This window comes from Halovibrio sp. HP20-59 (genome assembly GCF_033052795.2).
Taxonomy (GTDB): Bacteria; Pseudomonadota; Gammaproteobacteria; order Pseudomonadales; family Halomonadaceae; genus Vreelandella.
In genome coordinates, this window is record NZ_JAWJUW020000019.1 from 1 (window position 1) to 57,671 (window position 57,671).

General features: G+C 54.5%; 47 protein-coding genes (1 of these 47 running past the window's edge). 19 read left to right on the forward strand and 28 right to left on the reverse strand.

What is annotated here, in order from left to right:
• Positions 1 to 376: 376 nt before the first annotated feature.
• The 4 genes from RZA33_RS16605 to RZA33_RS16620 form a co-directional block, all read right to left on the reverse strand.
• A complete protein-coding gene (locus tag RZA33_RS16605; protein ID WP_317508814.1) occupies positions 377 to 805 on the reverse strand; it encodes a hypothetical protein in 429 nt (142 codons plus the stop codon).
• A gap of 2 nt (positions 806 to 807) precedes the next feature.
• Positions 808 to 1,425: a DUF6036 family nucleotidyltransferase gene (locus RZA33_RS16610; RefSeq protein WP_317508815.1), complete on the reverse strand. Its 618-nt coding sequence runs from the start codon at positions 1,423 to 1,425 to the stop codon at positions 808 to 810.
• 953 nt (positions 1,426 to 2,378) lie between these two features.
• The gene (locus tag RZA33_RS16615) at positions 2,379 to 3,812 is read right to left on the reverse strand and encodes an MBL fold metallo-hydrolase (protein WP_317508816.1); all 1,434 of its coding nucleotides are present in this window, start codon (positions 3,810 to 3,812) and stop codon (positions 2,379 to 2,381) included.
• Positions 3,813 to 4,282: 470 nt separating this feature from the next.
• Positions 4,283 to 5,512 carry an O-antigen ligase family protein gene (locus RZA33_RS16620; RefSeq protein WP_317508817.1) on the reverse strand — a complete coding sequence of 410 codons (1,230 nt, stop codon included), beginning with the start codon at positions 5,510 to 5,512 and terminating at the stop codon, positions 4,283 to 4,285.
• A 380-nt stretch (positions 5,513 to 5,892) separates the two neighbouring features.
• On the opposite strand from RZA33_RS16620, the gene RZA33_RS16625 reads away from it, so the two are divergent.
• Entirely contained in the window at positions 5,893 to 6,570 is a 678-nt protein-coding gene (locus RZA33_RS16625; RefSeq protein WP_317508818.1) for a hypothetical protein, read from the forward strand.
• Between the two features lie 315 nt (positions 6,571 to 6,885).
• On the opposite strand, the gene RZA33_RS16630 is transcribed toward RZA33_RS16625, so the two are convergent.
• The 3 genes from RZA33_RS16630 to RZA33_RS16640 form a co-directional block, all read right to left on the reverse strand.
• Complete coding sequence (locus RZA33_RS16630) at positions 6,886 to 8,082, reverse strand: Calx-beta domain-containing protein (protein ID WP_317508819.1); 1,197 nt, start codon at positions 8,080 to 8,082, stop codon at positions 6,886 to 6,888.
• A gap of 125 nt (positions 8,083 to 8,207) precedes the next feature.
• Positions 8,208 to 8,417: a DUF6447 family protein gene (locus RZA33_RS16635; RefSeq protein WP_317508820.1), complete on the reverse strand. Its 210-nt coding sequence runs from the start codon at positions 8,415 to 8,417 to the stop codon at positions 8,208 to 8,210.
• A gap of 95 nt (positions 8,418 to 8,512) precedes the next feature.
• Positions 8,513 to 9,649, reverse strand: coding sequence for a tyrosine-type recombinase/integrase (locus RZA33_RS16640; protein WP_317508821.1), 1,137 nt, complete (start codon positions 9,647 to 9,649; stop codon positions 8,513 to 8,515).
• Positions 9,650 to 9,867: 218 nt separating this feature from the next.
• Between RZA33_RS16640 and RZA33_RS16645 the strand changes: the two genes are divergently transcribed.
• The 3 genes from RZA33_RS16645 (at position 9,868) to RZA33_RS16655 (ending at position 12,988) form a co-directional block, all read left to right on the forward strand.
• Entirely contained in the window at positions 9,868 to 11,874 is a 2,007-nt protein-coding gene (locus RZA33_RS16645) for a bluetail domain-containing putative surface protein (protein WP_317508822.1), read from the forward strand.
• A gap of 102 nt (positions 11,875 to 11,976) precedes the next feature.
• Complete coding sequence (locus RZA33_RS16650) at positions 11,977 to 12,747, forward strand: SapC family protein (RefSeq protein ID WP_317508823.1); 771 nt, start codon at positions 11,977 to 11,979, stop codon at positions 12,745 to 12,747.
• 28 nt (positions 12,748 to 12,775) lie between these two features.
• Positions 12,776 to 12,988: a DUF6447 family protein gene (locus RZA33_RS16655; protein WP_317508824.1), complete on the forward strand. Its 213-nt coding sequence runs from the start codon at positions 12,776 to 12,778 to the stop codon at positions 12,986 to 12,988.
• A gap of 516 nt (positions 12,989 to 13,504) precedes the next feature.
• Here RZA33_RS16655 and RZA33_RS16660 read toward each other — a convergent pair.
• Both RZA33_RS16660 and RZA33_RS16665 read right to left on the reverse strand, forming a co-directional pair.
• Complete coding sequence (locus RZA33_RS16660) at positions 13,505 to 14,284, reverse strand: SapC family protein (protein WP_317508825.1); 780 nt, start codon at positions 14,282 to 14,284, stop codon at positions 13,505 to 13,507.
• 95 nt (positions 14,285 to 14,379) lie between these two features.
• Positions 14,380 to 16,251, reverse strand: a complete 1,872-nt coding sequence (locus RZA33_RS16665) for a bluetail domain-containing putative surface protein (protein WP_317508826.1) — start codon at positions 16,249 to 16,251, stop codon at positions 14,380 to 14,382.
• Between the two features lie 288 nt (positions 16,252 to 16,539).
• Here RZA33_RS16665 and RZA33_RS16670 point away from each other — a divergent pair, with 288 nt between their 5' ends.
• The 4 genes from RZA33_RS16670 (at position 16,540) to RZA33_RS16685 (ending at position 19,541) form a co-directional block, all read left to right on the forward strand.
• Positions 16,540 to 17,697: a site-specific integrase gene (locus RZA33_RS16670; RefSeq protein ID WP_317508827.1), complete on the forward strand. Its 1,158-nt coding sequence runs from the start codon at positions 16,540 to 16,542 to the stop codon at positions 17,695 to 17,697.
• 135 nt (positions 17,698 to 17,832) lie between these two features.
• On the forward strand, positions 17,833 to 18,048 hold the full coding sequence (locus RZA33_RS16675; protein ID WP_317508828.1) for a DUF6447 family protein: 216 nt from the start codon (positions 17,833 to 17,835) through the stop codon (positions 18,046 to 18,048).
• A gap of 179 nt (positions 18,049 to 18,227) precedes the next feature.
• Positions 18,228 to 18,533, forward strand: coding sequence for a hypothetical protein (locus tag RZA33_RS16680; RefSeq protein ID WP_317508829.1), 306 nt, complete (start codon positions 18,228 to 18,230; stop codon positions 18,531 to 18,533).
• A gap of 276 nt (positions 18,534 to 18,809) precedes the next feature.
• Positions 18,810 to 19,541: a hypothetical protein gene (locus RZA33_RS16685; protein WP_317508830.1), complete on the forward strand. Its 732-nt coding sequence runs from the start codon at positions 18,810 to 18,812 to the stop codon at positions 19,539 to 19,541.
• Positions 19,542 to 19,640: 99 nt separating this feature from the next.
• Here the strand turns inward: RZA33_RS16685 and RZA33_RS16690 are convergent, their stop codons facing one another.
• Entirely contained in the window at positions 19,641 to 21,140 is a 1,500-nt protein-coding gene (locus RZA33_RS16690) for a YfjI family protein (RefSeq protein WP_317508831.1), read from the reverse strand.
• Between the two features lie 337 nt (positions 21,141 to 21,477).
• The gene (locus RZA33_RS16695) at positions 21,478 to 22,173 is read right to left on the reverse strand and encodes a YagK/YfjJ domain-containing protein (protein WP_317508832.1); all 696 of its coding nucleotides are present in this window, start codon (positions 22,171 to 22,173) and stop codon (positions 21,478 to 21,480) included.
• A gap of 650 nt (positions 22,174 to 22,823) precedes the next feature.
• Here RZA33_RS16695 and RZA33_RS16700 point away from each other — a divergent pair.
• The 7 genes from RZA33_RS16700 (at position 22,824) to RZA33_RS16730 (ending at position 28,414) form a co-directional block, all read left to right on the forward strand.
• Entirely contained in the window at positions 22,824 to 23,072 is a 249-nt protein-coding gene (locus RZA33_RS16700; protein ID WP_317508833.1) for a hypothetical protein, read from the forward strand.
• A gap of 112 nt (positions 23,073 to 23,184) precedes the next feature.
• Positions 23,185 to 24,360: a lambda-exonuclease family protein gene (locus RZA33_RS16705; protein ID WP_317508834.1), complete on the forward strand. Its 1,176-nt coding sequence runs from the start codon at positions 23,185 to 23,187 to the stop codon at positions 24,358 to 24,360.
• Between the two features lie 149 nt (positions 24,361 to 24,509).
• The gene (locus RZA33_RS16710) at positions 24,510 to 25,493 is read left to right on the forward strand and encodes a hydrolase or metal-binding protein (RefSeq protein WP_317508835.1); all 984 of its coding nucleotides are present in this window, start codon (positions 24,510 to 24,512) and stop codon (positions 25,491 to 25,493) included.
• Between the two features lie 120 nt (positions 25,494 to 25,613).
• Positions 25,614 to 26,423, forward strand: a complete 810-nt coding sequence (locus RZA33_RS16715; RefSeq protein ID WP_317508836.1) for a DUF932 domain-containing protein — start codon at positions 25,614 to 25,616, stop codon at positions 26,421 to 26,423.
• A 21-nt stretch (positions 26,424 to 26,444) separates the two neighbouring features.
• Entirely contained in the window at positions 26,445 to 26,954 is a 510-nt protein-coding gene (radC, locus tag RZA33_RS16720) for a RadC family protein (RefSeq protein ID WP_317508837.1), read from the forward strand.
• A gap of 202 nt (positions 26,955 to 27,156) precedes the next feature.
• Complete coding sequence (locus RZA33_RS16725) at positions 27,157 to 28,143, forward strand: Rpn family recombination-promoting nuclease/putative transposase (protein WP_317508838.1); 987 nt, start codon at positions 27,157 to 27,159, stop codon at positions 28,141 to 28,143.
• Positions 28,144 to 28,177: 34 nt separating this feature from the next.
• A complete protein-coding gene (locus RZA33_RS16730) occupies positions 28,178 to 28,414 on the forward strand; it encodes a hypothetical protein (protein WP_317508839.1) in 237 nt (78 codons plus the stop codon).
• Between the two features lie 85 nt (positions 28,415 to 28,499).
• On the opposite strand, the gene RZA33_RS16735 is transcribed toward RZA33_RS16730, so the two are convergent.
• The gene (locus tag RZA33_RS16735; RefSeq protein ID WP_317508840.1) at positions 28,500 to 29,804 is read right to left on the reverse strand and encodes a tyrosine-type recombinase/integrase; all 1,305 of its coding nucleotides are present in this window, start codon (positions 29,802 to 29,804) and stop codon (positions 28,500 to 28,502) included.
• An 84-nt stretch (positions 29,805 to 29,888) separates the two neighbouring features.
• Here RZA33_RS16735 and RZA33_RS16740 point away from each other — a divergent pair, with 84 nt between their 5' ends.
• The 3 genes from RZA33_RS16740 (at position 29,889) to RZA33_RS16750 (ending at position 33,242) form a co-directional block, all read left to right on the forward strand.
• Positions 29,889 to 30,176: a helix-turn-helix domain-containing protein gene (locus RZA33_RS16740; RefSeq protein WP_083025515.1), complete on the forward strand. Its 288-nt coding sequence runs from the start codon at positions 29,889 to 29,891 to the stop codon at positions 30,174 to 30,176.
• A gap of 333 nt (positions 30,177 to 30,509) precedes the next feature.
• On the forward strand, positions 30,510 to 32,375 hold the full coding sequence (locus tag RZA33_RS16745; protein ID WP_317508841.1) for a hypothetical protein: 1,866 nt from the start codon (positions 30,510 to 30,512) through the stop codon (positions 32,373 to 32,375).
• 90 nt (positions 32,376 to 32,465) lie between these two features.
• Entirely contained in the window at positions 32,466 to 33,242 is a 777-nt protein-coding gene (locus RZA33_RS16750) for a SapC family protein (RefSeq protein ID WP_317508842.1), read from the forward strand.
• A gap of 131 nt (positions 33,243 to 33,373) precedes the next feature.
• Here the strand turns inward: RZA33_RS16750 and RZA33_RS16755 are convergent, their stop codons facing one another.
• A complete protein-coding gene (locus RZA33_RS16755) occupies positions 33,374 to 34,171 on the reverse strand; it encodes a SapC family protein (protein WP_317508843.1) in 798 nt (265 codons plus the stop codon).
• Positions 34,172 to 34,285: 114 nt separating this feature from the next.
• Positions 34,286 to 36,592: a beta strand repeat-containing protein gene (locus RZA33_RS16760; RefSeq protein WP_317508844.1), complete on the reverse strand. Its 2,307-nt coding sequence runs from the start codon at positions 36,590 to 36,592 to the stop codon at positions 34,286 to 34,288.
• 480 nt (positions 36,593 to 37,072) lie between these two features.
• Here RZA33_RS16760 and RZA33_RS16765 point away from each other — a divergent pair, with 480 nt between their 5' ends.
• On the forward strand, positions 37,073 to 38,059 hold the full coding sequence (locus tag RZA33_RS16765) for an acyltransferase (RefSeq protein WP_317508845.1): 987 nt from the start codon (positions 37,073 to 37,075) through the stop codon (positions 38,057 to 38,059).
• Between the two features lie 34 nt (positions 38,060 to 38,093).
• On the opposite strand, the gene RZA33_RS16770 is transcribed toward RZA33_RS16765, so the two are convergent.
• From RZA33_RS16770 to RZA33_RS16835, 14 genes are all read right to left on the reverse strand, one after another.
• Positions 38,094 to 38,984: an NAD-dependent epimerase/dehydratase family protein gene (locus RZA33_RS16770; protein ID WP_317508846.1), complete on the reverse strand. Its 891-nt coding sequence runs from the start codon at positions 38,982 to 38,984 to the stop codon at positions 38,094 to 38,096.
• A 35-nt stretch (positions 38,985 to 39,019) separates the two neighbouring features.
• On the reverse strand, positions 39,020 to 40,060 hold the full coding sequence (gene gmd / locus RZA33_RS16775) for a GDP-mannose 4,6-dehydratase (protein ID WP_317508847.1): 1,041 nt from the start codon (positions 40,058 to 40,060) through the stop codon (positions 39,020 to 39,022).
• Positions 40,061 to 40,103: 43 nt separating this feature from the next.
• Positions 40,104 to 41,927 (reverse strand): hypothetical protein, encoded by a 1,824-nt coding sequence (locus RZA33_RS16780; protein ID WP_317508849.1) that lies wholly within the window; start codon positions 41,925 to 41,927, stop codon positions 40,104 to 40,106.
• Positions 41,924 to 42,829, reverse strand: a complete 906-nt coding sequence (locus RZA33_RS16785) for a hypothetical protein (RefSeq protein ID WP_317508850.1) — start codon at positions 42,827 to 42,829, stop codon at positions 41,924 to 41,926. Before RZA33_RS16785 ends, RZA33_RS16780 begins: the two co-directional genes overlap by 4 nt.
• The gene (locus RZA33_RS16790; RefSeq protein WP_317508851.1) at positions 42,826 to 43,869 is read right to left on the reverse strand and encodes a glycosyltransferase family 2 protein; all 1,044 of its coding nucleotides are present in this window, start codon (positions 43,867 to 43,869) and stop codon (positions 42,826 to 42,828) included. The genes RZA33_RS16785 and RZA33_RS16790 overlap by 4 nt, the downstream gene beginning before the upstream one ends.
• Complete coding sequence (locus RZA33_RS16795; RefSeq protein WP_317508852.1) at positions 43,866 to 47,378, reverse strand: glycosyltransferase; 3,513 nt, start codon at positions 47,376 to 47,378, stop codon at positions 43,866 to 43,868. The genes RZA33_RS16790 and RZA33_RS16795 overlap by 4 nt, the downstream gene beginning before the upstream one ends.
• Positions 47,378 to 48,673, reverse strand: coding sequence for an ABC transporter ATP-binding protein (locus tag RZA33_RS16800; protein ID WP_317508853.1), 1,296 nt, complete (start codon positions 48,671 to 48,673; stop codon positions 47,378 to 47,380). Before RZA33_RS16800 ends, RZA33_RS16795 begins: the two co-directional genes overlap by 1 nt.
• Positions 48,670 to 49,464 (reverse strand): ABC transporter permease, encoded by a 795-nt coding sequence (locus RZA33_RS16805; RefSeq protein WP_317508854.1) that lies wholly within the window; start codon positions 49,462 to 49,464, stop codon positions 48,670 to 48,672. The genes RZA33_RS16800 and RZA33_RS16805 overlap by 4 nt, the downstream gene beginning before the upstream one ends.
• A gap of 318 nt (positions 49,465 to 49,782) precedes the next feature.
• Positions 49,783 to 50,901, reverse strand: a complete 1,119-nt coding sequence (locus RZA33_RS16810) for a glycosyltransferase family 4 protein (RefSeq protein ID WP_317508855.1) — start codon at positions 50,899 to 50,901, stop codon at positions 49,783 to 49,785.
• Positions 50,902 to 50,948: 47 nt separating this feature from the next.
• Positions 50,949 to 52,388, reverse strand: coding sequence for a mannose-1-phosphate guanylyltransferase/mannose-6-phosphate isomerase (locus RZA33_RS16815; RefSeq protein WP_317508856.1), 1,440 nt, complete (start codon positions 52,386 to 52,388; stop codon positions 50,949 to 50,951).
• Positions 52,389 to 52,463: 75 nt separating this feature from the next.
• Positions 52,464 to 53,792: an undecaprenyl-phosphate glucose phosphotransferase gene (locus tag RZA33_RS16820; RefSeq protein WP_317508857.1), complete on the reverse strand. Its 1,329-nt coding sequence runs from the start codon at positions 53,790 to 53,792 to the stop codon at positions 52,464 to 52,466.
• A gap of 58 nt (positions 53,793 to 53,850) precedes the next feature.
• Positions 53,851 to 55,344, reverse strand: coding sequence for a TolC family outer membrane protein (locus RZA33_RS16825; RefSeq protein ID WP_322976220.1), 1,494 nt, complete (start codon positions 55,342 to 55,344; stop codon positions 53,851 to 53,853).
• Positions 55,344 to 56,720 (reverse strand): HlyD family type I secretion periplasmic adaptor subunit, encoded by a 1,377-nt coding sequence (locus RZA33_RS16830; RefSeq protein WP_317508860.1) that lies wholly within the window; start codon positions 56,718 to 56,720, stop codon positions 55,344 to 55,346. Before RZA33_RS16830 ends, RZA33_RS16825 begins: the two co-directional genes overlap by 1 nt.
• A gap of 1 nt (position 56,721) precedes the next feature.
• Positions 56,722 to 57,671, reverse strand: the 3' portion of a protein-coding gene (locus tag RZA33_RS16835; protein WP_317508861.1) for a type I secretion system permease/ATPase. 805 nt of this gene lie beyond the right edge of the window; 950 of the gene's 1,755 nt are visible here — the last part of the coding sequence; its start codon lies beyond the right edge, outside the window; it ends in the stop codon at positions 56,722 to 56,724.

Here is a 57,671-nt window from a genome sequence, read left to right on the forward strand (position 1 = left end):
TGGCTAGTAGATACCCTGATCGCCCGGTAGGAGCCCAATTCATTGGGCGATCAGCAAGGATCGAGGCACCGAAGGTAATGGCTAGTAGATACCCTGATCGCCCGGTAGGAGCCCAATTCATTGGGCGATCAGCAAGGATCGAGGCACCGAAGGTATTGGCTATTAGATAGCCTAATCGCCCGACAAGTCTGGCCCGAGAACAGCGCGAGATAGGACAATTTTGTAAGCTATTCCCTACATTAAAAAATTAATTGCCTCTGTATAATTCGCGCTGGCGTTCTGCGCTAACGCTTCAATGATGAAAAACCATAAATAAGCCCAGCAACAGCAGCGGGCAAACTATAGCCACTTCAGAGGCTTACTTAGTATCCTCGCGTTAGGCACTAAGCCCATGACGATGACCAGTAGAATCAGCAAAGGTACGTGTCTGCAGTGGAAGCAAAGCTTTGCGAAGTGACGTCGTGTTATCGGTCAGACCCCAACGCTTGCCAGGGGAGTACCGACCTTGAGTGGGAGCATCGTCACCTCCTAACAACTGCCGGTGGAAGCGCCGGGTCATTTGTTGCAAGTGCAGCGCGGTATCACGGGGGCAGACAGGGTACTGGCTCAGCATTTCAAGGACACAAAGCGAACGCTGAAACTCTTCATGTGTCATGGCGGAGCGAAGTGTTTCTACCTCTCCCCACGTAGGCCGATAACCTTTATACCAGATTGACTCGGCAAGCTTCTTAACATCCTCAACAGCGCTTTCAAGAGGGCGAGAACCCACGCGGTATAGCTGTTTATTGGTGACAAAAAACTTCATTACTAGCCCTCGCTACGATGATAGTTATCTAGCATCATTTTCAGGTTACCCAAAATACGAGTTTCATCCCTCACATAGCAGCTGATCGCTTCTCGAGCTAATCGTTCAAATTCGCCAATGTCGATATAAGGAAGCTGCAACAGTATTTGAATATCGTTTTGATCACGGTCACCAAAGCGACCAAGCTTCGAAATAGCCACATCTAGCGCACTTGCGACGTACACTTCCACGTTAGGTACGTTGCTTTGGGTCATCAGCCGAATGACGCGATCTTCGTAATCCTCATGTAGAGGAGCCAATGTGGTGTTAAAACTAGTGTCCAACTCCAGCATTTGCACTATGCCTTCTTCATCAGCAAATACATAGGCGTCTTCACCCAAAAGGGCAACTATTTCGGATTTATCGGCCCAGCCATGAGACGACACCTCGGCATCTATATCCGCACTGCCTCGTGCTTGCGAGTGGATATGAACAGCACAGCCACCAAAAACAATCGCTTGAAAAATGCCTTTCTCGCCATTGGCATACACAGGCTCAAGCACATCGAAAAACTCAACGAGTGCAAGCCCTAACGCCGTCTCAGGCTCGATTATCGGGTACTCCCCCGGCTCTATCGGCATGATCTCTCCTGAAAATATATGCTGAACCATACCACAGCCCGCTTTGACAAACGCTCAACCGCCCCCTCTCTCGCCTTATCTATCCACTGCGTAAAGAAAAATGCTGCCATAACCAAAAAAAGTAAAACTCCTTTAACTCACTCCTGCCCCACCCCACAGCCCCTAAGCGCCGAAAGGTGGCTACCGTGTTGCCGGGCAACGATTGATGAAAAACAGGTCAGACCGACATTATCAAAACCTGACCATTGCGATGCCAAGTGGAAAGCCGCTCACTATGACCCATTATATGTCGTTGCGAGGAGCGTAGCGACGCGGCAATCTCAGTCTACGGTGGCACCACAACCCTGAGATCGCCGCGCTTTGCTCGCGATGACAAGCACAGCCCAACCCCGAGATCGCCGCGCTTCGCTCGCGATGACATGTGAAGAGCCGCCCGCTATGACCCACTACATGTCCTTGCGAGGAGCGCAGCGACGCGGCAATCTCAGTCTACGGTGGCACCACAACCCCGAGATCGCCGCGCTTTGCTCGCGATGACAATGCATATGCTATGAGTAAGCAATCAGCAATGTTCAAGGCACCGAAGGTAATCGCTGCTAGACGGCCTAATCGCCCGACAAGTCTGGCTCCTACGAGGCGCGGTGCAGGCACGGAGTGTTGTAGGAGTGCTATTCATTGCGCGATCAGCAAAGATCGAGCCACCGGAGGTAAATGCCCCTAGATGGCCTGATCGCCCGACAAGTCGGGCTCCTACATTGGCTAGGTGCGTGCACCAGGTGTTGTAGGAGCGCAATTCATTGCGCGATCAGCAAAGATCGAGCCACCGGAGGTAAAAATGCCCCTAGACGGCCTAATCGCCCGACAAGTCGGGCTCCTACATTGGCTGGGTGCGTGCACCAGGTGTTGTAGGAGCGCAATTCATTGCGCGATCAGCAAGGATCCCGCCCCGAAAATCACTCATGCGCCGAAGGCAAAACAACACTGATGGGCCGCCCGGCTTTGTGGGCCAACGCTTCAATGGCAGTTTTAAGTGCCTGCTTGGCACCTGCATCGCCATGCACCAGCTTCACTTCCCGGGGCCAATGGCGCATTCGCTTGATAAAGTTGAGTAAATCTTTTTGATCAGCGTGGGCGGAGTAACCGCTGATGGTGCTCACGCCCGCGCGGATATCGTAACGCTCACCATCTAACATTGCCCAACCGCCCTGAGGCCCGTAGCGCTGTATATCGCGCCCCGGGGTTCCCGCCCCCTGATAACCCACAAACAGCACCTGGTGGCGCGGGTCACCTAACATAGCTTTTAAATAATTCACTACCCGGCCACCGGCGCACATGCCGCTGGCGGCAATCACCACCGCGGGCCTGCCGCTTTCGGCTAAATAGCGTACCGTTTGCTCATGCGTTTCATGGCTATCCACCGTATACAATGCGTCAAAATTGAGCGGATGCCGCCCTGCTTTCACACGCTTTTGCGCCTCGTCATCCCAAAACGGTTTTAGCTCCCGGTACACCCGAGTAAAACGCGAAGCCAGCGGCGAATCGACGATAATTTCCAGCGACTGCCAGAGCGCATCATTACCCGCCCGGTGAATAATCCCTTCTAACTCGTAAAGCAGCTCCTGGGTTCGGCCAATGCTAAAGGCAGGAATAATCACCGTGCCTTTATTATCCAACGCCTTCTCTATCGCTCGCTTAAGAAGTGCCGCCCGTTCACTACGCCCCTCATGCAGCCTGTCACCATAGGTAGATTCCAGCACCAGCACATCGGCTCTTGGCGGCGATTTGGGCGCAGGCAGTAAAGGCGCGTTAGCCGCCCCCAAGTCGCCGGAAAACACCACGCGCTCACGGCGTTTGGAGTGGGGTTCCCGCAATGCAACTTCTACATAGCTAGAACCCAGGATATGCCCCGCACGCTGCAGCTTTATCTTCATGTTCATAGCGGGCGAATCGTCCACGGTGTGCCATTTAGCATAATCCAACGGCACCAGCTGTTGCTCTACCCGCTCTAAAAACTGGGAAATTAAACGCGCATTGTGGGTAAAGCCAATTTTCAGGGCATCTTCAATTACCAACGGTAATAGCTTCGCCGAAGGCTTTGAGCACAAAATGGGGCCTGAAAACCCAGCGGCCAACAAATAAGGCAACCGCCCAATATGGTCGATGTGGACATGGGTAACGATTAGCGCTTTTAGCGTTGAAATATCAAAATCAATAGAGAGCTGATCGAAGCTATCCTGCTGTGCATCTTCGCCTTGGAACAAGCCGCAATCGATTAATAGTGAAGACTCACTATTAGCGATAAGCTGATGACAACTACCGGTAACACCGCTAGCGCCGCCATGATGAATGATAGTGGATAAAGAATTCGCCTTAGGGTTTATCGCCATCGTCAGCTCTCCAAGCATCGCCATTAGAAGCCATTAGCTTTATTAAAGAAAACTAATACTAAATCGACGATGCAATAAAAAAGCGCGAAAGGCAATATTCAATTAGCCACCAATTGCAGAAACCTTATATCCAACGACTCGGACGCAACAAAATCGCCCAACAAGTTGTGCTCCTACAAATGCCCGATAGAAAGGGTTTCGTAGGAGCTCAACTTGTTGAGCGATCAGGAAAAATCTTGGCACCGTAAAGTATCGCTTGAAAGAACCGGCTTCTACAAATACCCGATAAGAGGGTTGCATAGGAGCACAACTTGTTGAGCGATCAGGAAAAATCTTGGCACTGTAAAGTATCGCTTGAAAGAACCAGCTCTTCCAAATGCCCCATAGAGTGGTTTTCGTAGGAGCACAACTTGTTGAGCGATCAGGAAAAATCTTGGCGCTGTAAAGTATCGCTTGAAAGAGTCTGCTTCTTACAACAACGGTTTCTCACCAACAAGCTCTTTACGTTGTCGGGAATAAATACCCCAAAGCACAGCAAGCAAAAAGGCGTACATCATCACCCCGCTGTTATGGATCAAGAACGCTTGAGAGAGTCCAAAATCAATGTACGCCACCGGGAGTAGCACCCCTGCCACGGCAAGCGAGCGCAGCTCAAGGTTCTCCGCCGTTATTTGCGATGCAAAGAGCCGCATAGGAACAAGGTATAGCGCTAGCAGCACGGTAAGGCCAATAATGCCCCGCTTGGCAAACGCGTCTATAAATTCATTGTGTGCATGACCATAATTTGTCGCGACATCGTCAACCAAGCCCTTATCCGCCAGTGCTTGCATGCCTTGTTGATAACCGTTGTCGCCCCAACCGGTGAATGGCTTTTCCAAGATTAACTGATAGGCCCCTTTCCACATTTCAAAGCGCGCACCGACCGACGTTGCCGGGTTTTCACCCGACATATAAAGCTCAACATCATTAAACGCCTCATGCACCCGAAGTTGTACACCCGTTTGCGGTAGGAGATACACCAGCAAGCCCCCCATCACAATCACCAGTAACGCGCCTATTATTTGCATTCTCGGCAACTGGCGACCGTAGCCCCGGTAAAGCACTAGCAGTACGAACGGTAAACCGATCCAGCCCCCGCGGCTGCCCGAGAACAGCGACCCGAGAATACCCGCCACTGCCCCCACCAACAAAAAAGCGATCCAGGTTTTGCGATGAGGTTGCACTACCGCCCAACCTAGCCCAGCCAGGCACAGAATCCCAAGAAGCATACTCAGATTGCCGAACTGAATAACGTAGGTATGGCCTGTAGCACGCCCTACCCCTTCGGCGAGCTTTTGCCAGCCAGCCCAAGTGCCAGCGCCGATGGCACCAATGGCTAGGCCGCTCCACAGCCAGCTTAATCGTGGCGGGTAAGCCATTACCAGCAGCATGGCGGGCACGGCCAACAAAAAGCGTATGGGTTTGTCGACTCCCCGTGTGCCTTGGCCATCCCACCAAGCCTCCAGTATGCCGATGGCGGCATAAGCAACTAAAGCAGCCATCACCAACCAGTCCTGGCGTTTCAAATCAAGCGTTGGCTGCTTAACCAGAAGTACAACACTGCCCAGCAACAGCATGACTGCCCCCAGCGAATAGCCACTGGGCACAATCAAAGCGATAGCACTTAATAGGAAGACAGCCAAACTAGTATACAAACGCATCGCAACGCCTACGGTAGCAGAGGGTAATAAGACATAGTGATCACAGCGAGTCCGTCAACAGAAACGCAGGCGCCAGCACAAAATGGTCGGCACAAAGGCCGACCATACTAGCATAACGAGGTGATTTCGGCGGTTTAGGTGACGCTCAGAGCGGCTTAGGTTTTGTGAATAATGGGCAGCAACTCCTCAGTAATGCTGAGAACAAAGCGAGAAAGCGCTATTTTGTAAGCCATTTCTTACATAGCGTAGGCAATTTCCTACATTAAAAATTATTTGCCTCTGTATAATTCGCGCTGGCGTTCTGAGCTAACGCTTCAATGACGAAAAACATAAATAAGCCCCAGCATTAGATTGGGCGAACCAAGGGATTAGCTAGGATTATGAAAAAAGTAGTGGGCTTATTAGCCGGGGCACTAGCTCTGGCATCAGCGACCAGCGTCAATGCCGATACCTTTGAACAGCGTGTTTCTGTCGGCGCGATTGCCGGTACCACAGGCTTTGGTGGTGATGTTTCCTGGCGTTTCCACAAAAACCTGGCGCTAACCGGCCGCTATACGGATGGGCTGGATTTGGATACCGACTTTGAAGAAGACGGCGTTGATTACGATGCCGAGTTTGGGATGAAAGCCGCCAGCCTAAAGGTGGATTATTTTCCTTTTGGCGGCCGTTTCTTCCTTTCAGCGGGCGCGATGATGCCGGAAATCGAAGCAAACGTAACGGGAACACCGCGCAACGGCACAAGCTATGAATTGAACGGCACCAACTATTCAGCAGCACAGATCGGCTCAGTAGTGGGCACCGCAACGGTGGCAGATAGCACCCAGCCCTACGTAGGCATGGGCTGGCGCAGTTCCCACGAAACCGGCTTCGGGTTCTTCTCCGAGTTCGGTGTGGTAGCCACCAACGTTGATGTTTCACTTAGCACCACGAACGGCTTTGAAAACGTCGACCCAAGACTGCAGGAAAATATTCGTGCCGAAGAAGCGAGTTTGAAGGATGATATCGACAAGCTGCCGGTATTCCCGGTCGCGCTGATCGGTATTAGCTATACCTTCTAAGCGCGTTATTGAAGCGAATTGGAATTTCAAGGCAGCCATTTAGCTGCCTTGTGCGGTTATAACGCCAGGCAATAAGGTGAGCTTAGTGCTTATCTTCGATGCGCATCTTCGCAATTTCGTCAACTGCTAACCCCGTCGCTTCAGCAATCTGCTAGTCACTGAGCACACCGAACGCCAATAAATGGCGGACAGTATCGCGCTTTTCTTCCACTGCACGTCTCTCGGCTGTAGCCGCAAACACGAGTTCAAATGCCTCAGACGTTAGCGCTGAAAGCAGGTTAGCAGCAGGATGCAGGGCGACTCAACAACCAAAGATTACGCAATCCATCCGTCGTCATCAAGAATGGTACGCACGGCAGTTAATTGGACAACGTTCTCACCAAAGCTCCCTCCCACCGGGTTGAACACATCCAGGTAAAAGGTTTCGTCAGGCTCAGGCGTCTCATCGCCGACCACTTCCACGGCAATGGCGGCCTGCGTTTCGCTGGGATAGAGAATTAGTGTATCAGCCACGGCGAGGTAATCCTCCCCGGCAGTAGCAGTACCGTCCCGGGTGGCGTAATCAACGCTGAGCCACTGGTCCGGGTGGTCACGCTCGCCGTTAAATTCGAGTAGGAAGTACATAAGCTGGGTCACACCATCCCCTTCACGCAACGTAGTTTCGACATCTTCCGGGCGTGTCGGGGCGTTGGGGTCGGCCAAGCGCAGGCGTTGATCGATCCAAGACTGGTAGTAGCTGACCCGCTGAAACGATGCGATTTCACCGAAGCTGCTGTCTAGGGCGTTATTCACATCAGGGGATTGGCCATTAAGACTAAGCGTCGCCGTGTAGGTGGCGACCCCCGCTACCATATTATCGATAAACGCGGGGCCGCCGCTGTCACCGGGAGCAATCAGCCCCTCCGTTACCCCTCTCCCGGAGTTGTGCAGGCCCATTAGCACACCCAGCGCGTCGTTTTCGGGGTTCCCGTTGTCAAAGTCGATGATCAGCTGAGCGCCTGGTAAGGGGTCCCAAGTAATACCGCGCCCCAGGGCGCCTTTCATTGCCTCACCAGTGGTATCAAAACGGTTTTCAGCAAAGCGTTTAGCCGGTTCAACACTGCCACTTTCCACGTATCCGGTCAGGCCATCGCCAGGAAGGCCGTAACCAACCAAGGTGATGTCACTGCCCACTTCATCGCCATAACGGTAGAGCGAGCTTCGCTCAGCGTTTACCGGCGCTGCCTCGCCTAGCCACACCAACGCAAGATCACCATCGCCATTGGCGACATCAAAAAGAGGATGAAGTGCATACTGGGAGGCGGGGATGTTAATTCGCCCCGCTGGCATATCCATACGCACCGTCACAGCATCGGCACCTTCAATCACGTGGGCGGAAGTCAGTACGGCTCTGCCGCCGTTTAGCAATACACCCGAGCCATAAAAACCCCCGGCTGACACTTGAACCACACCGTCATAGCCCTCCCCAGGCAGTATCCGGTAGCGGTCAGGGTCCCGAGTCACAGTTACCATCGGCAAAGCCCTCATTTAACGGTGAAGTCGACCGGAGGAGGTCATACCCGATTAAATAATCGGCACCCCACCACAGCCGGTTAATAGCGTGGCAATGGCGAGTAATAACTTTATTTTCAAAATACTTAGTGCATTTCTTTCTTAGGCAGCTCATCAGAAAGCGCCCTGGCATACGCGGTACGTGCGGTCTGGTAGATGGCCAGCTGCTGTTTGAGTTTTTCAATTTCGGCATCGGTCACGCGCAGGTTGGTCACTTGCGCCTTGGCGTTGTCGGAAAGGTCGGCCACGTTGTACTCGGTGCCGTCGATGGTGATGGTTTTCTGTTCATCTGCCATGGGTAAAACTCCTTCGTCAAAAGTTAACGTTAAGCTGCCATCATCCATGCCATGCGGCTCGCTGTCGAGGCCTACCGTGGCTTCACAGGCTATTGCTAACGAGGCAGCTCAAGAACCGGCACCGTCGCCACCGCCTCGAACAGTCGCTCGCGGCTCAGGTGGGCATAGCGGGCCGTGGTGCGAATATCGGCATGGCCCAACAGCTGCTGCACTTCGTACAGGCTACGCCCTGCGTTGACCAAAAAGCTGGCAAAGCTATGGCGTAAATCATGAAGGCGCAGCTCTGGTAATCCCGCCCGCTTTCGGGCGGTATCCCAGCCGTGAAAAATCGACACGAAGGGGCGCCCCGTCCTCGGGTTGGTGAACACATACTCCCCTTCCCACCCACCGCTCGCCCACAGCGTTTCAAGCACCTGCTCAGCGCCCGCCGATAACGGCACATGGCGCACCTTGCCCGACTTGGTCTTAGGAATGCGCCACAACTTGCGCGACCTATCGATATCCTCCCAGCGGGCATCAAGCACCTCGCGCTTGCGTGCCCCGGTGTATATCAAAAAGGCCACGATTGAGGACAACAGCGGGTTGTGGCTGTGGCGCATCTCTGCCAGCAACCGCCGGGCCTGCTCCGGTGTTAGAAAGCGCTCGATACGGTTGTCTTCCTTCAAGCCTTTAAGCTCTTTTGCCGGGTTATGCTCGATGCCATGAATACGCCAGCGCAGCGCCAGGGTATAACCATAACGCAGCACTATCAGCACCCGATTGCAGGTGCCTGGTGCGTAGCCACGCCGGCGCATCGTATCGATCAGCTGGGCGATGTCCGGTGGGATCACATCGCCCATGGCCCGCTCGCCCAGGGCCGGGATCAAATGATGACGAATCATCGTTTCATCCGTGTTCCAGCTGCGCTTGTAGCTTTTGACATAAGGCAAATACTGCTCAAGATAAAACGCCGCCAACATTGGACCTTGCTCCGGCAAAGCCTCGTGGCGAGGGTCATCACCTATCATTGCTCTTCGCAAAGCATTACGCGCCGCCGCCCGCGCTTCTTGTACCGTCAGCAAGCGAGCATCACCCAGGGTAAGCACCCGTTGTTTACCGTGAAGGCGATAACGTACCCGGTACGCCATTCGGCCATTGGCCATCACATCGACGTAAAGGCCGCGCATCCAGGTATCGAACACTTCAAGGTGGCTGCGCCCTTTCCGGGCAGCACAACGAGATAACTCCGGCATCGGTTAGGTTTTGAACAGGCATGGCACAATCTCCGTTGGTTAGGAACGAAAACTGTGGCGGCTAAAAAAGGCGGAAGAAAGCACGAAAACGGCGTCGAACAGGCAGCAGCATGGTCGTTATAGAGTCGAAGTGTGTAGAAGATGCCAACGAACGTCTTTTAAAATTAAAAAGATAGCGTCGTGACAAGACGAGTCTCACTGCAGCTGGCGACGATCGTTTGTTCGGTACTGCGAACAACGATACGTTTACCGCTGAAGCTGGCACGCTGCAAGCTGGCGATTCGCTGCTGGATCAGTCTACCAGCGACAACGACACGCTGAACGCGGTTATCACCAATGCTAACAAGGGTGGTATTGCACCAACTCTGTTGAACATTGAGAACGTCAATCTTGACCTCGACGTGTTCTCTGGTGCTCAGTTCAGTGCTGCAAACACCGACGGCGCGACTATTACTGCGTCTAGCTCTAAGCAGGGCTACAACGGTGCGTTCACGTTGAGCAACGCTGGCGATAATAACGTTGTCGCAGGTGAAAACGTAACCAACTTGGTCGTTACTGCTTTGGAGGCAGGTACGGTTAACACCGGCGCTGCTGAAAAAGTTTCTGTAACTACCGACACCTCTAATGACGCTGCTAACGTCATTGTCAATGGTGACATAGCCCTTGGCGTAGATAATGCGGATGTTCTTAACCTGACCGCAACTGCCGATTCAACTGTAACTCTGACTGACGTTGCTGGTACTGGCACTGTGTCTGTTACTGAAATCGTTGGTTCTGGTGAAGGTGTCATCACTGTTCAGGGTGACTTGAGCGCCGTGACAGACATCACCGGTGTTGATACAGCGGTAGTGACTACGACTGGCGCGAACGCTGCTGAGTGGGAAGTCAATACCATCTCTATCGCAGAAGCTATCGCGGCAATCGAAATTGCAGATGCTGCTAACGTTACTATTACGGAAGAGCAAACCGGTTTGACAATTACCGGTCAAGGCAACACTGGAAGCACTGTTAATGTGACTTCTGGATTAGCAGCGCTTGGTACCCTGGCATTTGCCAGCGCTACTCTGGCATCTGCTGAGCTGGAACTTACAGCTGCTGGTGTTGAAGTCGCATCCTTGACGGCTAATGATGTTGCGCTGACTGTGAACGTCACTGATGGTGCCGAGTTGGCAGTAGTAGCTGGCGATGACGTTACACTCGTTGGTTCTGGAAATGTCGTTATCGAAGATGCAGATGCTGTTGGTACTTTAGATGCTTCTGGTCTTGATGGTGAGCTTGAGCTGACCACAACTATAGCAAACACTGCTGGCATCGAAGTTAATGGTGCAGTTGGCAACAACACCGTTGAGTTCGCTAATAGCGGCGAGACCAATTTTGTTGGTCAGGCTGGCAACGATCAGGTGACTTTCTCTGCAGCATTTGGTGACGAAGCTACCGTTATCACTAACGCTGGTGATGACACCGTAACGCTTGAAGCTAATGTTACAGGCACCATGGCTATCAACTTTGGTGAAGGCAACGACACCCTTGAAGTTGCTAGCGGTGTTGATCTATCCGCTGGAACCCTTTCACTGGTTGGTCTAGAAAACGTAGTGATTGCTACTAGCGCTACTTTTGCCGCAGAGCAGCTTTCGGGTGCTGAGTACAGCGTTGCTGGTGATGCAGGTCAAGCGGCTTTCACTGTCGAAGGTACTGCAAACTCTAGCTCCATCGATCTTTCTGGTCTGGATTTGAACCGCACCATCGACACAGGTATCACTGGCGTTACTGTTGACCTGACTGCTGGCGGTACTACTGTAACCGGCACTTCCGTTGCTGACACCATCCAAGGTATTGATGTAACTGCAGATTACACCTTGACGTTGGGTGGCGGTGCAGACGCGGTTCACAGCCTCACTGCTGGTGCTGGGTCGGTGACTATTACTGATTTTGATGCCGATAACGATGGTCTGTTCTCTGACGCTGGTGCAGCAGCTCTTGCAGCGGATATCGAATTTGGCTCAATCACTACCGCTCAAGCAGCCACATTCAACGACGCTGCTACGTTAGCCTTTGCTAACGCTGGTGGTACAGCCGCACTTGTCGGTGAAGTGGTATCTTTCGAGTACGAGGGCAGTGCTTACATCGTCATTAACGATGGTTCGAATGCTGGCTTCGCTGCTGCAGACGACCTTGTTATTGAACTGCAAGGCATCACCGAAACTGAAGTTGCTGCAATCGCTTAATCCCTCTCCCTGAGAAGGATGCCTATCCTCGATAGGTTAAGGTAAAATTAACCCTCGACTTCGGTCGGGGGTTTTTTATTCTTTGGATTTCAAGGAGGTGCCATGACCGAATGGACAGCACTCTCGCCCAGCCAGCACCGTGGCAAGCATCACTTACCCCGCGACGGCTATACCTTCGCCCAGGGGCAATCGGTGGTCGGTGTATTTCTCGCCGAACTGCCCAAGTTGCTACCGCTGTACATGCTGGGCTTTATTCAGCAGGGAGAGCAGTACACTCCCGTAGCATTGCTGGGCCTGGGGCAACATAACCTTTACGTGGCCCCCAACGGTAAGTGGTTGGGTGGCTATGTGCCTGCGACCCTGCGCGGCTATCCCTTTACCTTAGCTAATAGCGAAACTGGTGAGAAAGTCTTCGCCATTGACGCGGATCACCTCAGCGATGATGCTGGCGAGCCGTTGTTTGACGAAGCGGATAAGCTCACCGGTAAAGCAGCGGAAACGTTCACGTTTATGCAGCAGTGCGAGCAGAACCGCCAAGCGACCCAGCAAGCGGTAAAGGCGTTAGGGGATGCTGGAGTGATTGAGCCTTGGCCATTAAAGATTGAACGCGGCGAAGGCCACGAGCCGTTGACCGTTAACGGCTTGTTTCGTGTGAATGAAAAAGCGCTAAACAGCTTGGCACCCGAGGTGTATGCCACGCTGAAAGGTGGCCCGATGGCATTGGCCCACGCGCAGTTATTCTCGGTCAGCCAGATGAACCAGCTCTCGGGATGGGCTAAGTTTCATGCGCAGCAGGGCACCACAGAAGCGCCTGAAAACCTCGATAGCGTCTTCGATAATGATAACGATCTAGAATTTGATTTTGATAGCTAACTCAACACGTAAGTTAAGGAGCAACACCATGGCAGATGAAAAGCAGCAAACGATCACCATCGACGGCACCGAATACAACGTGGCGGACCTGTCGGAAAACGCCCGTAACCAAGTGACCAACCTGCGCGTGACCGACGCCGAGATCGACAAGCTCAAGCAGCAGCTGGCGATTTATCAAACCGCCCGTACCGCCTATGCCAAAGCGCTGAGTGCCGAGCTGCCGCAGAAAGAGGTGCACTAAGCGTGCCGCGCTTACTGCTGATCGTCGTTGTTGGGATGTTGCTCAGCGGCTGCGTGCCGTTTGTACCGATTATTTGAAGCACCCTGATCCTGACATGGAGAAGCACACGCTTAAGCGGCTTGTGATAGGTTTAGCCCCCTGAACGGCACCTTGCACTTTGATAGAGGCTTCCTCCATGCCGGATCCCCACCACAAACATCATGACACCGGCTATAAAGAGCTATTCAGCTCAGCTACCCTGAGTTTGTCCAGCAGCTCATCGAAAGTTTTGCCCCACCCGACATTGCACAGCTGATGGACTTTACCCAACTCAAGCAGCACAGTGGTTAATACTGCACTGACGAAGATGAGTGATCAGTTGATCGCCGACATTGAAGACCTGCTGGTAGAAGAGGTAGAACAGGTATGCGCCGAAACTCAACATTAAAAATTCGCATCAACAACTGAGTGAGTGATTAAAAAAACACTCAGCCTCTGCTGACGGCAGAGGCTTTTTTCTAGCCAAAATGCCCACTCTTACGAGTCAAAATCAAACGTAAGCTCCTCATCATCCATACCATCGAGCACACTATCAAGGTTTTCAGGTACTTCTTGGGTAGCGCCGTGTTCGGCATGGTACTTAGCACGCTCAGAAAGCTGACTAAGCTGGCTCATCGAAAACAGCTGGGCGTGGGCCAGTGCCATAGGGCCACCGCGTAGCTTGGCGTAGGCATCGGCTTCCAGGGCGTTTAAGGCTGTCTCACTTACCCGGTACAGGCCGTTCACGCTGATGGGGTCGTGCCCTTCTCCGCGTTCGATCTTGAGTGGCCACTGCTCGATCACGTCTGCTTCCGCCAGGGCATCCATCGACTGCTGGGTCAGTTCACGGTTCTGTTCGCACTGGTTGAGAAACTCCAGCGTCTTCTGAACGGTCACCGCCAGATTACCCTCCTCGTCGAACAACGGCTCGCCTTGATCGTCGCTCAAATGCTCCTGGGCAATGGCCAGTACCTGATCCTGGTCGCTACGGGCCAGGGTAAAGGGATAGCCCCGTAGCGAGGCAGGCACGTAATTACCCAACCAGCGGCCATCGCTGTGCAGGTAAAGGTTGTTCTGGCCATCCAGGCTTAGCAAGGCAACCGCCTGATAGCCCGCTTCCTGCTTGATAAAACCCAGGGCATAGTGTGGAACGAGTTTGGGCAATTCCGCCAGCAGGATGGGGGCCACGGCTTGATTGATGGTAAAGGCATAGCCCTGGCGTGGCAGGTAATGACTATCAGCGTGTTGGGTGCGCGAAATCGCGATCCATTGGGACATACAACCTCCTGATTAGAACAAAAAACCCCCAGCCGAAGCCGGGGGTTATTATGCTTTTACCTATCAAAGATAGGCATCCTTCTCAAAGAGAGGGATTAAGCGGCGATGAAGTTACCAGCGCCTAGGGTAGTAACGTCAGTACCTACCAGTTCAACGATTGCGTCGTCAGCTGCTGCATAACCAGCAGTCTCACCATCAATCAGAGCGTAAGATTTGCTGTCGAAGGTGAATACAGCAGCGGTATTAACGACAAGTTCGTTATCGCCCGAGGTAGCAAAGGTATCCAACACTGCATCTAGATCAGCAAACTGACCGGTGCCCGTGCCCTTGGTGAAAGTTACCGCATCAGCACCGGACACCAGGTTCACAACGCTTGTGGCGTCGTTGAAAGACAAGAAGTCATTTGCACTGAAATTAGTGATGGTATCTAGGCCAGCGGTATCTCGCGCGCCAACTACGACAGTCTCAGTAGCAGAGCCAAGAGTAATCATGTCGTTACTAGCACCGCCAGTAACTTTAAGGCTGACACCTGTTCCACCTACAGAGGAAGACGCGGTCAAACCAGACAGGTCGATAGTGTCGGCGGCAGCAGTACCAGCAATGTTGAGAACACTGGCGTTAAAACCGTCACCGGTAATGGCGAAGGACTGACCCGAAAGTGTCGCTGCCTTAACCGTGGCAGAGGCACCGTCAACGTCGATGGTTTCAACATTGGCCAGAGTCACGGTAGCGCTTGTCAAATCAGTGGCGTTAGCTAATACAAGCTTATCGTTGCCTTCGCCGCCATCGAAAACGACAGTGGCAGCAGCAGCAGTTGCTACATCAACGGTCAGCTGATCTTCACCTGCACCGCCTTCGAATACGATGGTACCGGTGGTGATAGAGCTAGCGTCTACAACATCAGCACCTGTGTTACCGGTCACAGCGACAGTGTCTGTCTCAGCGCCTGTGGTTAGTTCTAAACCACCAGCGCCCGCAACTACAGATGCATCGTTAGCGGCAGTTTCAACAGTCAGTTTACCTGCAAGACCGGCCGCATCGATTACTGCAGCTTCGGTAGCAGCAGTACCGCCAATTTCAACGTCGCCTTCGCCCGCCAACGTAACTTCACCAGTAGAAGTCAGTGTGGCGATCTCAGAGGCTTCGGCAACATTGATAGTGGTATCAATTGCGCCTACGTCCAACGTAGTAACGACAGCTGCTGCAGTCAGGTTAACCGTTGCAGTTTTAGCTTGAGTAGCTGTGATGGACGTCTGATCGACAGCAGTGTTAATTACCACATTGCTAGTTGCAGCGGCCTTGCCTGCAGCAGAGACAGTCAGAGCTTCTTCAGTCAGCTCGATGGGTGCCAGTGCAACACCCGTCAGCGCGGCGTCAGCGGTAACCTGGATGTTGTCAACGTTCCAGTCACCAACATTAGCGTCTGCAGCGACAGAAGCCGTCAACGTGCCGGAAGCTTTGTTATTGACAATTTCGTCTGTCGTTAGATCACCGGCCAGCAGAGTAACATCACCTTCACCAGCCACTGTCAGCGTGGTGGTGTCATCAGCTGTAAGGTTTACTTCTGCATCGGCAGTCGTAGTCAGCACAGCATCAGTAGCAGTACCGATAGTCAGATCAATATCACCGTTGGAGGTAATATTCGCCACATCAGTGCCATTTGCCGTTGTTACACTTGCAACTTCAGCAGCGCCGGTATCAACAACACCGGTCGTTAGATCAGCAACGGTCAGGTCAGTAACATTCTGTCCTGCCGTGACATTGTTGGCAGCAACTTCTGATGCGCCTGCTTCGCCGTCAAAACCTAGCTTGGTAGAAGCAAGGGTAATGGTAGCGCCACGAACATTCAGGGCATTGAATGTATTATCTGTACCGGCGAGCGAATCAATGTTGACATTGATGTTTTCGACGTTACGGATGGTCGGTGTAAAACCGAAGTCAGTACCGTTCTTGTAGGTGGCGTTCAAGGTGTCGTTGCCACCCAGACCGTCAACAGAAGTCGCTTCCAGTGCACCAGATTCAGCATTGAACGTGTCGTTGTTGGCCGTACCAACAAAGATTTCGCCAGCGGTCTCTGCAGTGAGACTTCTGTGATTCCTTTACTAAAAAGCTGATAAATATGATGTTTTCGATAGGCCATTTGAGTGCTTCGACTCAACAACGACTCCGTTTCTATGCATTCGATGCATTTTCCTTGATTTGTTTGATCGCCGTCGCCGCCAAAGTAGTCGTTTCCTACCATAGGAGACGACCCCATGCCTGTACAAAAATTGACCGATGCCGGTGTGTTAACGCTGTGTTGCCCAGAAGGGCGCAGCCATTGCGAGGTATTCGATACCTTAATACGTGGCCTTTACGTGGATGTGATGGCCAACGGCCGTTTGGCTTACCGAGTGCGCTATCGCTGGGAAGGAAAGCAACGCGTGCTCACTCTGGGGGATGCGCGCTTGCTGACTATAGACGAAGCGAGGACGGCAGCACGGGCGGCTTTGCGCAGGGCTATAGCAGGAGACGACCCCCGTCTGGAACGGTTGCCCGAACATGGCCTCACCGTAGCCACTTTCTATCGTGAGCAGTATTTGCCTTACGTCAAAAGTTACAAACGCAGTTGGAATACCGATGAAACGATGATTCGCCTTCACGTAGTGCCTGCCTTGGGTAAGCGTGCCATGGGCAGCGTGATACCGCCAGATATCGCACGGTTAATCGAAACGATGCGCGAACGCGGCTACGCGGCCGGTACGTGTAACCGTGCTTTGATATTGCTGAGCTATGGCTACACGTTGGCGCTCCGGTGGGGGGTCGAGGGAGTAGAGCAAAACCCTGCCAAAGCGCTGAGAGCGTTGAAGGAAGACAACCGCATTGAGCGTTATCTAACTAACGAACAAATCCAGCGGCTGTTGGTCGCGGTCAATGACAGCCATAACCCGTTGCTGGCATCTATCGTGGCGTTTTTGATTTATACGGGGGCACGCAGGCGTGAGGTGCTAGATGCGCGCTGGGACGATGTGGATATGGTGCGTAAACTGTGGCGCATTCCTAAAACGAAATCAGGAAAGGTACGCCATGTACCGCTATCGAAAGGGGCATGGCAGTTATTGTCAGCGTTACTGGCGGAAGGCGTGCCATTGAATGGATGTGTGTTTGCCAACCCTCGCACGGGGCTGCCGTTTGTATCGATCTTCCACAGTTGGGATGCCGCCCGCCAGCGGGCCGGGTTACCTGAGCTGCGCCTGCACGATTTACGCCATAGCTTTGCCAGCTTTCTGGTGAACGCGGGGCGAAGCCTGTATGAGGTGCAGGAGCTGTTAGGCCATGCGGATATTCGCACCACGGCCCGCTATGCCCATCTAAGCCGCGAGCGGTTGTTTGAAGCGGTGGAGGCGGTACCGGTGATGGAGCTGCCAAGTTAGAAAGCGACTGTGTGGCCTGGTTAGCAGCGAGCCAAGTGGGTAGCTGGTTATTATTAGTCAGCCCATTATGGCCTCTACAGTGAACGGCCTGACTGGGATGATGACGGTTAAATGTTAAATAAGGAGCTTTAACGCATGGCAGATGAAAAACCGCAAACAATCACGATTGACGGCACCGAATACAACGTTGCTGTCCTCTCCGATAATGCCAAGGCGCAAGTGACCAACCTGCGCGTGACCGACGCCGAGATCGACAAGCTCAAGCAGCAGCTGGCGATTTATCAAACCGCACGTACCGCGTATGCAAGGGCGTTGGGTGAAGAGCTGCCCAAGACAGAGGCGACACATTGATGCGCCTTATATTCATCGCCGCTCTGGGTTTGGCCTTGAGCGGCTGCGTACCCTTTGTGCCAATTATTTGATAATGCTGCAATGCCGCACCGTGCGGCGTTTTATGTTGCTATCTGATGATTTCTGCCGATACGGCATAAAGCGGCCCTGTGGCCGCTATGAGCTGCTAAACTCTCTCCATGACTGACTTCCCCGCATCCCAAGGCCCTTATGAAGCCCCCATCCCCCATGCTACCCGCACGGCCTTGTTGGCCGAGCTGGAAGCCTACGAGCATCTGCTATTCGAGCCCATGACCCAGGCCGATCTCGACGGCCTCTATGCGCTGTATGATCAGTGTCAGGCTACCTTGGGGGATTCTCCCGAAGCGATTGCCCTGTGCGATGCCCTGAGTGATTTTATCGGCGCCTGTATTGAAGATGATGGGGCTGGGGATGACGCTGTGGAACGGGCCTACTTAGCTCTGGTGGCAATGGTAGCGTGCTAATATGCTTCTTTTGAACATCCCAATACCTGATGCTGATATTTGTTTGCGTGATTTATATCTTATCTTTAGTGAGCTAAGTTTGTAGGGTACAAAAAGCCTAGTTTAGGCCATGTCAACGAGTGGTAAGTATGCTGCAGTGATACTAGCCCTACGCTGTAGGGGGATACCTTTTGTGCCGCTTATTTGAGTTTTACTGCTATGAAGATGCGCTAACACCGCCGTTAACGGGCTGGTCGTTATTCCGGTTAAGTGGGCTGATAACGGTAGGAGAGTAAGGTGGATCTCATTACGAAATTGACACATCAGCAGCTAATGTTGCAGCAGCGTTTGGAGGATAGAAAATTTGCTGCCAGTGGTACTGAGTATTTGCCGGTGCTCCCTGAGTTAGAAGCGATGATCGTCAGTAAGCAGCTCAATCCTCAGGAAGATTGGCGGTTGGGAACGCGTGAGCTAGAAAAAGATACTTACCGAAACGCACAGCAAGCTATTCGGGATCACTGGCTATCTGCCTATAAACAAGTCGCCTACTTTAAGTATCTGTTGCGCGAGGGGCAATCTATAAGGCAAGACATCGATAATCCAAAAAAGCAGAGATTTCATGATAATCAGCTGTTGATTACCCTGTCAGAGACATTGGCTTGGGGGCATTACCATTGGGCGTTTGCCGAAGATTTTTTTGGTATCAGTACACGCATTTATGCGCAGCGCGCGCGAAGTGGTGGGCGAGTCAAAGCTGATAAACATGACGAAAGCCAAGCCATTCTTCGCTGCCTCATCAAACTACAGCTTGAGCATCACCCGCCGAGTGAGAAGGGCTGGCCAGACATGCACGATACGTCCGAGCTACTGGCTGTCAAGGTGGAGCGGTTAGCGAAGGAGCAGCACTTTCCGATTCAGCAGCGCGGAGAGGATCTTGTCGGGGAGATTTTCAATTTGCTTATTGAAAATAAAGGGGTCAACAAAGTGTATGAAGCGTTTCGTATACCAGTGGGTGGCAGACGTCGGTGAAGCGCTGTCTACGACACATCTGTTTATCATACCGCCTTGAGAGATCCTTATTCGCTCCCATGCACGTAGGCATGGGAGCAAGGTTAGACGGTGCGAAGCTTAATAGATAGTGGGTTGGGTGGGCAAGTTAGCTTGATGTGTGGGCTGCGGAACGATGGGTAGCCAGGGCATTACGTCCAGCGTTGCCGTCTTCCCATCCATAAATTGCACGACTTGCCCATTCACCTGTAGTTCCTCAATAGCAGCGAGTAGTCGGTCGCGGTTACGCAAGACGTTGGGGCCGCGCTGGCGTACCGAGGTGCGTCTTAAAAAGCGAATTCCTCGGTTGCGGTGATCCTGAAACCAGTTGTTGAGCAGTTGAGCATCTCGACATATCTGCGGTACAGGCTGAAATACCGAGTGGAAATTGACGGACGACCAGTTGCATAAATCAATCGCTTGCAGCAGCGTTTCTGGCCGGATGAGGCCTTCTTCTCCCTCGAACAAGTGTAGGCTGCCAGCCGTCCGTGCAGCGATTTCTGCAAGCTTAGACGCATGATCCTGACTGTGCTCAAAGCGTCCACCAGGCTGCATCTCAGCCTCAATTTCATTGAAGTACTGCACCCACATTCGATTTGCTTCCTGGTCAAATTCAAGCACGGTGGGATCCGTTTCCGGTGCAAACAGTAGCAAGCGATTCTCTCGGGCCAGCGTTTCCAAGCGTGCCCGGCCTTCCTGCCATGCTTCCCACTTGGGGCTGGGCGCTTCTGGGTTTAAAAACCGCTGTCCGCTTAGGGAGACTGGCTGACTCACTAATAGCCTCGCATAAAGGCCCGCCTCCCGGGCCTCATCGCCTCGTTTGTCAAGGTGGGTTTGCAGCACACCGGGCTGGGTCATGGCCAATACCCCCAGGCTAACATGATCTAGCTCTAAGGCGGGTTGGTTCGCGCGGTCAACGGTGATTCGATCACCACTGATGAGGGCGTTCAGTTTGCCAAAGGCCTTGAACATGGCGCTATCAAACAGCGTTTTACCTTCCGCTGTAATTAAACTGGCACTCGGCAGTTCATGGGCGAGATGAGCGAACAATGAGGCATCGGTGGCATCTTCGAAAGCGAGGCGGAACCGCCTTGGGTGATCGGGTTTTACGTTCTCGTGTGCTTTGAGGGCACTGCTGTCTATCTCCACAGGCGTTCCCTTACCGCGCTGGCGTTTAAAAGCACGCAGCAACCCGTCACGTTCCGCTTCCCACTGAGCAATCTCCGCTGCATGCTCTTCCAGTCGCTTGCGATACACTTGGCGTTCCTCCCACTCGACTTTCAACAAAGGCTCCATTAATTGTTTAAGCAGCGTGGATTTGCGGCCGCCAGAAGTCACAATAATTAAAATCGCTAAGCTAAGCGGTCTAAGCTGATGGGTCGGCAGTTTGACTCGGTAGCGTCCCTGGCAGGTCGTGCTGATCACCCCCAGTAACGCGTAAAGCACCATATCGGTGGGCACCTGTAGGTGATGGCTCAACTCCATCACCGTTTTGGTAAAGCGCGTATCGGTGAATTCAGTCAAGTGAAGCTGACCAGGTGGTAGCAGTAACTGGCCGTAAGGGGTCATGGGGTAGCTCATGAGGCATCTCCTGTGGTTAGTGAATAGTCGAGTATCAACTCGACGTCACCACCTTAAAAAATGCCGATAACGGGTAATACGGCACTGCTTTTACCAAGGGTTGATAAATAAGCAGAGCTATTGACAGTTATTCGCTTTCATGTTCATGAATCAGTGTTGCAGAGGGCATTCTATGCGGTACACGTGATATTGTTGCTACGCCTAGCAGGAAAAGCAGTGCCCTCACGGTATCGGTGAGGTATGACTGCTCAAACGGGGTAAATGACACGCAGTAAATTGGTAACCCTTTGTTAGACATTGGTGGCGTAAGGTCGGCGTAAGCAGCGGGTACGTCCTCTCATAATCGACTGCTGCCGAACGAATGGCCGTAAGGTATTTTGCTATACGCTTTACATAAATAGCTGGCTGCATAGAAGACCGATGCTAACGTCTCGTCATCGCCAAGACGGAGGCAGTATTCCACTGGCGTTGGTGTGTTGGGATGCAGGCAAACCTGCACACGACCTCCCATGTTCTCTAAGGGCCATTCAATGGCTCGCGCCCAAGAACGCACCACTCGATGCGTGAGATTGTTGCGATAGTAGCCACCCCCCGGTGAAGGCGAGTAATTTCCTACTGTAAAAATCGCCTCGTAATTAAGCAGCAGCATTAAGTGATAATGATGGGTCTCACTGCTTTCGTGTTCTCGCGCCCACAAGAAGCGTAGGCAAGGCCGATACTTTCCCGCGGTTGCCGCTAACTCGCGCTTTAAATAGCGCCAGAAGTTAAGCAGCAAAACATTGTGGTGATCCAGGGTCGCCGCCGGATACCCCTCGGGAAAGCGCAGATCCATGCGGCAAACGAAGGTGCGGCGTTGGCAGGCCATGGCTTGCTGGAGGATATGCAGTGAACGCTCCAAGTACTGCTCAATTAACGGGCCATTAACATGCTGATAAACAGGCAGGCCTGTGAAAGTGCCACTGTAATGGCATTTCCAGTGGGGGTTATGAGGGTGACGTTTGGGGTGTTGCGCAAAGCGATGGTAAGAGGACATGGGTGATGTATCTCATGGGTTACCAGACACGCACGGGTGAGCCCCAGCTTGCTAGGGCCGGTGTATGAGCAGTGTGGTGTGCCTGTTGCTTAATGGGTAAGGCCCGCTACGGTGAGTAGCCGTGCCGTCTGTAGGGTGATGCGGATAGAAAGCGAGTGAGTAGCTAACACCGACATGTCTGCAATGCAGAGCGCCTTAAGGCGTTGGTGTTGGCCTCGTTACGTCCGATAGCATGGAAGGGCATCCTGCAGGCCAACCCTGTCTTTTAAAGGGTAATGTAGGGCGTTAGTGGAGGCGCTTTGTTATGTCGTGTTTAGGGTAGGACGCTTCCCTAGGTGGGTCGCTCTACGTTCTACATGGTTATTATTTCCTCCTTATAAACCCTATAGTACTTATACCGTCTATTTATCCTAAGAATAGTGATGCTTCAACCCTGTATGAGCCCCGTCAGTTGGGCATTGAGGGTATGAACACCAGAGAAAGATGGCTTGTCATAAATTTACATTATTATCAATGAGATAAAGAAAAATCCTGCATAACCCGCCTTTGTTCACAGCATGATGCTCTCCAGTAATTTTTTTTAGACCTATATCACTAAGGGGATAGCACTCGGCTATCGATGTGTGTCAACGCCTTTTAAGGAGAGACAAATGACACGATGCCCTTACTGCGGTGCCACACCGCTATCTCCCCCACGTGTACAGGCCCGCCAACAGGCCTGCCAAGCCGGCGCTAAGCTGGGTGCCGCGCTAGGCGCGATCAAAGGACGCACCGGCATGGCCATCGGCAGTGTGGCCGGTGCCATTATCGGTGGTTTGCTGGCCACGCAACGCTGGTGGCCGATCAGCGGCATGGTCTTCTGCCAGACCTGCCAGCGTGAGCTGCCCGACGAACCATGAACTCACCGCCTTACCCGTAACGCTGATTCCCTTCATACCGGTTTATCACCATGCGTTCGCTGCCTATTGAGCCGCGAGCCGTGATGCCGTGCTTGTTATTCAGGAGAACACCATGAGCCACATCGCCTCATCTCGCGTAGCACAACCATCTTCTTTCCCGGCGCCTGCCGAGCAGGTAATGCACACCATGCACTTGCCGGAGGACAACACCACAGCAGCACCTGATAGCCCCACAGGGTTGTCGTCTATTGCACACACGGGCATGCCCCTGCCTATGCAGCAAACCCGCAGCAAGCGGCCCACGCCACCACCCCGACGTTATCGTGAGCAAGCCCGGCGCTTGGTCGATACCCGCGTCCTGGATCGCAACAGCTGGTTAGCCATACGCCAAAGCGGTATTGGCAGTAGTGACGCGGCAGCGGCTGTAGGGCTACACCCCTACAAGTCTCAGTTGGAACTCTGGATGGATAAGACCGGACGTCAACCCTCAGCCCTTGAACCTAGCCGAGGTGAAATCCTCACCAGCCCTTTGCACTGGGGGCAGGTGTTGGAACCTTTGGTCGCCGATCACTACGCCCAGCACACCGGCTACCGGGTGCAGCGAGTGAATGCCATCCTGCAGCATGTGGAACATCCTTGGATGCTCGCTAACCTGGATCGCGAGGTGGTGGGCAATGACGCCGTGCAAATCCTGGAGTGCAAGACCGCCGGGATCTACGGGGCCAAGCTGTGGAAGGAGGGTGTACCCGAGTATGTGCAGCTACAGGTGATGCACCAGTTGGCGGTGACCGGGCAACAGGCCGCTGACGTAGCCGTGCTGTTGGGGGGCCATGAGCTACAGATCCACCGTATCGAATGCGACGAGGCGATGATCGAGCAATTGATAGCCCTGGAGCGGCAATTCTGGAACTACGTGGAGAGTGACACGCCACCGCCTGCCGATGGCAGCGACTCGGCGGATCAAGCCCTGCGGGCGCTATTTCCCCAGGATGATGGGGAGACCATCGATTTGTGCCAAGACGTGGGGCTAAGCCAAGCCTTTGCCGATCTACAGCGGGTACGGCGAACCTTAGGCGATGCCAAGAAGGAAGAAGCCAAGCTCAAGCACCGGCTTCAGCAGGCGATGGGCACCGCCACGCTGGCGACCTTTCCCAGCGGTGTACTGAGTTGGAAGCAGAGCAAGCCGATCAATCGCTTGGATACCAAGTCGCTGCAAAAGGAACACCCTGAGCTGTGTGCCGACTACCTACACGCGCATCCCGGTACCCGCCGTCTGGTGGTGCGGTAGTCCTCTTCAACGATAGCGTTTTACGCTGCGTTCATTTTCAACCGACATCAAAGCACTCCCTTAACCCAGCACACGCCTCAGATCGCCTTGACGGGCGTCTGGGGCGTTGTTGTTGATGGGCAGTGAATCAGTCTTCAAGGAGAGCCCTCATGTTGAAAGGCCTAGCGATTACCCCGCCTATTCTGGGGCGGATCACCATCGGTAAGGTGATAGATAACAACGGCAAACGTCTACCCCAGAAAGACGACCAATTCACCATCACCTCGCAACTCCAGACCAAGGAGGGTTGGATACGCCACCCGCTTGATGAACAGCTGCGCAGCGCCCAAGAAGGCAAGCTCAGGACGATTCCCATTCGTCTGCTGTTCAATGACGTTGATCTTAACCTGCGTGCCGAGTACGCGCTGTTTGATCGTCAGACGGCAAGGCCGCTGTGTGTCGGTGACGGCGAGCAGTGTAAGCGCCGCACCCGCGATGGCATGGTGTCGCTGGACTGCCCATCGCCGGATGGCTGCCCTTTGGCCCAGGGCGGGGCTTGCAAGCCCTATGGACGGCTAAATGTGTTGATTGGTGATGACGACCCGCTGGGGAGCTTTATCTTCCGCACCACGGGCTTCAACTCGATTCGCACCTTGGCAGCACGGCTTGCCTACTTCAAGGCCATTTCAGGCAATCGGCTGGCGTGTATGCCACTGGAATTACGTCTTAGAGGTAAATCCACCCGCCAGAGCCGGGGCACCGCCATCTTTTACGTCGATATCACCTTGCGCGAGGGCTGGACGCTGGAAGAGACACTGGCCGAAGCGCAACGCCTGGACGAGTTTCACCAATCCACCGGCTTTGACCAGAAAGCGTTGGATAAAGCTGCGAAGGCAGGCTTTGCCAACGGGGCCTTTGAAGACAGTGCCGAGGAATCCATCGACGTGGTTGAAGAGTTCTACCCCGAGGCACCCGGCACGCCACCGGGCAAGCAGGAACCCAATGCCCCAGTGACACTTGCCGACAAACTGCAAGCCAAAAGCCAGCCGCATGGCAAGCCAGAGCCATCAGAACCGGAAGGTACCGACCAGGAAGCCGCGCTACCTGTCGACCATCCCCCACAGACCTCGTCTCGTCAGGCCAAGCGCGCCTGAGCACTTTTCTCCGCTTCCCCCTTAACCAATACCCAACCAAACCTGCCGCTGCTTTAACGCTGCCCGCTGCCTGATTGGCGCGGGCCGTTATGCCGTGGTTAACCGATAAGGAAACTCATCATGCGTATTCTGACCCACGACCAACTGCACCGCACCGCCCCGGCTATCTTTGCTAACCAACCCGATGAAGCGGTCTCCGACCGTTATGGTTTCGTGCCCACCATCAACGTAGTCGATGCCTTGCAAGCCGAGGGCTGGTATCCAGTACGCGCCCAGCAGACCAACGTTCGCCAAGCCGAACGCCGCGACGTAGCCCGGCACATGATCCGTTTCCGGCAAGACCCCGATCGTCAAATGACCGTGGGCGATAGCGTCACCGAACTGGTGTTGACCAATAGCCATGACCGCACGGCGGCGTTTCAGCTTGATCTAGGGCTGTTTCGGCTGGTGTGCCTCAACGGCATGGTCACGCCGGTGGGCGATGTCGGCGGTATTCGGGTGCGTCACGGTAAGCAGATCGTCGATGAAATCCTGGAAGGCTCGATCCAGTTAAGCCATCAGGTGCCCCGCATTGCCGAAGGGGTGGAGGCGTTTCAATCCACGTTAATCAGCCGCGGCGAAGCTCAGCTGTTTGCCGAGTCTGCTCTGTCGCTGCGCTACGGCGACGACTGGCAACAGGCAAGCCCCATCCAACCCACTAACGTACTCGAAGCAAGGCGCAGCGAAGACGCCAACGGCTCGCTGTGGAGTGTCTTCAATCGCACCCAGGAAAACCTCTTCAAAGGCGGCTTACGTGGCCGCTCCCCCTCCGGTCGGGCTACTCGCACCCGACCGATTAACAGCGTAACCGAAGACGTGCGCTTGAACCGAGCGCTGTGGAAGCTCACCGAGCACTTTGCCGCCCTCAAGGGCACGCCCGTTGCCGCCTAATCCCTGATAAGGAGATCGATAATGACCTGCTATACACCGTACGCCCAGCTGGTAGTCGGGGAAAGCCCCGGCACCTACCGTGTTGATGGCGACGTCACCGATGCCCAGCTACTGCACCTGGCCAAGATGATCGCCCAGAAGCGGCTTAGTAAGGGCAATAAACTCGGCAACCCCGATGAAGTTCATCGCTGCCTGCAAACCCTGCTGCTCGACTACCCTTACGAAGTATTTGGTACGTTGCTATTAGATACCCAGCACCGGCTGATCGCCTTTGATGAGCTATTTCGGGGCACGATCGATGCCGCCAGCGTCTATCCCCGTGAGGTGATCAGGCACGCCATTGAACACAACGCCGCCGCTGTCATCCTGGTGCATAACCACCCCAGTGGCGATCCCGAACCCAGCGATGCGGATCGTCGCATTACCCAGCGGCTCAAGGAAGCCCTGGGCCTGGTGGATATTCGCGTCTTGGATCATGTGGTGGTGGGCCATGAAGGTTACACGTCGTTTGCTGAACGGGGGTGGCTGTAAGGCCACTCTCGTTATTAACCCAACACCTCAATATTCCGTCTCACCTGCCTCACGCCTGCCCTGACCGGCAGCGTGGGGCGGGGCTTGTCGCGTGGCGTTCTTTTTTTCTTTACGCAGTGAATAGATAAGATGAGAGGGCGTGCGGTTAAGCGTTTGCCAGCGCGGGCTGTGGTAAAATACGGGCATTGAGATAGGAGTGCGCATGGCCAGCAAAATCCACAATCGCCACGATCATAGCTACAAATTATTGTTCTCTCACCCCGAAATGGTCAGAGACCTCCTGACGGGCTTCGTCAAGGAAGCCTGGGTCGAGCAGCTTGATTTCTCGACGCTGGAAAAGGTGAGCGGCTCCTACATCACCGAGGATCTGCGTGATCGTGAGGATGATATTATTTGGCGAGTGCGCTGGGGTGACGATTGGCTCTACGTCTATTTGCTATTGGAGTTCCAATCTTCAGAAGACGAACACATGGCCGTGCGAATCATGACGTACCTGGGGTTGCTCTACCAAGACTTGATTCGTCAAAAATCCTTCACGCCTAGCGGCAAACTACCACCGGTGTTGCCAGTTGTGCTCTACAATGGAGAGAGACGCTGGACAGCGGCACAAAACATTGCTGATCTTGTCGAACGAGTACCTGGTGGTCTTGAGCGCTATCGACCAGATTTGGCGTATTTGCTTCTTGATGAAGGAGCGATTGTCAGCGATCCTGCGTGGTCGGATCAAATGCGAAACGTGGCTGCAGCACTCTTTCGGTTGGAACACAACCGTAACGAGCAAGACATGCTGGAGGTGCTTGGAACGTTGGTCGAGTGGCTCAAAGCCCCTGAGCAAACGGGTCTAAGGCGGGCGTTTGTGGTGTGGATACGCCGAGTGCTGTTACCTAGCCGGGCACCCGAGATGGAGCTGCCCGAATTTAGTGATTTACAAGATTTACACGAGGTGCATGACATGCTGGCAGAACGGATTAAGAAATGGCCTGAGCAATGGATAGAAAAAGGCCGTCAGGAAACCCTTGAGGAAGCCGAACAGCGTGTAATGGAAGCCGAGCAACGTGCGTTAGAAGAAAAGCGTGAAACGGTCCGTCATCTGCTGGCGTTTGGTGTGCTCAGTGATGAGCAGATTGCCGAAGCGACCGGCTTGACGACAGATGAGATTGGCAAGCTCCGCATTGAGCATAAGCACTGATACCACCTTCTACAGTTTGGTGGAGGATAAAGATATGTTGGCAGAGAATTTAGAGAACTGGGCACAGCAAGAACGCCGAGCAGAGCGCCAGAAGGTTCTGCAGGAAACTGAGCAGCGCGTATGGGAAGCTGAACAACGTGCCCTAGAAAGCAAACGCAACGCGGTCCGCAAGCTGATCGCCCGTACTGAAATGGATGACCAAGCGATCGCGGAGATCGCCGATCTATCGGTAGAGGAAGTTGATAAACTGCGTGCCGAAACACGGCACTGATCCGCTTTCATTCCTGTCTATCGCCGCCTCACGCACAAAAAAGGGCAGCCCCGATGGCTGCCCTCTGTGTATCTGTCTGATTTTTTTAGGTTGATGACTCCCCATCCGGTGGCTCGCCACTGCTAGGCGGTGACACCGTCTGACGTGGCGCATCGCGTGAAAGGGCCCGTTGACGCGCCGAGTGCTTGCGTTTGGCTCCCGGCAAGGCTTGAGTCTTCTCACCATCTTCTCGCGCCTCACGATCCCACGGCACCGACGCCGTGGCTGCATCCGCCGCATTTAACAACGAATCATGCGAGAGGTGCGCATAGCGTTGGGTGGTCTTCACCTGGGTATGGCCCAGCAACTTCTGCACTTCATATAACGAATGTCCCTTGTTGATCACGTAGCTGGCAAAGCTATGGCGTAAATCGTGAATCCGCACATCCTTTAGCCCCGCCTTGTTCCGTGCGGTATCCCACGAATTAAAGATGGCTATGAAGGGTTTGCCTGTCTTGGGGTTCGGAAACAGATAAGCGTTATCTTCCATACGCGGCAGCTTGCTTAACAGCGTTAAGGCTCCTTGCGACAGCGGCACATGGCGGGTCTTGCCCGTCTTGTTGAACTCGATGCGCCACAGCCGCTGCTCAAGGTCGAAATCTTGCCACTTGGCATTCAATACTTCCCGTTTGCGTGCCCCGGTGAGCAAAAGCATTGCCACGATGTAAGGCAGCAAGGGATTGGGCGAGGCTTCCAGCGCCTCGAACAACCGCAGCGCCTCATCATCTTTTAAATAACGCTCCCGCTGGTTATTCACCGGATACAGCTCAATGCCTGCCGTCGGGTTACGCGTTACGCCCTCCACCTCCCATTTCAGCGCCAGGTTAAAGATATAGCGGCACAGGATCAGCACCCGGTTGGTCGAGGCAGGTTCGTGCGTCTCTCGATGGTGGCTGAATACCTCGATCATATGCTGTCGCTTGATCTCATCCAGGTAGAGTTTATCGAGCTTAGGCAGTACGTGGTTGCGCAGTAGCGTCTCATCGGTCGCCCAGCTGCGTTTGTAGCCCTTGATGTAGGGCATGTAGTGCGCTGCCACGAACGCCCCGAAGGTCGGCACCTGTTTCAAGGTACGCCGCGTTTCAAACGGATCTTCCCCCATCGCCAGTTTAGCCTGGATATCGAGTACCCGTTTGCGCGCCTCGCTGAGTTTTAGCACCCGCGCACTCCCCAGTTTGCGTTCCACCTGTTTGCCACGAAGATCGCGGTAGCGACACGAGAAGGTTTTTGTGCCCGATGACAGCACCTTTAAGGACAAACCTGAGGTTTCTGTGTCGAAGTAGTCCACTTTGCCCGCTTCTGGCGGCGTGGTACGCTCCACGAACTGTTGGGAGAGTTTTTGCTTAGGCATACGATAATTCCTCTTTTAATTCCGTAAACGCTACTGAAGATAGCGTTTAAGGGTATTTTGAACGATTTTTAGGGGGCGTCAAGCATGACAGAGGAAAAAGTGCGGTTTGCGCTGGCAATGCGCATTGCCCGTGTCGCAATGGGTATGAGTCAGCAAGAGTTCGCCGATGTGCTGGGCGTGGCCAAATCCACGGTTGCTCGTAACGAAACCCTAGAGATGGCAATGCGTGCCGATACGCTGACGGCCATGCTGCGAGCGATGCGTGAACACGGTATCGAGATGGACGTTCTAGGTTCGCCGACGAGCCTGAGTGTCAAGATCAACGAAGAGGCCCTAAACAAAGCGGCTGAGCGGCTGAGCAAAAAGAAGTAGCAAGAGAATAACTGCTCAGCGGTAGTGAGGGCGTTTCATGGTGTTTTGTATCAGAAAGGTGTTTGCTCGTCGGGATTGTGTTGTGGTAGGCGCGTTTGGCAGCATCGGCCTGGTAATTAGCCACAGTTAATGATGTCGGAGGAATAGAACTGCGGTAGAAAAAGCCAAATGCCTGAAAGCCGCATGGTGTGAGGCTTTCAGTGCCAGGAAAAGGGACGTTGGAAGGGTGGAATCTGTCGAGACAATAGAAATGTGGTAGAAAACGTAAAAAAGGATTTGATAAAGGGTGTAAATTGTAATTAAAACAGGGTGTTGATGAAGGGTGAGACTGGCATGCTCACTGCAGATGTTGACGATCTGGTCGGCACCGCTAACGACGACACATTTACTGCCAACCTGACTGTTGCCAGCACTCAAACGCTGAACAGCTTCGATACGATCGATGGCGGCGAAGGTACTGACAGCCTGAGCGCTACTTTGATCAATACCGGTGCAGGCCTGAGCCCGACTATCGAGAACGTTGAAGTTCTGAATCTTCGTTCTATCGAAACTGGTGGTGCTACCGCTTCACTGGCTAATGCTGAAGGTGTTGAGCAGGTTTGGACCAACGGTTCTCAGACTAACCTGACAGTAAACAATGTAAGCGAGCTTGCGACTCTTGGCGCTCGCAACATAGCCCAAAGTGCAGGCCACACTTACAACGTCGTATATAATGCTGGCACTGTCGCAGCTGCCAATACTCAGGCGCTTGCTCTGGAAAATGCCAACCTGACTCTCGATATCGATCAGGCAGGTGCTAACCTGAACACTGTGCGCAACGTTAGCGTTGCCGCTGCTGGTGAAAACGTTGCCACTTTCGCTTCCACTGGTATAGATGGTTTGCTTGATAACGCAGCTATTCAGAACCTGACTATTACTGGCGAAGGTGACCTTGAAGTCGCAGCCGGTGGTAGCGCTGGTATCACCGCTGGTACTGTCGATGCTTCTGAAGCAACCGGTAACGTTGAATTGACCGTTACAGACACCGCTGCTGGCAACCTGGCTACTGGTGTTTCAGCACGCTCTGTAACCCTGGGCGCTGGTGATGATGTTCTGACCGCTCTTGGTAACATTTCTGTCGGTTCTTTCGAAGGTGGTGAAGGTAACGACACTATCAACGTCGATGGCATCTCTGGCACTCTGGTCAATGACCTGATTGCCAACGTCTCTGGCTTTGAAGTGCTTGGTCTGAATGGACTTAATCAAAGCGTAAGTGCAGCTACTTTGGCTAATGTTGGCTTCGATAGTCTTGTCGTAACTGACGCTAATGTTGGCACAGTTACCAACTTGACTGCCGATACTGAGCTGACACTGGTTGACGCTTCTGCTGGTCAAGACACCATTACCTTGGCCGTTACTGGTGCAGCAACCAACAACGATGCATCTTTCGGCTTCACTGCATCGGGCCGTGACGCTGCTAATGCTGATTACGCCGTTAGTATCGCAGATGTTGAAAACATCGCCGTCACCACTGTCGATGCCGATGCTGATGTCTTCCAGGCGACTAAACTAGCAATCACTTCTGCTGAGCTGAAGAACCTGACCATCTCTGGTGACGAAGCTGTTGTTTTCGATGGCTCTGCTAATGCCGCGCTGGAATCAGTCGATGTCTCCGGAGTAACCGCTGCCGACGCTGGTGCCAACGACTTGACTGTTAATGTCACTGTTGGCAACGGAGTGACCGTGACAGGCTCTGCTGGCGATGACAGCATCACTTTCGGTGAGTCTGGTGAAATCACTGGCGGTGCTGGTGAAGATCTGTTCGTTGCTGGGTCGGTAACCGCTACTGCAGCAGGCGTACCGCGCTTCAGCTCTATTACTGATCTGACCGCAGACCAAGATGACAGCATTGAGTTTGGTGCTGGTGGTACAGTGCTTTCTACCGCTACTGGCGGTACTGATGTCAATCAGATCGCAGAAGCAGATCTGGGTCTGGCGCCGGGTGCTACGGCAACCTTCGCAGACTACCTGAACATGGCTTCTGATCAGACTGTGGGTACTCTGAGTGGTTTCGAGTTTGCAGGTAACACTTACCTCGTTGAAGATAATACTGCAACAGTCGCTGGCCCGCCCGTTGCTGGTAACACCTTCGATGCGAGCGCTGACTTCATCGTTGAACTGACTGGCTCTGTAGACCTGACTGAGTTTACTTACGCCTAAGTCCTATCCCATCCGTCAATCCTCGATTGACGCTTGGTAAAGAGAACCCTCGGCCTTCGGGCCGGGGGTTTTTTCAATTAAGGAGCCCCTATGCCCCAATGGATTGCGCTCTCACGTACAGAACACTCAAGCCAACATGTGCTTCCGCGTGACGGCTATCACCACAGTGCCAAACAGCGCGTAGTACCCGTGTTGCTGGCTGAGCTGAACAAGCTGATTCCCCACTACGTATTGGGCTTTATTCGACAAGGCGAAAGCTACTCACCTGTTGCCGTGCTGGGCGTAAAAGATAATGCTTACCTAGCCCCCGATGGCCGCTGGTTTTCGCCTTACGTCCCGGCTCAGCTACGTGGCTACCCGTTTGCCTTGGCCAAGGCAGATAACGATCAGCAGGTGCTGGCACTCGATACCGCTCACTTAGTGAACGGCCCGGATGGCAAGCCGCTGTTCGATGAGCAGGGTGAGCTTTCCGAGCACACCCGCAAGGTCTACGACTTCCTGGCCCAGTGTGAGAAGAACCGCCTCGCCACCCAGCAAGCCGCTGATGTACTCGCCAAGCACAAGCTGTTGGTGCCCTGGGAATTGGTCATAGCCACGGATGCCGAAGGCGGCAGCCCGGTGAAGCTGGACGGCCTTTATCGCGTGGATGAGAAGGCGCTGAATGCCCTGGAGCCGGATGCCTTGGCTGAGCTACGTGGTGGCCCGCTGGCATTGGCCTATGCTCACTTGTTCTCTACCGCCCAGCACAAGGCACTGGCGGATCGCGTACAGTTTCAGGCCAAGTACGCCGAGCAGGGTAGTGAGGTGCCGTCCAGCCTCGATGATGTATTCGATGGCGACGATGATTTTGAATTTGATTTTAGTTAATAGGTTTTGAACATGGCAGACGAACTCACCATCGACGCCGCCGATTACAACGTCAATGGTGAGGGTTTGTGCCTGTACATCTGCAGTGGTCACTGTCTCTTGTTCAGAGATAATGGTCGATATAGACAGGGTTAGTCGCCGAAATCGAAGGTGAAGTCGTCGTCGCCTTCGTCAAATAGCTCGTCGGAGGTCATCGGGCCTTGAGTGGCCTTGGCCTGTGGCTGGGCCATCTGCGGGTACTTCCCGGCAATCGCGCCGTGGCGCAGGTTAGCCATGCTGAGCAAGTGGGCGTAGATCAGCGGCAATAAGCCTTGGTCACGTAGCTCGCCGAAGGTGCCCAGCGGTAGATTGTTGAGCGCTTTCTCATCGACGACTTCCATTCCAGTCAGTTGGCTGTCTTCGCCGTCGGCTCGCTTAATACGGATGGCACGCTCGATCAGGATGCCGAAATCACGCAGGGTCTTGAGCATCTGGGCGGTGCGGGCTTCCTGCTGTTTCATCTGCTGGAGCAGGTCGATACGCGCTTGCAGGGTGGTACTCGGCTTGCCGTTGGCATCAAACAGCGGTTGGCCATCATCGGTGCCGAGTTGCTCAGCTTCAGAATCAAAGGCAATCGCAAACTCGCCCTGCTTCTCCGGTACTTCGGTCAAGGCAAAGGGGTAAGCACGGATGCGGCCTGGAATATAATTGGCCAGCCACTTACCCTCCTCGGCAACGTAGGCGTTCACGCCCTGCTCGATGCCGGTGAGGGCCACGGGCAAAGCACGATCTTTGAGGAACACCAGCGGATATTCACGCGCTACGTCGGCCATCTCGGAATAGACGATGGGCACGAACAGCTCGCCGCTGGCGAAGTGATACTTCTCGGACGGTGTCAGGGTCAGGTTGGCGTGCGCCTGGGCTTTGAGTACTTGGGGAGTGCGGAACATAACTGACTCCGTGTTGCATGTTCTGAATGGCGAATAGTTTAACAAGCACCATAGAAAAGGGGCGCCGAAGCGCCCCTCTCATTTTGCGGTTAGACCGCGCTAAGCATAGGTTGCTTAGAATACCAGGCTTGCTTCAAGCGCTGCATCAGCAGCCACACCATTCAAGGTGATAGTACCGTCGAACTGGCCATCGGCAGCGGTAATTTCCGCATTTAAACCATTAGCAACAATGTTGAGGTCTTCTGTGCTGGAAATACCTTCGAACTGGCTAAAGTCGATGCGGTCGCGGTTTGCACCGACACCAGCTTCAAAACTAGACAGGTCGATATCGTTGATGTTGTCAGCTGTGAAGGTGAACGTCTCACGAACACTATCGGAAGCAGCAGTGTAATCCAAAGCTGCAGAGCCAACTTCAATAGATACCGCGCCATCAAAGGCTGCAGCAGAAGCATCAAGAACAATGCTACCGCCTTCAAATGCTGGCGTAGCCAGTGCTGTGTTGTAAGTCGCTGTCACACCGCTTAGGTCAATGCTAGTCAGATCAGCAGTGTCGACTAACTCAACAGTAAAGACAGAATCGCCGTCCTGTGATTCGTCGTTTAGCGTCAGGCTGGAAAGCGAAGTAACCGTGTTGTCGCTGTTGAAGTCAGCACCAGAGAAGTTAGCGGTAAAATCAGCTTCAGCATTCACAGTGGCAGAATTCAATGCTTCACCAGTGAAGGAGGCTGCTACAGTGCCGCCAACAACATCTTCGCTGTTAACGACAAGAGTATCAACAGCATCACCAAGGTCAAACGCAGCACCGTCCAGGGTAGACTCAAAGGTCAAACCCATTTCGGCACCAGTGTTTTCAACTGCGAAGCCAAAAGCACCAGAGACAGTATCTTCAAAAGTCAGGGCAGCTGCATCTGTACCTTCAAGGTTCAGAGTTGTACCAGCAGCAAGAGTTAGCGCGTCTGCGAAACTCAGAGCGTCAACACCCGTAACGCTACCGGCGGTGAAGTCAAGAGCATCAACTTCTGTATTAGAGGCAATTGCCGCAAGACCTAAGGTGTTTACGCCTTCACCCAGGTTGATCACTAGCTCGTTGTTGGCTGCTAGAAGCAAGGTACCATCAATAGTTACCGTGTCGTTACCGGCACCAGTCACAACATTCAAATCAGTAGCAGAAGCTGCACCGATATCGAGAGAGAGGTTGCCTGTGTAATTACCAGCGGCAACTGTTGTAATTGCAGCAAACTGCGCAGCTTCGGTCAATGTCAGCTGAGCTGAACCAGAGATGGTCAGGTCTGTAATGTTGACCAAGTCACCAGCAACTGCAATGTTGTTTGTGCCAGACACAGCATCAACAGTCAGATCAGTAATTGCTGTACCCGCGTCTAAAACGCTCAACGTAGCGGCGGTAGTTGCATTACCAACACCAGAAGCTGCAACAGTTTGCACACCACTAGAAGCGTTGTTGGCATAAGTCACGTCGTACGTAGTGCCCTGACGAACTGAGTTCAGGCCTAGCACAGCGCTTTCCTGCAGATTTGTCACAGTCAGGTCACGAGTAGAGCGGTCGTTCCACAGCTGCTCTACACCCGTTACATTAGTCATGTCCAATGTATTGGCAACAGTACGTGACTGGATATAGAACTGCTCAATACCGTCGACTGCTTCGGGAGAAACAGAGTCAACCGCACCACTAGTATCGGTGCCATTAAGAGCAGCGTTTAGACGATCTGTACCTTCACCACCGCTCAGGATGTCACCAGTAGTCAGAGTCTGGAATTCAGACAAACCACCACCGTCTTGTTCAGAGCTTAGCGGTGCGGTGAAAACATCGTCGTTCGCCGTGCCAGTCAGTGTATCGGTGCCTGCAGTGAGACTGAAGCTGCCGCCAGGAACACCCGGCACCAGCGCGTCAACTGATTCTTGAGCAGAAGTGACGGTTGATGCATCAGAAGTGACGGTTAGGCCAGCGCCAAAGTTCAGAGACGTCTGGTAGTCTGCTGGGGCTTCTTGCAGGTTGTCTGCGGTGTAGTCAGAAACGGCTACGCGGTTAGTAAACTGCGCGTAAGCTTGTGCAGTGGCCGGGTCTTCAGAGTTTTCGTACTGAGCGACAGCTTTAACTAGCTCAGAAGCAACCTGACCACGGCTCATGCCGCTTTCCAGCAAGTCAACCCAGTAAGCGATGCCTTCCGGATCGTCTGCGGCTGTCTTGTTCAGGGTGTTAGCGTAAATCTGTTCGATGAACGCTTGATTATCGGTAAGGGTATCGCCGAAATATTCTTGCGCGTCCGGCGTTTCCAACATTGCTGTAGCAGTAGCGGCGGCTGAAAGGTCAAGCCCCTGCCAGTAGCTGTTGCCAGCACCTTCCGAAGCCCGGTTAAAGATGGCTACGTAGAGCTCGGAAACTTGTGTTTTGGTTAAAGCCATTGTCCATTTTCTCCTAATCGGTACCGCGATCGAAATCGACGAATTTACCGCTGTTTCAAACAGCTCTTGCAAAGATGCATGAGCCGCTAATCTAAGTCAACAATCCGTTTACCACGAATTTCAACGAGCCCGCTGACACCACTTTGAGCCAAGCGCCTGTCGGAGGGGCTACATTGCCTATTGTGACATAAAGCGTCTCGAAAGAAACGTATGCAAGCGCAATAATATACCGGATTCACGATACTGCCCTCACCTTTAAGTCGCAATAGCACTACGACTGTACTAGGACAAGGTACGTAGCGAAAACCCGTTTTGCCGGGGCATCTCTATAAAATGTCCCATAAATCATTATAGTGGCAAGTTCAGCAATTCCAAGGTGTGTCGTCATTTTGGTTGATTTCGCACAGTTTCCCCCTCATCAATTAGGTGGACACTGCCCTTTTTTATGACCTTTTCATACGCTTAATACGGTGTTTCAGCATGGGTTTTTTGCGTTTTTTTCTTGCGGTGATGGTTCTGCTGAGCCATATGGGCATCTCGTTGGCGAGCATTAACCCTGGTGTGAGCGCCGTAGTGGTGTTTTATTTGCTAGCTGGGCATGTGGTTTGCCGGCTGTGGCAACGTCAAGCCACCCTGCCGCTTACGGCCAAACTAAGTTGGTTCTACACTGACCGCCTGTGGCGCATTGTGCCACTTTACCTTTATGCGCTAGTGGTTGGGGCGCTGGCATGGGCGCTGGGTGCGCAGAGCTATTTTATCTCGCGCGTGCCTGACGGGTGGGATTGGCTGCAAAATCTGCTGGTGGTGCCGCTGAATTATTACATGCTTAGCGGCATTGACCAGTTCACTCTGCTTCCCCCGGCGTGGTCGCTGGCAGCGGAACTGCAGTTCTACCTGTTGGTGCCTTTTTTACTGCTGAATCGCTATGCGCTGGCAGCGGCCTTGGCGCTGAGCGTGGTGGTGTTTCTCCTGGCGCAGTTTGGCGTACTCAATATGGATATATTTGGCTACCGGCTGCTGCCCGGCGTGCTGTTTATCTTTTTGCTTGGCGGCCTGTGGCAAGTGTCGTCAGCACCACGCTGGCCCTTGGGCGGCAAGCAGGCCGTGCTAGACGTGGGCTGGGCATTGGCCGTTGGGTATACTGTGTGGTTGATCACCACGCCGGGGGCGCGTGCGTCCTACAACCTTGAGGTGGCCTTGGGGCTTGCGCTGGGCGTGCCGTTGCTCATGGGGTTGGCGAGATTACGCTTCTCCCCTGGGCTGCACCGGCTGCAGCGTTGGTTGGGGGCATTGAGCTATGGGGTGTTTTTGCTGCACTTCCCGGTGATGTGGCTGCTTTCGGTGCTGGCCCCCGCCCTTGCCGAGAATGCGTGGGCGGTGGTGGCCGGTTCTACTGTGTTGGCCGCTCTTGGTCATGTGGCGGTAGAACGGCCGCTATGGCGCCGCTACCGCCGCATGCTGGCTTAGAACCCCCCCGGTCAGGCCGCCGTGATGGCGCATATCAGCTTGCCAGCATGTCGCTGAGCGTCTCACGTAGCGGCCGTGGGAATACCGCCGGGCACCACGCGTGCAACCGGGTAATATCCGCTTTCAGCTCAGGAATCTCGTTAAGCCGAACAAAGGCAGGGTTAACGCTTATATCAAGCGTGTGGCCGCTTAACGCTTCCAGCTGAACCAGCACATCGGTAAGCGCGGTGGCGTGGCCACTGCCGAGATTGACGACATCACCACTGTGGGCCTGGCCGGGCCATTGGTCCAACAACATGGCATAGCTGGCGACGATATCGCGCACATCGCTGAAGTCCCGCTTGACGTCAATGTTCCCCAGCTCAAGGGTCTCGGCGCGGCGCCTGAAGTGGCTGACGATCTTGGGTACTAAAAAGTGCTCGGCCTGCCCCGGTCCGGTGTAGTTGAACGGCCGGGCGATAAGCATGGGCAGCCGGCTTGCGTAGGTACGCGCCAGGTGTTCCATGGCCAACTTGGAAGCGGCATAGTGGTTAACCGGCGCGGGGGGCACCTGTTCGTGTACGGCGCCACGGGCATTGGCACCGTACACGTTGGCACTGCTGGCGAGCAGCACCCGCGGTGTGGTCTCCAGGCGCGCCAGGGCGGCCAGCAGGGTATCAGTCCCCAGTACGTTCACGCGGTAGAAATCCAGCGGCTCAGGGTGGCCAACAAACGACAGCGCCGCCAAGTGGTAGACGTGCTGCGGGACTTCTTGCTGAATCAGCGCGTCAAGCGCCTGATGGTCGTCAAGCGAGATGGCATGGTGCGTATCGGCACCGCAGGGTTCGCTGGCCAGGGCAACTACGCGCCGCCCCTGGGCTTTCAGGTGAGCGATCAGATGCCGCCCGGTAAAGCCGCTGCCACCGGTGACTAGGCTGGTGTGCATAGGTTCTCCTGTGGGTTTCCAACAAGGGACTCACTTTAGACATTGACGCCAGCGTCAATACGCTCCAGATCAGCTTCAACCATCATCTTGCAGAGCGTTTCGAGCGTAGTGGTGGGCACCCAGCCCAGCTCGCGCTGTGCCTTGCCGGGGTCGCCAATTAGCAGCTCGACCTCGGCGGGCCGGTAGAACTGTGGGTCGATGACCACGACCTTGTGGGCGGTAGCGATGTCGGTGGCGGTTTCGTTTTCGCCCTCGCCTTCCCAGCGCAGGGTGATGCCCGCAGCTTTAAAGGCCAGGGTGACGAAGTCGCGCACGGTTTCGGTGCGATTGGTGGCCAGCACGTAGGAGTCCGGCGTGTCGGCCTGCAGCATACGCCACATGCCTTCCACGTATTCCTTAGCAAAGCCCCAGTCGCGCTTGGCGTCGAGGTTGCCCAGTGCCAGGTGGCTCTGTCGGCCACGCTTGATACGCGCCACGCCATCGGTAATTTTGCGGGTCACAAACTCGCGCCCGCGCAGCGGTGACTCGTGGTTGAACAGTATGCCGCTGGTGGCGAAGATGTTGTACGACTCGCGGTAGTTAATGGTCATCCAGTGGGCATAAAGCTTTGCCACACCGTAAGGGCTACGCGGGTAGAACGGAGTCTCTTCGGTTTGCGGGACTTGCTGGACCTTGCCAAACATTTCGGAGGTCGAGGCTTGGTAGAAGCGGATACTGGGGTCAACAATACGTATCGCTTCAAGCAGATTAACGACGCCCAGGCCGGTAATCTCCGCTGTGGTAACAGGCTGGTCGAAGGAGACGCCCACAAAGCTTTGCGCGGCGAGGTTGTAGATTTCGCGCGGCTGGCAATTCTGGACCAGACGAATGCTCGACGACAGGTCTGTCAGGTCATACTCGACAAGATGCAGATTGGGGTGATCTTCAATGCCCAACGCTTCGATGCGCCAGAAGTTGACCGAACTGGTGCGCCGATAGGTGCCATATACAGTGTAGCCTTTTTCCAGCAGCAGTTCGGCAAGATAAGCGCCATCCTGGCCTGTAATGCCGGTGACAATCGCAGCTGTTTTCTCCATGCGTTGACCTTAATCTCTATGTAGTGGTGTTCAAGGGTGGGCGTCATTGGGCCGTTTGTGCACCCGGGGATGGTGACGTTAAGCGAATAATAGCATAGTCATCGCGCTCAATGACGCTTAGCGCTTCTACCTCTTTCAGGGCAGCAACAAGCGGCTGGTGACGAGGTTTCAGGGTGGTGTCGATCGGCCAGATGTGCGCCGCCCACAGCATATCGTGGTACGGCACCACCAGCGCATCAATGCCTGGATGGCGAAGCATGACGGGCAACGCCTGCTCGGGCGCTGCGGGCCATCCATGCATGATTAACTCCCGCAGTGGTTCAGGCCAGTGGCGCTTGGCCATGGCGAGGTTCTTGTCGCCGCCAATATTGTAGGCACGAATACCCAACTGGGGGGCAATAAAGTTGACCAGAAAGTCATTACGATAGGGAATGAAAAAAACCTGCTCGCCCGGCCTCAGGTCACGGGCCAGCGCAGGCACCAGGGTTTGACGGATATTGGCAATGGCTTCCCGGTATTGGCGGGTTACCTCCCATCGTGAGGCGTCCGGCAGATGGCTGATGATCAGCACGCCCATTAGCCCGGCCATCAAGGGATAGCGGCGCGTTTGCGCAGCGGCCAGCAGCGGCAACATCAGCGCCCATGCGCCCAGCGCTCCCAAGGCTGCCCAGCGGTAGGCAGCGCGCATGTTGTTGAACCCGGGTAGATATTCGGAGAGCAGCGCACTGCCGGTGGGTGCGGTGGCGTATTCTGCGGCCATGCTGGAAGACTGCCCCGGCAGATCAACAGGCCGGGTGTCGTTGACCTTGAGCGAAGGCCCAAGCGCCATATAGAAACCAAACAGCGCGATGGCGCACCAGCCCAACCATTGCGACTGTATCCGCCTGGCGGCGTAGGCACCGAAGGCCGCGACGATGAGTAACGGCAACAAAAAGGTGGTGTTCCATACTGAGGCGTCGCCGAAATGCTGCTCTGGCTTACGCACCTGGCTGAGATTAAGAGCATCCCACAGCCAGTGGATCCCGGCGCTGGGCTGCAACAGGTAAGTAAGGTCCATGCCCCAACCGCGGAAAAACTCAAGCGATGCGCCGCTAAAGTGGCTTTGGCCGATGTAGCGGATGAACAGAAGGTAGGCCAGGGCAAATGCCACGGCGTGGAGCGGCAGCAGGCACTTAGCTTGGGAACGCCAGTCGGCACGGGCATACCAGAGGTGGCTAAGGAGCAGGAACGACGACCCGCAAGCGAACATCATGAAGGTGTAGCCATCCATGAAGACGGCGACCAGGGCCGTGGCGAGATATAGAGCGTAAACCCAGCAGCGGGACGCGACGCTTTGCCCGTGGGCATTGATCACCGCCAGCACGACGCCGTGGTAGGCAGGCAGCAAGGCGATGCCCAGCGCCAGCGTCGAATACTGCGAATGCCACCACACCATGGGCAACGAGAGCCAGACGCTGGCGGCCAACAGGGCCAGGCTTGGGCTGACGCGATAATGGCGTGCTACCCAGTAAGCACCGAAAAACGCAGCGGTTAGCCAGGCAGCATACATCAGGCTAAAGGCATCTTCCGGAGCGATGCCAAGGCGCAGAAAAACCGCCGTCGGCCAGGCACCGGCAAGCCCAAAGGCAATCGGCGCAGGGGCCGGGCCGCCGAAGTGGGTAGCGTATACCGACCAAACGCCATTTTGCGCCATGGATTCGGCAAAACCAAGGATCCAGTTGGCCTGTCCAAGAGTGGGTACTGATATACCAGGTAGTGCGCCATGCAGCGTCAGCAGGCCGAGCAGCAGGATGATCGCGAGCGGCAAATGCGTCAGGCGCGCCACCGCCATAGAGAGCGGCGTTGATGACGGTAGGGATGTATTCACTTACTAGCGTCCTTGCGTTGTTGCAAACGTTGCTGCAAAACGGCGATACCCGCCGCGCTGAAATACACGATATCGCCGCCCAGCGTGACAAGCCTTGCTAATACTACAGCCAGTATCAAGCCCTGTTCGGGCAGGTAGCTGCCCAGCAGCGTCAGCAGGATGATTTCACGCACGCCCACTCCGGCAGGCGCGCCGGGCGTCACAAAGCCAATCAGCCAGGCGACGATAAAGCTGCTGCCAGCGGCGACGACCAGCGTGAAGGTGAGGCTTTCCGGCATCAAAACCAGCAAGATAGCGACAAATACCCCGGCAGAGACGAGCAGGAACAGCCAGTTCCAGATGAGCGCCTGGGTCAGCGCCCGGCTGAAGCGTCCCGCACCCCACCCCATTACGCCTAACGCGACCATCCATCCGAGTAACGCTACCCAGATGGGTAGAGCAGGCCATACCAGCGGTACAATCAGGACGGCGAACACGGTGGCGGCGATGGCCTGAACACCAAGCTCGACAGCCATGACGCGGGCCAACTGCCAGCCGGGCAGCCCGGCGGCCACAGCCAACACCTGCCGGCCGGCTAGGTGGGCGATGTTGCCGGGGATATATTTGGCGAGCTGCGACACCCCGTAGGTCAACACCGACCAACGCAGGCTGACGTTGAGCAACTGGTGGCGCAGCAAGGTGTGCCAGGCCAGTGCCAGGCATACATTGGCGGCGGCGATGACGCCGCACAATGCCAACAGGCCAACGCTTAGGCCGGGGGTCAGCAGGTCAAGATCAATATCGTGACGGTACTGATAAAGTCGGCGACCCACAAAGTAGAGGCTGGCCACCGCTATCACGCTGCCCATCAGGTGCAGTGAGCGTTTGAACGTGGGTGATTTTGCCCAGGCAAAACGCGTCATGAGGACGGGTTTTGGTCAGCCGTTGGCGGCATGACCTGAGGGTCCACGACGCGGTTATCCTGATTGGCCTTGACCGGTGCATAGCCTCCACGCTGTGCGGCCTCGTTCAGCTCTTGCTGGAGGCTGCGGGCGCGCAGCTCTTCCAGCAGCTTACGGTTGGCACTGAGCAGATCGGCCAAGAAGGCAACCAGAATGGTCTGGAACCCCATGCCCACAAGCACGCCGGCGAGAACCACCGACTGTATGTGCCCTTCGCCGTTTCCGGTGAAATAAAACCACAAAAAGCGCAGGCCCAGCAGCGCCCCCAACCCGAAAATCACCAGCCCGATGGTGCCGAAGAAACGAAACGGCCGGTAGATAACGAAGATGCGCACAATAGTCATGACCGAGCGCTGGATGTAAGTCGGAATGCTCTTGACCAGCCGCGAGGGACGCAGGTCTTCGTTGACCCCGACCGGCACGGAAGCAATCCGCATGCCTTTTTGACCGGCCTGGATGATAGTTTCCAACGTGTAAGTATAGTCGCTGAACACGACCAGCCGCTGGGCGGAGGTGCGCGAAATGGCCCGAAACCCGCTGGGGGCATCGGGCACATTGCTGGCACTGGCCATGCGCACTACCCAACTGCCGAGCTTTTGCAGCATCTTCTTGACCGGCGAGAAGTGCTCGATGGTGGTGATCGGGCGTTCGCCTATCACCATGTCGGCACGGTTCTGCAAAATCGGCTGGGTCAGCGCGGGAATACAGGAGGCGTCGTACTGGTTGTCGGCATCTGTGTTGACGATGACATCCGCCCCGCGATGCAGGCAGGCGTTGATACCTGTGGTAAAAGCGCGGGCAAGCCCTTGGTTGTGGGCGTGCTGCACGATGTGATCGACGCCGTTCTGCTCTGCGACTTTGACCGTTTCGTCGACGCTGCCATCATCAATAATCAGCCATTCGACCGTATCGAATCCTGATACCGTGCGGGGTAATGCCTGCAATGCCAGTGCGAGTGTGCCTGCTTCATTATAGCAGGGTATCTGAATAATAAGTTTCACGACGCCTCCCTGTGCGATGTACGTTGGCTAGTGTTGGTGAATGTAAGGTCAACCAGAGCGGCCTGCATGAGTTGCTGGTAGCGCTCGCCCAAACGCGTCCATTGACGGGCATCCAGCCAGTCCTGGCGAGCTTGGTGATAGTCGTTGCGTTGGCTATCGGTGGCGTTCAGCACACGAACAATGCCTTCAGCGATGTCGCGGCTGTCGAAGCCGCGGGTTTGCCACACCACGCCCTTTACCTCGTCAAAGATCGGCGCGGGCGTGGTAAGAATGTTGGGGCACGCGGCCACCGCCGTGCGCACGGCGGCACTGCTGGACTCCTGAGTGTACTGGTACGGCAGCACCACAGCGCTGCACTCGGCCAGGTAGCGCTGGGCGTCTTCCAGTGGCAGGAAGTCGGTCAGCCATTCAATGTGCTGCTCTACCCCCAGGCGCTGGGCGGTGCGCCGGCAACGGGCCAGCTCTTCACGGGAGCTGAGCTCATCGCGGACCGAGGTTACCAGGCGCAAGCGGCTATCTTCCGGCAGCAACTGCTTGTTGTGCAGCATGGCAAACGCTTCTATCAGCGCATACACGCCCTTATGGGGTAGCAGGAAACCAAAGCTGCCAATCACCGGCGCTTCTTGGGAGCTGGGTGCCTTGGCTTGGCTATCACAGGCGTCAACGCCTTGGGGAATCTGAGTGACGTTGTCGGTAATGCCGATACGTTTGAGGTAGTTGAGGTCGTCCAGCGTGTGCACAAATACGCGGTCAAAGGCGGCGAGCGTGGCGGCCACCGTCCGGCGGCGGGCGGCTTCAAAATCGATAACCGGTCGGGTGGTGTGTAGAGTAATGTAAACCCGCTTGCCCTGGCGGCGACATTGCTGCACCTCGTTTTTTAGCGCGCGGTCGAGCTCGTAAAATGCAAAGTGGTGCTGTAGCCAGACCACATTGCCGGTAGCGTCTGTTAGGCGTGGGCTTTGGCCGCGTTGCCAGCTGCGGCTCATAGTCGGCGACGCTTCTTGTTCACCTGAATGGGGTCGCTCACCTTTACTGAACTGCGGGGCGCTGATCGAGAAAGTAAACGCTGAGTTGTCGGCCTTGAGAGCCTCTATCAAGTGAGCGCTGTATTGGGCAACGCCGCAGGGTTCGTTCCATGAAGTGAACAGGCTCAAGGACAGCGACGGCACCGGTATGGGAGTGCTGGCCTGCAGGCGAGAGAGCGCGGCCAGTACCGATTCCACTGCGGCCGGTGAGAAAAAGCGTGCCTGCATAGCGTTATGTAGTTCGCGTACAGTGCGGGTAGCCGTTTCGCCGCCCTTACGCAGTGTCTGGACCTGCTGCTGCACCTGCTGAGTGAGGCTTGCCACGCTAGGCTCGGCCCAAACGGCCTCCCCGGCACTGAAATGTGACTGAGCGTGATCGAAGCAGTAGTTCACCCACCCCGAGAGTTGGGCCGGGGTAAAGTCGGTGTGGGCGCCATAGCCGGTGACTACCAGGGCGCGGGAAAATTCACCGGCTTCAATGGCAGGCATGTTGAGCCCTTCACCCCGGGTGGGCAGTACGACGATATCGGTGCTCTGATAGAGGGCGGCCATTTGCGCGGCATCGTAGTCTTCCATAATGATGCGCAGGCGGTCGCGATGCTTGTCGCTGACGTATTGCGTGGCCCAGGCCTCCACCTGATTGTGGGGGTTGGGGAAAGTCTTGAGGGTGAGGGTCAGCGCTGCATCGGCGGCAGCCAACTGCTCGAAGGCCTGCAACAGCACATCCACGCCCTTGCGTGGAAAGGCCGACGACACATGCAGCAGGTTGACGGTTTGCTGCTGGCTGACCCGGGCTAGATCATCGGCATCACTGTCAGCGGCGTGAGGATTGGCGACCAACGGTAGTGCGATCACGTGGATAGGCAGCGTACAGCCGCTGTCCATGAGTACCTTTTTGACGAACCAGGCGGTCACGATCACGCCGGTATAATGCTGGTTGAGGGTGTCAACCATGTCGCCCGGCACCCAAGACTCCTCCCAGAAGAACAACGCCACCGGCTGCCCGTGCTGGGGGTCGGGAACGATCAGCGGGTAGTGGTGGTAAAGCGACATGCGTTCATTGGCGGCGACCGCCTGCCAAGCAGTGGTATCGGTGAGTGCGTTGAGTCGCGCGACCTCGTCTTCGCCGCCCGGCGTGGCGTGTACGCGGGCTTCCGGACCGCCTTCATTGGGGGCCAGGCATAACGCCGGGGCGTGCTCGCTTGCATAAAGACGGGTCAATAGATGGCGGTTAACCGATGCCAGGCTGTAGCTGCCGTTAATATGGCCTTCCAAACGAAGCCCCTTGGGCATGGCGGCCTGATCAATGAGCGGGGTATCGCGCAGGGCTATCGCTTCAAGGCGGACGTCGGCAGTTAGCTCGGCTTCCAGGTTGGTGAAGTCTTCCTCGCTGAACTGCCCTCCCCGGCTGAACAGTCCATCGCTTGCGGCCATGCGCCTTAAAATGCGCAGTTTAAGAGCGGGGAAACGGTCAAGCACCTTCAGCGCCAAGCGCTTTAGCCAGGGAATCTGGGCCAGCTGGCGAAGCGCTTTGCCGCTGGTCATGTTCAGCTGGCGCTGCGCACCCATCACGTACCTGAGCGGTAGCGTGATACGCCACGAGCGGCTTTGCAGTACACTATTGAGGTGGTGCTCCAGGTGGCCATTGTGTTGTTCAAGCAGCTGTTTTTCCTGCTGCAGCTGTTCGATGGTTCGCCGATCCTCGACCAGCTGCGCTTCGCAGCGGGACAGCTGCTCGGTCTGCTGGTCTATTTTGGCGGCGAGGGTTTCCAGGCTGCCCTGCTGCGCTTCGCTGAGCTGTTCGAGGTACTCAAACCAGGGGCCGCTGACGTCATCCGCCTGCTTGTGGGCAATCAGCGCATAATCCGGGTAGGCGGAGACCACCCAGTCCAGATACTGGCGCAGCGGGGCGTCGTCCTCAGGCGGCTGGGGACCGTTGAGGCGTAAGATATTGGCTTTGGCATAGCCGGTGTCGGTGGCCACAAAATGCAGCAACGGCGGCGGCAGCGGATGACGATGGGTGGGGTCGAGGTAGAAACTCCACAGCCCCACCGTGAGGTTTTCGGGGTTGGGAGTTTCGAGAATAAGTACGCCCCCGGGCAGCAGCGCGCGATGCACCTCCTGGATCAGCGTGACCAGGCTATCGAACGGGATATGCTCGGCAATGTGAAAGCCGGTCACCGCAGCCAGGCTGTCGGTTTCGGCGGACTGAAGAGCCGCCAGGGCGTCATTGACCTCGACGTGCAAGCCGCTCTCGTTGCAGGCAGTGGCCATGCTTTCGTTGGTGTCGATCCCTTTGGCGGGCCAACCGTTTTCCTGCATCAGCTCCAGCCATTCGCCCCGGCCCGAGCCTAAATCCACTGCCAAGGCCTCCGGGTAGCGCGCCATGATCGGCGCCAGCAGCGGCAAATAGACTTCGAGGCGTTGCTTGATGGCGTCTTTTTCGCCGCGAAAATGATTGGTAAAGCGGGTATAAAAATCCATTAAATTGACTCGTTTGATGCTGAACTTGTCGCGGCCTGTCGCTCGCATTCAATGGTAGGCATCACCCAGCTGGTGCCCAGAAAGAAGTCTTTTTCCATATTGACCATCTGAAATACCAGCGCATGGTCAATCCATTGGTAGTTGTGGGTCAGGTGAGTGTCGCTTCTGTGCAGCGACAGCGACACCGAGTAGCTGCCGGGCCCCAGGTTGGCGTTGAAACGCACGCGGTAGGTCAGCGTTTCACCGGCGCTCAGCTGACGCTCTATCTGGTGGGTGTGCCAAGTATTAGTGCCGAAAACATCCTGGCCGACACGGTCTTTGAGCTTGTAGCCGATGACCAACTCTGGCAGGTCAACGTGGATGGTGACGCTGATGCGCAACTCCACCGCTTGGCCTACATCGACCACATCCAGGGCGTTGCCGTTGGTAGCGTGCAGGCTGATCTGTTTGACGCTGGCCTCGCCAGACCCCGAGCGGGTCTGTATCTGGCCGCTATCTAACGGGGTGATCTCTACCCGGTCGTTTTCCTTTTTGGCAATGATTGCATTGTAGTAGTCCATGATGTCCTGGGGCAGCCCGTCTTCCAGCACCCTGCCTTCGTCAAGCAGGATGGCGCGGTCGCAGAGACTTTGAATGGCAGCTTTATCATGGGAAACAATTAAAAGCGACGTGCCCTCGCGCTGAAATTCGCGAATGCGGTCGAAACTTTTATGTTGAAAATAGGCGTCGCCAACCGAGAGGGCTTCATCGACAATTAGGATATCGGGCCGGAAGGCGGTGGCGACCGAAAACGCCACGCGCATTTGCATACCGCTTGAGTAGACGCGCATCGGCTTGTCGAAGTATTCGCCTATTTCGGCAAAGGCTTCGATGTCATCCATGGCGGCATCTATCTGAGCCTGAGTAAAGCCCATCAACCCCGCCGAGTGAAGCACATTCTGCCTGCCGGTCAACTCGCCGTTAAAGCCCATGCCAAGTTCGAGGATAGCGGAGACGCGGCCATGGGTGCGTATGTAGCCTTCGGAGGGCAGCAGCGTGCCGGTAATCATCTTGAGCAGGGTACTTTTACCCGCACCGTTCTGCCCCACGATACCGACGGCTTCACCCTGGGCGATATCAAAATTGATGTCGCGCAGTATCCAGGTTTCTTCCTCGGGCTTTACCGCACTGAACCAGCTGGCCACACGCATCAGTTCGTTACGGTAGCGACGGTAGGCCTTGCCCAACTCGCGTATTTCGAGCAGCGCTTTAGGCTGTGAGGCCGTTGATGACGATGAGGGGGTTGGCTGGGTCATAGGGCATCCACCATTTCCGGGCTGGCTTTGCGAAATAGCACCGCGCTCAACAATAAAAGCCCGACGCCCAGCATGGTCAATCCGGCCAGCGCTGCGATCGAGGGTGCCTGCCCGTAGGCCAGTACGCTGTGATAGGCGCCGACCAGATGGAAAAGCGGGTTGAAGGCGATCAGCGTTTGTAACGCTTCGGGCACGATTTCGGCCGGGTACACCACCGGGGTAAACCAGAACAGAAACTGCATGACGATGGGCATCAGCTGACCAATATCACGGATGAAGACGTTGAGAATCCCCAAGGTGAGCCCGAGGCCCAGCGCCAGCAGTACCGTAATGCCGGTCAGCACCACCAGCCAGGGCAAGGTACTGGGCGTAAAGTGGCCCAGCACGGCAAACACCACCAGAATCACCACAAACAAGGCTAGATTATTGATCAGACAGGAGCCGGTGATAATCATGGGCAACGCTATTTTTGGAAACACCAGCTTTTTCATCAGGTTGGCGTTTTCAATGAAGACGCCAAGGCAGCGGTTGAGAATTTCGCTGAACAGGCTCCAGCCCAGCATTCCGGCGGTGAGGTAGATGGCGTAGGCGTACTGGCTATCAATGCCTGGCAGTTTGGCGGCCAGCACGGCTGAAAGAACAAGCGCATAAATCAATACCATGGCGAGCGGGTGAATAATCATCCAGGCCCCACCAATCCGGCTACGTGCGAATCGCGTCACCATTTCGTGACGGATCGACGTGGCAATAAACTGACGGTAGCGCCATGCTCCTTTGAGGGACTCAAGCATTCCATTACCTTTTTACGCGTCGTGGGCAGTCATTAATTTGAAGGAGAGACATGGTAAGCTAAGCGCTTGCCGTGCACCACCGTTACTATCAGGAACGAGCAGCGTGAGTTATCCCTTAAAGGGGAGCATTCCCCCACCTCGCTTATTATATAAAAACGTTGACATAGCGGTAATGTACTCACCATACGCCCCGGCTATTAGCGACGTTTACGAGTATGGAAGATCGCTCTTTATAGCAACTCCAGCTCGCCCCTTTAGGCTAGGCTTGCTCGGAAAACAAGCGTGAGGCATAACAAACTAGCCAATATTTATCAGAGTTTAGCTAGAAGGAAGATGCTTTTTTACCAATGATTGAATCGCTTGAGCAAAGTGTGGTGTGGCAAACCTTTCTGCATTTTGCCGACATATCGTAGGTGAAAACGCACTTACATCGCCTTTTTTAAGCGCCTCAAATTGCTGAACTTTATTAATTAGGCTATCACTCGTTTGTTCTTCAACCCAGAGCGCTGTGATATTATCCAATGTTGTTTCAGCTAGCCCTCCTACGCCATAGCCAATCACGGGCGCACCTGCGGCTTGCGCCTCCACGGGCAATATCCCGAAGTCTTCTTCTGCCATAAATAGAAAAGCTTGGGCACGCTCCAAGTGATCAATTAATACTTGGTCAGATTGATAACCCATTAGGGTCACGTTTGGGCCTGCAAGGGATTTAAGCTTTGAATAATCAGGTCCGTCACCAATTACAACAAGCTGTTTGGCAGGCATTTTATTGAATGCTTCTATAACCAAGTCAATGCGTTTGTAAGGCACCATACGTGAAGCGGTTAGATAAAAATCTTCACGGGGGCGGTCATAACGAAATTTATCCACTTCTACCGGTGGGTAAATTACGTCTGCTTTACGCCGGTAAAAGGTTTCAATACGCTGCTTTATAAAGTGTGAAATAGCAACAAAATGGTCAACGCGCTGCGCACTGATGTAATCCCATTGCCGCAAACGGTGCAGCTGCCAACGCATAAGCCAGCTGATAGGCCCTTGCGCATTGCCGGATTGGCGCAGGTATTGATGCTGCATATCCCAGGCGTAGCGCATAGGGCTGTAGCAGTAACAGACGTGCACTGCTCCCGGGTCTGATATGACGCCTTTGGCCACTGCATGGCTGCTAGAGATAACCAAGTCAAACCCTTTCAAATCAAACTGCTCGACCGCCAGCGGCATCAGAGGCAAATAGCGCCGGTAATGTTTGCGCGCGCCCGGCAGCTTTTGGATAAAGCTGGTATGAATGGTACGCCCGACCAAGCAGGGTATTTTCTCATTGGGCAGGAAGTTTACCGTGGTAAAAATCTCTGCTTGAGGATAGCAGACGAGCAACTCCGCCAGAGCTTTTTCTGCTCCGGCCCAAGTGGTCAGCCAATCGTGGACGATGGCGACTTTCATTACCGTGTTTAGCTCCTAATCGCAGCGGAACGTGTTCGCAAGTGCCTTTACTCGCGACCGTACTCGTCGTTGTAGCGAACGATATCGTCTTCTCCTAGGTAGGAGCCGGTTTGCACTTCGATGAGGTGAAGCGGGATAACCCCAGGGTTCTCAAGGCGGTGAACCGTACCTAATGGTATGTAGGTGGATTCGTCTTCGGAAAGCAAAAAGCTTTTGAGATTGCTCAAATCACCATGCCCTTCACCCTGGGTCACTTTAGCGGTGCCTTGCACGACTACCCAGTGCTCCGCACGGTGGTGGTGCATCTGCAGTGAAAGCTTTGCACCCGGATTAACCACAATCTCTTTCACCTGGAAACTATCGGTCAGCACCATGGTGTGGTAATTGCCCCAGGGACGGTACACACACTGGTGGGACTGAGATTCTTTGCGCCCTGCCGCTTTCAGCGCGTTCACAATCAGCTTGGTGTCTTGAGCATTGTGGCGGTCGGCAACCAGAACGGCATCGTCGGTCTCGACAATCACTAGGTTGTTAACCCCCACGGCGGCCACCAACCGCGACTCGCTGTGAATCAGGCTATTACGGGTATTGTGGATCATCACATCGCCGTGTATTGCGTTGCCGTTCACCTTATCTTCGGGTGACTTTAGGTCGTGCAGGGCATCCCAGGCGCCGATATCACTCCAACCGGGGTCCATAGGCACGACCGCAGCTTCTTGGGTGTGCTCCATCACGGCATAATCGATGGACTCGCTACGGCACTGAGCGAAAATTTCCGGGTCAACCCTTAAAAAATGAAGGTCTTCGCTACGCTGGTCATAGGCCCGTTCACAAACATTGAGTATGTCGGGTGCGTACTCGCGCAACGCATCAAGATACGCGCTAGCTTTGAATAGGAAAATACCGCTGTTCCAAAGGTAGTCGCCACTGGCCAGGTAGCTTTCGGCGCGCTCCCGATTTGGCTTTTCTACAAACGCATCGACGTTGAAACCCGCGCCCTGGGCACTACCCCGTTTGATATAGCCGTAACCAATATTAGGCGTGCTAGGGGTAATACCAAAGGTGACTAATTTACCTTGACTACCTAATTCACTGCCCTTGCTAACCGCTTGCGCAAACGCCATATCGTCTTTAATGACGTGGTCAGCGGGCATCACCAACATTTCGGCCTCGGGACTAACACTCTTGGCCGCTAAAGCCGCCAGAGCGAGAGCGGGCGCAGTATTACGGCCGCATGGCTCCAGTATGATCTGCGTACTATTCAGGCCAATCTGATGCATTTGCTCGGCAACCAGAAAGCGGTGCTCTTCATTACACACCACAATAGGGCTTCCGGTGCCTTCGACGTTCTTCAACCGCTGCGCAGCCTCTTGCAATAGGCTGCGGTCATCTTTGTGCAGGTTCAAAAACTGCTTGGGGTAATGCTCGCGGGATACAGGCCATAACCGCGACCCCGAACCACCGGATAAAATCACCGGAAAAATCATATTTCCTCCTTGAAGCTTAAGTCACGGCCTTAATTACCCAGTTTTTCTTTCACAACCTTATAGAGCACGGTGACGTTAGGGCTGAGTGTTAATAAAGCCACGAGGGATGGTCATGGCTAAAATTTTAAGGTCGAAACCTAGCGACCATTTTTCTATGTAATAAAGATCGTATTCGACGCGTTTTTGCATCAGTTTTACATCGTCAGTGATGCCGCGTAGCCCATTGACCTGCGCCCAGCCGGTCATGCCGGGTTTTACCCGATGGCGCTGCATATAGATCTCAATATGATCTTTGTAATGATCGTTATGATCCATGGCATGGGGGCGCGGCCCCACCAACGACATACGCCCCTGCAAGACGTTATAGAGCTGTGGAAACTCATCTAAGCTGGTGCGGCGCAAGAAGCGACCTAGCCGTGTAATACGATGATCAGCGGGCGTCGCTTGCTCAGTTGCAGCACTTTCATGCAGTTTCATAGTGCGAAATTTATAGATTTTAAAACACTTTCCATCTAGCCCATGGCGCTCTTGTTTGAACAGAATTGGCCTTCCCATTTGGAGATAAACAGCTATTGCTACCGCAAACATAACCGGTAAAAAAACAATAAACAGTCCTAAGCCGAGGATTCGATCCTCTAGTGCTTTAACCATTCGCATCGGGCCATTGAGCGGAGTGTGATTTAATTCTAGCGAATACAAGCCGGCGACTTGCGTTATACGGTGATTAAGCAGGCGAATATCCGGGAGGTCGGGGAAAAAACGAATAGTCGTCGGTATGCCCGCCAGTAGGCTCATTAGCTCGCGCACCCGCGCGCCTTCTACCAACGGGTAGCCCAGCCAAATCTCATCAAACTGACGCTGAAACGTATTTTGAATGGCAAAAGCTGCCATGCTATTCATAAAAGCCGCATCACCGCTATCCAAGTGCTGGCCCACAATAACGTAGCCAGCATGGGGTAATTCGTTGACACGCTGTTCGAGTAAGCCAACATTGTCGACCTGCCCTATAATCAACACATTTTTTAAGTTGCGCCCAGTGGCACGCAAATGCCGCAGATAGGCATATAGGGCGGTACGCACCAAGCTGCCAGAGAACAGCACCGCTAAGGCGGTACCCCCCATCCAGAGGCGTGAAAAACTTTGTGTGGTTTGCGTGGCCACTAATAATAGACTGATAACACCAATAGCCGCTAACCAACTGAGCCCGTATACACCCTGCATGGAGTATAAGCTCCGGCCACGCCAAGGTTGATAAAGCCCCATTAATTCGCCAACGGCTGGCAGAATTAAACTGCCAATCACGATTAGAAAGAGGTATTCGTCTCCGTCTGCGTTGATATGCGGCATAGCCCAAAGGGTGGCTAACGATACCAGCATCGCGATACCAGCATCAAAGCAGCGCATGGCACGCCTAAGCCAGTCGCTTGTCTGTGTTCCTTTCAACGCTGCCATGCGGTAACCATTACCCAGCTGCCATATTTGGCGTATTTTCTGAATCTAACATTGAACTTAGTAACGCCATGATGTCGGCAAGATCATTACTGCTGAGCTCACCTACGGCGGTTTTCAATGCCAGTCTATCCAAGGCATACTCCCCGACTACATCCACGTATTGAATCCGCTGGTCATAAAGACTGGCTCTAGCATCAAGTACATCGACCAAGTCGCGGAGCCCTAGCTGTTCACCACGTTCTGCGGCGTCTAAAAACAGTTGGCTGGATTCGATGGCTTGGGTGAGCGCTTCCAAGCGACGCACGCCACCGTTCAAAGAGCGAAGGCGGGTACGTACTTCTTGAACCGCCAGATTGTGTTCGTTATCCACCGCTGCCTGGCCTGCTTCAATACGCTTCTCACCCTGGCGTACGCTGGCATTCGTATAACCGCCGCGATAAATCGGCACACTGACTTCTACACTGGCGCGGTAATCTTCGCTTTCACGCAATTCATCATCGCTGACACGGTCAGAGTAGCTTAGGTTTAGGTTCACTTCCGGATAGTAACCCGCCCGCCGGGTACTGGTATCTGCTTGGGTAATCTGCTGTTCACCTTGAGCTAACAGAACGTTTAGGTTCTGTCCTGTACGCGCTAGCCATTCTTCTTGACGGCCGAAATCGCTTTTTAACGCTAGATTCGCCAACTCACCCAGCGTGGCCACGTCCCGAAATCTAGGCGTTATGCCCGTCAGTCTTTCCAGCTCACTCAGCGCATTATCGAGTTCGTTTTCTGCCTCAACCGCGTCTGAAATGGCTTGGTCAAAACGCGATTGCGCTTCTAAAAGATCGACGCGATTGCCGACCCCTAAGTCAAAAGCGCGGCTAGCTTGGCGCACTTGTAACTCAAGGGACTCTTGCTGTGACTCTAAAAGCCCTAGCCGCTGCGCCGCCAAATAGGCTTGCACATAGGCTTCTGCAACTTGCAGCGCTAGGTCTTGCTCTACTACCGCGAGCTCTAGTTCAGCAGCGCTTACCTGGGCGTCCGCCACATCCATTCCACGCCAGCGTTCCAGGCTAAAAAGCGGCTGCTGAAGCTGTAGCTGCCAGTAATTTTCTTCTATCTCACCGGGGCGGGTCGCCTGCTGGTCAAGGCCGAAGTCATCGGGCGAGGTCTGGATGTTGGTAGAGTCTTGCCAAAGGTAGCCCCCCGTTGCACTTATCTGTGGCAGCAACTGCGAGCGCGCCATGGGGATTTCTTCCCGCGTGGCTTCCAGTTCATAACGTTGACGTGAAAGCTCAGCGTCGTTTTCTAACGCCCGCGCAAACAGTTCAGGTAGCGAGGGTAGCTGTCGTGATGACGAGCCTGCTTGATCCAGCGCGGCGTATTCTGCCATTGCTTGGGTGTCAGCAGGTACGTCTTGCTGGGTGTGCTCTTGTTGGGCAAGTAGGGACTGACTAGCCAGCATAACGGCTAGCGCCAGCGGAGCCAGTTTAACGGTTTTAGTTAGCAACATCCTGGTCATCAATCCTCTCGTATGGCACGCGCCAGCATGTCGGTGATGGGCTTGGCGATGTAGCTTGCAAAGGTGCGTTCACCGGTGCGTAACATGACTTCTGCGGGCATACCGGAGAGTAGCTCCATACGCTCATTCATTTGCGTGTAGCCTTCTTCGGTGACACGCACTCGGGCACGGTAGTACTGCGCTCCCGTGGCTTCATCTTCAAAACTGTCAGCGCTGACGTAAATCACTTCACCATCAATAACATCGGTTAAGCGTTGATTGAAGGCACTAAAGCGTATTTCTGCAAACTGACCAATATGGATGTTGTCGATATCGCGGGTGGGAATACGTGCTTCTACAACGAAACCTTCGTTGGAGGGGACGATATCCATGATTTTATCGCCTGGGCGTATTACAGCCCCCACGGTATGCACTTGGCGACCTACGACGGTACCAGAGACCGGGGCGGTGACCACTGAGCGCTCTACCTGGTCGCGGAGCGATATAATCTGCTCTTCTGCTTCGGCAATTTGTGCCTGGGCATCGCGCAACTGTTCACCAACCTCTTTCTGGAACTCTTGCTGCTGAATTTCACGCTCCATGCGATTCTCACTAATTTGTGAGCGCAGCTGGGCAATATTGGCGCGGAACTCAGCGTTATTACCCTCATACTGGAGTACTTGGCGTTCTAACTCACGCAGGCGTTGGTTATCCCCCAAGCCCTCACGGTACAGCGAGCGAAAGTCTTCGGCTTCAGAACGCAAGGAGCTAATACGCCGAGTATTGACGCTAATGCGCTCTTCCAATCCCTCAATCTGCTCGCGCATTTGCACGATTTGTTCATCCAGGGCTTCTAACGTACTTTTAAGCGATTGGCGCCGCGCCGCGAACAGGCTTTGCTGAACCGCAACGACTTGCTGAACGCGCGGATTATCAACATTTTGGATATCTTCGGGGATTTCCATCATTTCCGCCCCGGCCTGCTCGGCGAGCAGGCGAGCTTCCATGGCGCGGTTAATCAGGTAGCGTGAACGGGCAATCGCAAGCTGTGAGCTGGCTTGGGTGTCGCTCAACACAATCAGCGTGTCCCCGGCTTCTACTTTGTCGCCATCTTCCACCAGCAGCTGTTCGACAATACCGCCTTCCAGGTGCTGCACTGTGCGCTTAAAAGACTCAATCGAAACGCTACCCGGCGCTACCACCGCAATCGCCAATGAGGCTGTGGATGCCCAAAGCACAAAACCGCCTAAGGCAAAAATAAGAATGGCATAGCCAAGCTTGCGATAACCTTTGTCACTGGTGGGCAATTGTTCGCTGGCTTCGCCATCCAGTGTGGCCGGCCCCTGAGGGGTAACATCAATTTCAGTGCTAGGGAGGTTACGTTTCTCGTCACTCATGTTACTTCTCCTCGCTACCACGGCCACCGGAAATGGCCGAGAGACGGGCAGCGCTTTGCTGACTCACTTGCTCACGGGGCTTTTTGGCAAACTGGGCTAACACCTGGTCGCGTGGCCCGAACATACTGACTTGCCCTTCTTTCATGACCAGCAGCTTGTCCATGTTTTTCAGCACGCTGGTGCGATGGCTAATCACAAATAGCGTGGCGCCTTCGGCTTTCAGCTGGGCAATGGATGTTGCCAGCGCACGTTCACCGGCATCATCCAGGTTAGCGTTGGGCTCATCCAGCACCACCAGCACGGGGTTGCCGTACAGCGCCCGCGCCAGCCCCACCCGCTGGCGCTGACCGCCGGAAAGCGCCCCGCTGCTGGCAGAGATCACCGTGTCGTAACCGTTAGGCAGCTCCAGAATCATTTCGTGCACGCCCGCCTTCTTGGCTGCATCGACCACCTTTTGAGGGTCAATGTTGCCAAAACGAGCAATGTTTTCACTGATGGTACCGTCAAACAGTTCGATATCTTGGGGCAAATAGCCGATGTAAGGACCAATTTCATCACGGTTATATTGGGTGATTACCCCACCATCCAAGCGTACATCACCGACTTGCGAGGGCCAAATACCCAGCAGCACCCGTGCCAGGGTGGATTTACCCGCCGCGCTGGGGCCGATAATGCCGACGTGTTCGCCTTTGGGCACGCTGAAGTTAATGCCGCGAATAGTCGCCATACGCGATCCTGGCGGCGCTGCGGCTACGCCTTCTAATGCAACAACCCCTTGGGGAGCAGGGAGCGACATCTTGCGCTCTTCGCTGGGTATTTGCGTCAATAACTCGTTCAAGCGTTCATAGGAACCACGAGCGTTGACAAAGCCCTTCCAGCCGCCAATCATTTGGTCGATAGGCGCGAGTGCCCGCCCCATCAGAATCGAACCTGCAATCATCATCCCGGCGG

Bases quoted from the DNA above. Each gene is read 5' to 3' on its own strand.
- RZA33_RS16605 (WP_317508814.1), bottom strand. From the start codon at position 805: ATGAAGTTTTTTGTCACCAATAAACAGCTATACCGCGTGGGTTCTCGC.
- RZA33_RS16610 (WP_317508815.1), bottom strand. From the start codon at position 1,425: ATGCCGATAGAGCCGGGGGAGTACCCGATAATCGAGCCTGAGACGGCG.
- RZA33_RS16615 (WP_317508816.1), bottom strand. From the start codon at position 3,812: ATGGCGATAAACCCTAAGGCGAATTCTTTATCCACTATCATTCATCAT.
- RZA33_RS16620 (WP_317508817.1), bottom strand. From the start codon at position 5,512: ATGCGTTTGTATACTAGTTTGGCTGTCTTCCTATTAAGTGCTATCGCT.
- RZA33_RS16625 (WP_317508818.1), top strand. From the start codon at position 5,893: ATGAAAAAAGTAGTGGGCTTATTAGCCGGGGCACTAGCTCTGGCATCA.
- RZA33_RS16630 (WP_317508819.1), bottom strand. From the start codon at position 8,082: ATGGTAACTGTGACTCGGGACCCTGACCGCTACCGGATACTGCCTGGG.
- RZA33_RS16635 (WP_317508820.1), bottom strand. From the start codon at position 8,417: ATGGCAGATGAACAGAAAACCATCACCATCGACGGCACCGAGTACAAC.
- RZA33_RS16640 (WP_317508821.1), bottom strand. From the start codon at position 9,649: ATGCCGGAGTTATCTCGTTGTGCTGCCCGGAAAGGGCGCAGCCACCTT.
- RZA33_RS16650 (WP_317508823.1), top strand. From the start codon at position 11,977: ATGACCGAATGGACAGCACTCTCGCCCAGCCAGCACCGTGGCAAGCAT.
- RZA33_RS16655 (WP_317508824.1), top strand. From the start codon at position 12,776: ATGGCAGATGAAAAGCAGCAAACGATCACCATCGACGGCACCGAATAC.
- RZA33_RS16660 (WP_317508825.1), bottom strand. From the start codon at position 14,284: ATGTCCCAATGGATCGCGATTTCGCGCACCCAACACGCTGATAGTCAT.
- RZA33_RS16670 (WP_317508827.1), top strand. From the start codon at position 16,540: ATGCCTGTACAAAAATTGACCGATGCCGGTGTGTTAACGCTGTGTTGC.
- RZA33_RS16675 (WP_317508828.1), top strand. From the start codon at position 17,833: ATGGCAGATGAAAAACCGCAAACAATCACGATTGACGGCACCGAATAC.
- RZA33_RS16680 (WP_317508829.1), top strand. From the start codon at position 18,228: ATGACTGACTTCCCCGCATCCCAAGGCCCTTATGAAGCCCCCATCCCC.
- RZA33_RS16690 (WP_317508831.1), bottom strand. From the start codon at position 21,140: ATGAGCTACCCCATGACCCCTTACGGCCAGTTACTGCTACCACCTGGT.
- RZA33_RS16695 (WP_317508832.1), bottom strand. From the start codon at position 22,173: ATGTCCTCTTACCATCGCTTTGCGCAACACCCCAAACGTCACCCTCAT.
- RZA33_RS16700 (WP_317508833.1), top strand. From the start codon at position 22,824: ATGACACGATGCCCTTACTGCGGTGCCACACCGCTATCTCCCCCACGT.
- RZA33_RS16705 (WP_317508834.1), top strand. From the start codon at position 23,185: ATGAGCCACATCGCCTCATCTCGCGTAGCACAACCATCTTCTTTCCCG.
- RZA33_RS16710 (WP_317508835.1), top strand. From the start codon at position 24,510: ATGTTGAAAGGCCTAGCGATTACCCCGCCTATTCTGGGGCGGATCACC.
- RZA33_RS16715 (WP_317508836.1), top strand. From the start codon at position 25,614: ATGCGTATTCTGACCCACGACCAACTGCACCGCACCGCCCCGGCTATC.
- radC (WP_317508837.1), top strand. From the start codon at position 26,445: ATGACCTGCTATACACCGTACGCCCAGCTGGTAGTCGGGGAAAGCCCC.
- RZA33_RS16725 (WP_317508838.1), top strand. From the start codon at position 27,157: ATGGCCAGCAAAATCCACAATCGCCACGATCATAGCTACAAATTATTG.
- RZA33_RS16730 (WP_317508839.1), top strand. From the start codon at position 28,178: ATGTTGGCAGAGAATTTAGAGAACTGGGCACAGCAAGAACGCCGAGCA.
- RZA33_RS16735 (WP_317508840.1), bottom strand. From the start codon at position 29,804: ATGCCTAAGCAAAAACTCTCCCAACAGTTCGTGGAGCGTACCACGCCG.
- RZA33_RS16740 (WP_083025515.1), top strand. From the start codon at position 29,889: ATGACAGAGGAAAAAGTGCGGTTTGCGCTGGCAATGCGCATTGCCCGT.
- RZA33_RS16745 (WP_317508841.1), top strand. From the start codon at position 30,510: ATGCTCACTGCAGATGTTGACGATCTGGTCGGCACCGCTAACGACGAC.
- RZA33_RS16750 (WP_317508842.1), top strand. From the start codon at position 32,466: ATGCCCCAATGGATTGCGCTCTCACGTACAGAACACTCAAGCCAACAT.
- RZA33_RS16755 (WP_317508843.1), bottom strand. From the start codon at position 34,171: ATGTTCCGCACTCCCCAAGTACTCAAAGCCCAGGCGCACGCCAACCTG.
- RZA33_RS16760 (WP_317508844.1), bottom strand. From the start codon at position 36,592: ATGGCTTTAACCAAAACACAAGTTTCCGAGCTCTACGTAGCCATCTTT.
- RZA33_RS16765 (WP_317508845.1), top strand. From the start codon at position 37,073: ATGGGTTTTTTGCGTTTTTTTCTTGCGGTGATGGTTCTGCTGAGCCAT.
- RZA33_RS16770 (WP_317508846.1), bottom strand. From the start codon at position 38,984: ATGCACACCAGCCTAGTCACCGGTGGCAGCGGCTTTACCGGGCGGCAT.
- gmd (WP_317508847.1), bottom strand. From the start codon at position 40,060: ATGGAGAAAACAGCTGCGATTGTCACCGGCATTACAGGCCAGGATGGC.
- RZA33_RS16785 (WP_317508850.1), bottom strand. From the start codon at position 42,829: ATGACGCGTTTTGCCTGGGCAAAATCACCCACGTTCAAACGCTCACTG.
- RZA33_RS16795 (WP_317508852.1), bottom strand. From the start codon at position 47,378: ATGGATTTTTATACCCGCTTTACCAATCATTTTCGCGGCGAAAAAGAC.
- RZA33_RS16800 (WP_317508853.1), bottom strand. From the start codon at position 48,673: ATGACCCAGCCAACCCCCTCATCGTCATCAACGGCCTCACAGCCTAAA.
- RZA33_RS16805 (WP_317508854.1), bottom strand. From the start codon at position 49,464: ATGCTTGAGTCCCTCAAAGGAGCATGGCGCTACCGTCAGTTTATTGCC.
- RZA33_RS16810 (WP_317508855.1), bottom strand. From the start codon at position 50,901: ATGAAAGTCGCCATCGTCCACGATTGGCTGACCACTTGGGCCGGAGCA.
- RZA33_RS16815 (WP_317508856.1), bottom strand. From the start codon at position 52,388: ATGATTTTTCCGGTGATTTTATCCGGTGGTTCGGGGTCGCGGTTATGG.
- RZA33_RS16820 (WP_317508857.1), bottom strand. From the start codon at position 53,792: ATGCGCTGCTTTGATGCTGGTATCGCGATGCTGGTATCGTTAGCCACC.
- RZA33_RS16825 (WP_322976220.1), bottom strand. From the start codon at position 55,344: ATGACCAGGATGTTGCTAACTAAAACCGTTAAACTGGCTCCGCTGGCG.
- RZA33_RS16830 (WP_317508860.1), bottom strand. From the start codon at position 56,720: ATGAGTGACGAGAAACGTAACCTCCCTAGCACTGAAATTGATGTTACC.